We start from the raw sequence: 55,292 nt of genomic DNA on the forward strand, positions 1-55,292 counted from the left end.
GACCTGGAACAATATTCTCTCGGTGGCGCAGCAATGGTTCATCATGCGCCGCGCCGGCGTGAAGTTCGAGCTCTGGGACAATCTCAAAAAGACCTTCGACTTCAAGAAGCCCGCCTGACCGCGAGCGGAGCCTTGGACGCGGCCGAAGAGGAATTCGTCGAGGCGGGCCGGCTGCTCTTCGCCGGCCCCTGCGAATTCATATTCGCCAGCGCGAAATCGGGCGATTTGCCGCCGATCGGCCCGCCCGAGATCGCCTTCGCCGGCCGCTCCAACGTCGGCAAATCCTCTCTGCTCAACGCTCTGACCGGCCGCAAGGCGCTGGCGCGCGTCTCCCACACTCCCGGCCGCACGCAGCAGCTCAATTTCTTCGCCCTCGGCGCCGCGCCGGGCGCGGAGCCGCTGCGCCTCGTCGACATGCCGGGCTATGGCTACGCCGCCGTCGGCAAGGAGAAGGTCGCGAATTGGACGCGGCTCATGGAGGATTTTTTGCGCGGACGCGCCTCGCTCGCCCGCGTCTTCGTGCTCATCGACAGCCGCCGCGGCGTGAAGGATCTCGACGAGCAGATGTTCGATCTGCTCGACCGCGCCGCCGTCTCCTATCAGATCGTGCTGACCAAGCGCGACGAGCTGAAGGTCTCCGAACGCGGGGCCGCCGTCGCTGCGGTCGAGGCGGCGCTGGCGAAGCGCCCGGCCGCCTTCCCGCGCCTTTCCGTGACATCCTCCCGCTCGGGCGAGGGCGTGGCCGAGCTCAGAGCCGGGATCGCGCGGCTTCTCGCCGAACGAAACGCTTGAATATTGCAGCCTCGTCGGTTCTAAGACGACGAGATTCATTCGGGTGAAAGACTGCGGCCCCCACCCTCCCCTTTCAGGAGGAGGTGGGCCGTCGCAGTCCTTCGCGCGATTCGCCACTCTCATCGAGGCGGACCCATGACCGAGGACTCGGCCGACAGCGCGCTCCAGCAGGCCCGTATTCTCATGCAGGCGCTGCCGCATATGCTGCGCTATGACGAGGCCATCGTGGTCGTGAAATATGGCGGCCACGCCATGGGCGACGACAAGGTCGCGCGCGACTTCTCCCGCGATATGGTGCTGCTCGAGCAGTCGGGCGTGAACCCCGTGGTGGTGCATGGCGGCGGGCCGCAGATCGGCGCCATGCTCGGAAAGCTCGGCATAAAATCCGAATTCGCCGACGGGCTGCGCGTCACCGACAAGGCGACGATGGAAATCGTCGAAATGGTGCTCGCCGGCTATATCAACAAGCAGATCGTCGGCTTCATCAATTCCGAGGGCGGACGCGCCATCGGCCTGTGCGGCAAGGACGGCCGCATGGTGACGGCCGAGAAGCTCGCGCGGCCGAGCCATGAGGCCGGCAGGACAGTCGATCTCGGCTTCGTCGGCGAGGTGGCCAAGGTCGACACCACAGTGCTCGATCAGGTGCTCGGCCGCGAGCTGATCCCCGTGCTCGCGCCCGTCGCGCAGGGCGCGGATGGCGAGACCTATAATATCAACGCCGACACTTTCGCCGGCGCCATCGCCGGCGCGCTCGGCGCCAAGCGCCTCCTCTTCCTGACCGATGTTCCCGGCGTGCTCGACAAGAACAAGGAGCTCATCAAGGAGCTGAAGGTCTCGGACATACCCGGCCTCGTCGCCGACGGCGTCATCACCGGCGGCATGATCCCCAAGGTCGAGACCTGCATGTATGCGATCGAGCGCGGCGTCGAGGGCGTCGTCATTCTCGACGGCAAGCTGCCGCACGCCGTGCTCATCGAGCTTTTGACGGACCATGGCGCGGGCACGCTGATCACGAGGTGACGAATTGCCTGCGCGCGTCATTGCGAGGAGCGAAGCGACGAAGCGATCCAGGGGCCGCCTCTCGACTCTGGATTGCTTCGCTTCGCTCGTAATGACCGGCCGGTGTCCAGAGCGGCGCGCGCGATGACGGACCCGACCGACCAGCCGCGATTGCTCACCATCGCCAATCGCTTCGCCCATGTCGATACTTGGGTCTTCGATCTCGACAATACGCTCTATCCGGCTTCATCCGACCTCTGGCCGAAGATCGACCTGCGGATCACTCTCTTCATGATCCGCCTGTTCGGCCTCGACGGCATATCGTCGCGCGCGCTGCAGAAGCATTATTACAAGCATTACGGCACGACGCTGCGCGGACTGATGACGGAGCATGGCGTCGACGCCGAGGCGTTCCTGAAATTCGTCCATGACATCGATCGCTCGTCGCTCTTGCCCAATCATTCGCTGGCGGCGGCGATCGCCGCGCTGCCCGGCCGCAAGCTCATTCTCACCAATGGCTCGCGCGAACATGCGCTCGATACGGCGAAACAGCTCGCCATCGACCATATTTTCGAGGACGTGTTCGATATCGTCGCGGCCGATTTCATCGCCAAGCCGCACGCCGACGCCTATGAGCGCTTCTTCGACCGCCATGGCGTGGAGCCGAGACGCTCCGCCCTCTTCGAGGACATAGCGCGCAATCTGATCATCCCCCATGCGCGCGGCATGACGACGGTGCTGGTGACGCCGGAGACGGGCCACGACGACCGGCGCGAAGCCTGGGAGATCGCCCATGGACGCGAGCCGCATGTGGACTTCGTGACGAGCGACCTCGCCGGATTTTTGGAGGGGCTGATAGCGACGGCGTGATTTTGCGTTGTCGATCACCGCCTGGAACATAGGCGGCTCAGGCCCTCAGTAATGATATCTACATTGCGCGACCAGCAAGCTCTCGCCCTCCACGCGATAGACCAGCCGATGCTCGAGCGTGATCCGCCGAGACCACCAGCCACGCAGGTCGCCACGCAGCGGCTCCGGCTTGCCCACGCCGGAAAAGGGCGTGCGCAGGCATTCCTTGATGAGCTGGTTGACGCGTTCGAGAATCTTCACGTCCTGCGCCTGCCAGTAGAGGTAGTCCTCCCAGGCCTGCTCTGCGAATACGAGCTTCATTCTGCGAGCTTGCGCTCTGTTCCCTCGCCCGCGTCGAGCGTTTCGATCGCCGCCCGCAGCCGCTCGGCGTTGCGCGGGCTCTTCAAGAGATGCGCTGTCTCCTCATAGGAGGCGAAATCCTCGAGCGAGATGAGCACGGCGGCCGGCTTGCCGCGATCGCGCGTGATCACCACGGGCTCGTGATCCTCGGTCACGCGGTCGAGCGTCGCGGCGAGATTCTTGCGGAGGTCGCTGTAGGATGTGGTGCGCATCGAGGGAATATGTACGTGAATGCGTACCTTTGCAAGGCTGCGACGTGCGCCTGCGGCAATGCTCGACCGAGCCAGCCGCCGCCCCTACTCCTCCATCTTCAGCGCCGCGATAAACGCCTCCTGCGGAATCTCCACCTTGCCGAACTGGCGCATCTTCTTCTTGCCTTCCTTCTGCTTCTCGAGCAGCTTGCGCTTGCGGGTGACGTCGCCGCCGTAGCACTTGGCCGTCACATCCTTGCGGAAGGCGCGCACCGTCTCGCGCGCGATGATCTTGCCCCCTAGCGCCGCCTGGATCGGCACTTGGAACATATGCGGCGGTATCAGCTCCTTGAGCTTCTCGCACATCTGCCGGCCGCGCGATTCGGCGCGCGTGCGATGCACCAGCATGGAGAGCGCGTCCACCGGCTCCGCATTCACCAGAATGCTCATCTTCACGAGATCGCCGACGCGATAGTCGGTCAAATGATAGTCGAAGCTGGCGTAGCCCTTGGAAATCGACTTCAGCCGATCGTAGAAATCGAACACGACCTCGTTGAGCGGCAGATCATAGACCGCCATGGCGCGCTTGCCGACGTAATTCAGATCGGCCTGAACGCCGCGCCGGTCCTGGCAGAGCTTCAGCACGGAGCCGAGATAATCGTCCGGCGTCATGATCGTCGCTCTGATCCAAGGCTCGAGAATCTCCTCGATCTTCACCACATCCGGCATGTCGGCCGGATTGTGCAGCTCGATCTCCTCGCCATTGGTCAGCTTGATCTTATAGACGACCGAGGGCGCCGTCGCGATGAGATCGAGGTTGAACTCGCGATGCAGGCGCTCCTGGATGATCTCGAGATGCAGCAGGCCCAAAAATCCGCAGCGGAAGCCGAAGCCGAGCGCGGCGGAGGTCTCCATCTCGTAGGAAAAGCTCGCGTCATTGAGGCGCAGCTTGCCGATCGCCGCGCGCAAATCCTCGAAATCGGCGGCGTCGACGGGAAAGAGGCCGCAGAACACCACCGGCTGCGCCGGCTTGAAGCCCGGCAGCGGCGCGTCGCATTGCTTCTTGTCCTCGGTGATGGTGTCGCCGACGCGCGTGTCGGCGACCTGCTTGATCTGCGCGGTGATGAAGCCGACCTCGCCCGGCCCGAGCGAGGCGACATCCAGCATCTTCGGCTTGAAGACGCCGATCTTGTCGACCTCGTAATGGGCGTTGGTGCCCATCATCAAAATCTTCTGGCCCTTGCGCATGCGCCCGTCGATGACGCGCACCAGCACGACGACGCCGAGATAGGCGTCGTACCAGCTGTCGACCAGCATGGCCTTGAGCGGCGCCGCCTCGTCGCCCTGCGGCGGCGGCAGGCGCGTGACGATCGCCTCCAGCACATCGGGAATGCCGACGCCCGTCTTGGCGGAAATGAGCACGGCGTCCGAGGCGTCGAGGCCGATGACGTCCTCGATCTGCTGCCTGATGCGGTCGGGCTCGGCCGCCGGCAGATCGATTTTGTTGAGCACCGGCACGATCTCATGGCCGGCGTCGAGCGCCTGATAGACATTGGCGAGCGTCTGCGCCTCGACGCCCTGGCTCGCGTCGACGACGAGCAGCGAGCCTTCGCAGGCTTTCAGCGAGCGCGAGACCTCATAGGCGAAGTCGACATGGCCGGGCGTGTCCATGAGGTTGAGGACGTAATCCTTGCCGTCCTTGGCCTTATAGTCGAGGCGCACCGTCTGCGCCTTGATGGTGATGCCGCGCTCGCGCTCGATATCCATCGAATCGAGCACCTGCTCCACCATCTCGCGCTCGGCCAGCGTCCCGGTCGCCTGGATCAGCCGATCGGCGAGCGTCGACTTGCCGTGGTCGATATGCGCGACGATGGAGAAATTGCGGATATTGTCGATCTTGCGCGTCGTCATAGCGGCGGGGATAGCAGCGCCGGGGTGGGAAGGGAAGCGGATTTGACCGGGGCCGGCCCGCCGAGCCGCCGCAAAACGACGACGCTTCGCGATCGGGACGGGACGACTGTCGTCCGCACGTAAAAATACGGACATATAAGCCTTGCCTCGCCCCGACGGCCGGTGGGGCGGTCTCGATTTTAACCGTTCCCCCCCAGGTCGGACGCGGCAAGGGCAGGCTAGATTATGGATACGCTCGTCAGCATGAATTCCGATCATTTTCCGAAACCGACAGATGAGCTTTCATCATTTTCCAGGCGACCGGCAATGAAATCTGTCATCGGCTTCGGTAGTTGCTACATTGAGCATATTCTGTCCGGAATAAAACACCTCGTCGACGGCAAGCATATTTGGCGCGCGACCATTCCGAGCCTCGCCTCGTCGAAGCTGAAGCTTCGATCCAAAGTTCTCGATTTCAAAGAAGCGTCGGACTTTTTCACGCGCGAAACCGAAAAGCAGATCACGGATCTGCTGCGCGACAACGACGCCGACGCGTTTCTGTTCGATGTCGCCGGAGACTTCGCCACAGAGCACGTCGTAATCGGAGACACGATATTCCCCGATTTCAGGAGCGGGCTCTTCGGCGAAAAATGGCTCGATCTGTCCTATGACGACGTGCCCGAGCTGAAAGGTCACAAGGTGATCTGGGCAGATTCCGACTATTATTGGAATATGTGGAAGTTTTATTTCGACGAGTTCTATCGCGGCGTGCTCTACGGCAAGATTATAGCCGGACAAAAGATTTTGTTCCTGCGCCATTTCCTTTCCGAGATCGTGCTCGTCAAAGGCGAGCCGGAGCCTTTCAAATCTTTCGTCGAAATAAGGCGGCGCAATGCGCGGCTGGCGGATGTCTACGACTTCATTTCAAAATATGACGGCGTGCGGCTGCTCGAAATCTCCGAAGACGTCTGTTTCGGGTCTCCGACGACCCCCTATGGCGGCCCATGGGAGTTCCATCCGGATAAGGAATTCTATTGCGTCGCGCGGCGCGAGCTTTTGAGCCAATTATGTCCCGGCACGGGGCTGTCGGAACGATATGTGAACCAGTGGCTGGCCGAGAACGGCCGCGAAAGAGCGCGCGGGCATTCCGCACGCGAGGATGCGCAAAAGGCGCTGGAAAGCGCCGCGAATGACGCCGAGGTTCTGCGCGGGGAGCTGGCGGCGGCGCGGGCGACGATGGAGGAGCAGGAAAGGCTGCGCGGCGAAACGGAGCGCCTGCGCGCAAAGGCGCATGTGGCGCTCGACGAGCAGGAGAAGCTGCGCGAGGAAATGGAGCGGCTGCGCGTAGAGCTGGCGGCGGCGCGCGCGGCCGTCGACCAGCAGGAGAGACTGCGCGACGAAACCGAGCGCCTGCGCGCGGAGCTCGCGGCGGCGCGCGCGGCCGTCGACCAGCAGGAGAGACTGCGCGACGAAACCGGGCGCCTGCGCGCAGAGCTCGCGGCGGCGCAGGCGGCGATCGAGGAGCAGGACGATCGACGCGCCGAATCGGAGCGGATCGCGGCCGAGGCGTCGCGGGATGCGGAGAGGCTACGCGAGGAGTTGATACGGCTCTCCGCCACCGCGGATCACGCTCTCGGCGAAAGCGGCGTGAGTTTCTTCCGGGACGCGTTGCGCAGCCTCGCGGCGAAGTGGAATGTGACGAGAGAGGCCGCCCGGCTGCGTCGCGCGAAATTCGACGAGGCCGCCTATCTGCGGCTCTATCCGGACGTGGCGCAGTCGAATTTCGAGCCCGTGGTTCATTATACGATTCACGGCCGGAAGGAAGGGCGAACCGCTTTCTTTCGCGATTGAGAAGGGCCTCCGCTTGCGAGGCGGCGCGCGTCCTGCGAAGAAGCGTCGAAGGTCGAAATCCGGCGTCCCGGCGGGTCCGCCGAAGCAGCCCGTCCGCTCGATGAGCGGCTGTGGACCGAGGGATTTTCCATGCTCTCGCGGTTCTGTTTTTCGCTTTGCCTGATGACGGCCGCGCCGGCCCTCGCCCAGAGCTTCGACTGCGCCAAGGCGACGACGGCGGCGGAGCGGCTCGTCTGCGCCGACCGCAAGCTCGGCGCCCTGGACGCCGAATTGGGCGTCGAGGCGAAGAAGACCCTCGCGGCCGATCCGGCGCGGAGCAACGAAAGGCTCGCCGAGGCGCGCAAATGGCATGACGAAGGGCGCGCTGCGCGAGATCTCCGTCAAATGACAACGACGCCCGTCGCGAGACGCGCGTCGTTCGGAATGGAAACGAGCGCTCAGCTCTGCTTGATTCGCGCCTCGATCTCGCTCTTCGCCTTGGCGTAGAGCTGCAGCGCGCGGGGCTTCGCCCATTGATAGGCCTCGACGAGGCGCGGGGCGAGCCAGCGCAGGAAATCGGCGCTCAGCCGGCCGGCGGTCGCGACGCCCTCGACCGTGCGGTCGAACCAGGGCAACGCCGGATGGCCTTCCGGGATCTTGGCCCGGGTCCAGGCGATGGCGAGTTTGGTCTTCTCACGCGCATAGTCGGTGAGCACGACGAGCGGATCGGGCGAGCCGGCGGCGGCGAGCCGGTCCTTCAAATAAGCGATCTCGGCGGTCACCTGAGTGGCGAGCGCGGCCGCCTTCTCCCGCGCGCCATTGGCGGAGGCGAGTTCCGCGCGAAGCGCGTCGAGCTCCGCGCGCAGCCGATCGCGGTCGGCCGCAGCGCCGTCCCGCTCGACGGAGACGGCCGAGACCGCCCTATCCTTCTCTTCCGCCGCGGAGGCGAGCTGCGCGCGCGCCGCGTCGAGCTCGCGCGACAGAGCGCTCGCCTTGGTGATGAGCTCGATCTTGTCCTTGGCGTGACGATCGCGTTCCGCGGTCACCGCCTCGAGCTGCGCGTCCAGGCTCACGGCTTCGACGCCGGTCGACGCCTCCTCGGCGACGGGGGGCTGTTCGGACAGGTTCATCTCCTACCTCTCTTCGTGGCCTAGAGACGCATCCGGCGCGGAACATAAGAACTTTGACGATTCGGCAAAAGCAGAATCTTCTCCTTATGCGTCGCGCCCGCTCACGGCCGCTCTCGTCGATCCCACGCGCGTCGAACCGCACCTAGCGCTCGACGCAATGAGATCAACCGCTTGTAAATCCTCGAGCGAGTCCGGCCGCGCCCGCGCCGACGCCCGCATTCAGCGCGCGGCGAACAGCGGCGCGACGCCGTCCGTGTCTATATAGACGACGCCGTCCTCGATCTTGACCGGATATTCGGCGAGCCGGCTTTCCTGAGGATGGATCGGATCGCCGGTACGCAGATCCCATGTCCAATTGTGGAGCGGACAGGTCAATACCTCCCCGTCGAAATCGGCGGTCTCCAACGGCGCGTTGGTGTGCGGGCACACGCCCTGAAAGGCCTTGATCTCGCCGCCGAACGCCCAGGCCAGGATGATGAAATGGGAATCGGCGATGACGAGCCGCATTTCGCCTTCGAAAACCGTGTCTTCCTTGCAGACCCTGGTGAACATGTCCTTGCATCTCCGAATGCCGGCCGGCGCTCCGCGGCCGCTCGCGACGCTCCCAGCAAGAAAAGCGCCGCGTTGATTTCGCTCCCAGCCGCGCCCATAGTCCCGAAATGAGCGGTAACGAGCCGAAATTCTGCGTCGTTCAGACGACGATCGACAGCGAGGCGGGCGCCGAGCGGATCGCCCGCGCGCTCCTCGCCGCCAGGCTCGCCGCCTGCGTCCAGGTCTATCCTATCCGCAGCTTCTACGTATGGAACGGAGAGACGCGCGCGGAGGCGGAATTTCTGGTGCAGTCCAAAGCGCGCGCCGAAGATTACGACGCGCTCGCCGCCGCCCTACGCGCGGCGCATCCTTACGAGGTTCCGGAAATTCTGCGCCTCGACATTGCGGCCGGCGATCCCGCCTATCTCGACTGGGCCGCGCGCGCGACGACGCGCGACGGCGCCGCCTGAAGCGTTTCCAGCCGAGGTGGACGCCGGTTCGGCGTCGGAAACGCGTCAAGACAAAAATCCAGAGTCTTTTCGTGTTTCGATGAAACACGAAAAGACTCTGACGTCCCACCACAGCCAGTTCCACGCAAGCCTCGACAGGCAAACATCGTCGCGCCGGCCGCAGCCGCGCCGCCGCGCGACCCGCCGGCTCGGAAGAGATGCGCGCGGAGCGGGGCCTGTCATGACGTCGATCTACTCGTCGCTGACGACCGCGCAGATCGCCCGTCTGCCGACGACCATCATTCGTCAGCTCGACACCTCGGACATAGAGGCGCTCGACACGACGCAGATCGCCGTGCTGACGGCGTCTCAGCTCAACAGCTTCTCGACGACCAATCTACAGGCGCTGGCGACGACTCAGGTCGCGTCTCTCTCCAGGTCGACGCTCGCCGGCCTCGATCTGTCGCAATTCCAGGCGCTCGCCTCGAGCGACTTCGATTCCTTCACCACCACCCAGCTCTCGGCGCTCACCGGCACGGAGCTCAATGCGCTCGATGCGACGGAGATCGGCAGCCTCACGACGACGCGGCTGCAAGCGCTGACCGCCGCGCAGATCGCCGCTTTCTCGACGACCGAGCTCGCGAATTTCACCACGACGCAGATCGCGAGCCTCAGCTCGACGCAGGTGCGCGGCCTCACCGCGACGCAGCTCGACGCGCTGAGCCTCGATCAGATCATCGCGCTGCAGGTGAGCAATCTGACCGCGGCGCAGGTGAGGTCGCTGAACGCGACCGACGTCGACAGTCTCACCACCACGCAGATCGCCTCTCTCTCTTCGACGCAAGTCGGCTCGCTTACGACGACGGCTTTCGACAGTCTCTCGCAAACGGCGATTCAGACGCTGACGACGACACAGATCGGCGGCCTCGCGGCGACGCAGATCGCGGCGTTGACGACCGTGGATCTCGCTGAATTCAACACGACGCAGCTCGCAAATCTGTCCACGACGCAGACTCGCGGCTTCACGACGACGCTGCTCTCGGCGATGACCTCGACCGAAATTCAGGCGCTCTCCGTCGCGAATCTGTCCAATGCGCAACTGGCCGGGCTCGCCGCCACGGCCTTCGGGAATCTCTCCGACGCGCAGGTCGCCGCGCTCGCGCCGACGCAGATCGCCGCTCTGACGACGACGGCGCTCAACGGCCTCTCGGCGACGCGCCTCGGCTCGCTCACGACGACGCAATTTTCGGGCCTCACCGCCGCGCAGATTTCCGGCCTCTCCGACACGACGCTCGCCAATCTGACGACGACGCGCCTCGTCGCGCTCACGACGACGCAGGCGCGCGGACTGACGGCGACGCAGATCGCCCATCTCTCGACGACGGCGCTGCAATCGCTCGACGTCACCGATCTTTCGGCCGCGCAATTCGGCGCGATCGGCGCCGCCACTTTCGGCGATCTCTCCGCTGCGCAACTCGCCGCGCTCTCCTCGACGCAGATTCGCGCGCTGACGACCACGCTGCTGAACGCGCTGACGACGACGCAGATCGAGAGCCTGACGACGACGCAGGTCGATTGGCTCAGCGCCGCGCAGGTCGCCAAACTGACCACGACGCAGGTCGGCAATCTGACGACGACGCAGCTCTCGGCGCTCGCCACGACGCAGGCGCGCGGGCTGACGACGACGCAGCTCGCGGCCATGACGACGACGGCGATCCAGTCGCTCGCGATCGCCAATCTCACCGCCGCGCAGATCGCCGCGCTGGTCTCGAGCGGCGACGGCGGATTGAGCGCCGCTCAAGTCGCCGCGCTCGCCTCGACGCAGATGGCGGCTCTCTCCACCACATTCCTCAATCTGTTGCCGACGACCGAGCTTCAGAATTTCACCTCGACGCAGGCCGCGGCGCTCACCTCGGCGCAGATCGGCGGACTTTCGGCCGCGGCCATAGACCGGCTGACGACGACGCAGCTCTCGGCGCTCACATCGACGCAGGCGCGCGGGCTCACGACGACGCAGCTCGACGATATGACGACGACGCAGTTTCAAGCGTTGACGATCTCGCGGCTCGCCGCCGCGCAGATCGCCGGTCTCGGCTCCGTCGCCTTCGGCAATCTTTCCGCGAGCCAGCTCGCGAGCCTCACCTCGGCGCAGATCGCCGCGCTGACGACGACGCAATTCGATGTATTCAGCACGACGCAGATCGCCGGCTTGACGACGACACAGCTCGCCGGTCTCACCGCGACCGAGATGAACTCGCTCGAGACCACGCAGATCGCGGCGCTGAGCGCGATGCAATTCGCGGCCCTGCCCGCGCGCGCCTTCGCCGGCCTCGCCGACACGCAGGTCGCCGCGCTGACGACGACCCAGCTCGCCGCCTTCGCCACGACGCAGATCGCCGCCCTCACTTCTACCGCCACAGCGGGCCTCGCCAGCGTGCAGATCGCTTCGCTCGCCACGACGCAGATCGGCGCGCTGACCGCGGCGCAGACGCGCGCGCTCGCCGATTGGCAGATCGCGAGCTTGAGCACGACGCAGATCGCCGCGCTGACGTCGACCGAAGCCGCCGCGCTGACGTCGACGCAGATCGCAGCGCTCGCGCTCACGCAGATCGACACGCTGACGACGACGCAGATCGCAGCGCTCGCGGGTGTCGCCATCGGCGGATTGTCGCAGAGCCAGATCGTGGAATTGTCGACTGCGCAGGTCGCCGCGCTGACCTCGGCGCAGGTCAAGGCGCTCGCCGACACGCAGGTCGGCGCGCTCTCCGCCGCGCAGCTCGGCGCGCTCACCTCGACGCAGGTCGCCGCGCTCTCGACCACCGGCTTCGGGGCCCTCGCCGCCACCGCCGTCGCGGCGCTGACGACGACGCAGATCGGCGCGCTCGGCGCGCCGCTGACCGGGGTCTTGTCCGATGCGCAGATCGCGGCGCTGAGCACGACGCAGATCGGCGCGCTCTCGGCCGCCGCAATGTCCGGCCTTCGCGCGGAGCAGATCGCCGCGATGACGATGACGCAGCGCGCGACGCTCGCCACGACGCAGATCGCGGCGCTCGCCACGACCGCGATCGCCTCCATGTCGACGGCCGATGTCGCCGCCCTCACGACGACGCAGGTCGCCGCGCTCACCTCGACGCAGATGCGCGCGATGTCGGACGCGCAAATCGCGGCTTTCTCCGTCGCGCAGATCGCGGTCCTGCAGAAGTCGCAGCTCGCCGCCGTCTCGACGACAGGCGTCGCCGGATTGTCGTCGAGCGACATCGCCGCGCTCACCACGACGCAGCTCGCCGCGCTGACCACGGCGCAAATGAGCGTGCTGGTCGACACGCAGCTCGCGGCCTTCGCCACGACGCAGATCGCCGCGCTCGTCGCGACGCAGATCGCCGGCCTCTCCTTTGACGGCGTCGCGAGCCTTTCGACGAGCGTCGTCGCCGCGCTCGCCACCACGCAGCTGCGCGGCTTCACCAGTCTCCAGCTCGGCGCTCTGACGCTCGCTCAACTCGGCGCGCTCACGGCGACGCAGCTCGCCGCCATGACGACGACCGAGCTCTCCGGCCTCACCGATTTCCAGGCCGCGGCTCTGACCACGACGCAGCTCGGCGCGCTCGCCGGAACGCAGATCGGCGCGTTGTCCAACACCGCCGTCGCGGCGCTCACCACGACGGAGATCGCCGCGCTCAGCACGACTCAAATCGGCGCTTTGACATCGACGCAGGCCGGCGCGCTCACCGCCACGCAGATTTCCGCCTTCAGCCTCGATCAGCTCGCCCGACTGACCTCGGCGCAACTCTCCGGCCTTTCGACCACGGCCATCGCCGGGCTCACGCTGACCGAGCTGCAGGCGCTGACGACGACGCAGCTGCGCGGCCTCACGGCGGCGCTGATCGGCGCGCTGACGACCACGGAGCTCGCCGCGCTGGCGACGACGCAAATCTCGGCGCTGACCACGATCGAGCTGCAGGGCCTCACCCAGACGCAGGCGGGAGCGCTCGCCGGAACGCAATTCGACGCGCTCGCCGCGACGCAGATCGCCGCGCTCTCTCCTTCGGCGATCAGCGGCCTGACGACGACGCAGATCCAGGCTCTGAGCGCCACGCAATTCGGCGCGCTCGTCACGACGCAGATCGGCGCGCTGACCAGCGCGCAGCTCGCCTCGCTGACGACGACGCAAGTCGGCGCGCTCACCGCGACGCAGGCGAGAGGGCTGACCGCCACCGAAATTTCGCAGATCGACGCGACGCGGCTCGGCGCGCTCACGACGACGGCGATCAAATCTCTGACGACGACGGCGATCGGCGGCCTCACCGCCACACAGATCGGGCTGCTGACGACGACGCAGCTCGCGAGTGTCGCCGCCTCGCAGATCGCCGCCCTCTCGACGACCGCGATCGCGGGGCTGAGCAGCGGCGAGATCAACGCTCTGACGACGACGCAGTTCCGCAGCCTCTCCCCGACCGGAATAGCGGCGCTGACGACGACGCAGGTCACGGCGTTCGCCTCGACACAGATCGGACTGCTCACCAGCACGCAGATCGGCGGCCTCGCGGCGACGCAAGTGGCGACGCTCACCGCGACGCAGCTCGGCTCGCTCGCCGCCTCGCAGATCGCTTCGCTCTCGACGACAGGCGTCGGCGGATTGACGCAGACACAGGTCGGCGCGCTCGCCGCGACGCAATTCGCCGCGCTGACGGCCGATCAGATCGCCGCTTTGTCCACGACCGGCGTCGGCGGTTTGACGACGACGGAGCTCGCCGCGCTCACCACCACGCAATTGCAGAGCTTCACTTCGACGGAGATCGGCGCGCTTTCCGCCACGCAATTCGCCGCCCTGACCACCATGCAGCTGAAAGCGCTCACCACGGCGGAAATCTATGGATTGACCTCGGCGCAGGTCTCCTCGCTCGGCGCGGATCGGCTGACGGCGCTGAGCGCGGCGCAGATCTCCAATCTCTCGACGACGGGCGTCGCCGGCCTCGACGCGACGCAGATCGCCGCGCTCTCCGATTCGCAATCGGCCGCGCTGTCGGCGGAGCAGATCGGCGCGCTGTCGCCGACGGCCGTCGCCGGCCTCTCCACGACGGAGATCGCTTCGCTCACCTCGACGCAATTCGCGAGCCTATCGGCTTCCGCCGTTGCGGCGCTGACCTCGACGCAATTCGCGAGCCTCACCTCGACCTTGATCGCGCTGCTCTCGGCGACGGAGCTCGGCGGGCTGACGGCGACGCAGGCCGCCTCGCTCAGCGCGACGCAGCTCTCCGCATTGAACGTGACGCAGATCGGCGCGGTGTCATCGGGCGCAATCTCCGGCCTCTCGGCGGCGCAGATCGCCAGCCTGACGACGACGCAATTCGCGGGACTCCAATCCACGCAATTCGCGGCGCTGACGACGACGCAGGTGCAGGCGGCGACCACGACGGAGATCGCGGCGCTGACCAATGCGCAGCTCGGCGGCCTCCTGCGCCCGCAATTGCGCGCGCTGACGACGGCGCAGGTCGGCGCGCTGACGACCACGCAGGTTTCTTCGCTGGCGACGACACAAATCATAAATCTCACCACCACGGAGCTCGGCGCGCTCTCGCCCACGCAATTCGATGCGCTGACCTCGACGCAGATCGGCGCGCTCACCACGCAGCAGCTCGCCAATCTGAACGGATCGGTGATCTCCGCTCTGAATGCGCGCCAGCTCTCGGGCCTCACGACGACGCAGATCGGCGCGCTGACCACCACGGCCATAGCGGCCTTGACGACGACGGAGCTCATGGCGCTCAACGGCAATCAGATCGCCGCCTTCACCTCGCAGCAGATCGCCGGCATGACCGCCGAGCAGCAAGCGGCGCTGTCGCAAGCGGTCTCTTGAGCCGGCGCTTCGGCGCGCCGCTCGACGGCGAGGCGGCGACATCTCAGAATGACCGCGGCGCGCAGCGATTCGCGCCTCTGAAAAAGGGAGCCGCCAGCGCGCCATGACCGACGAATTGAACGAGCCGCTGGGCTTGAATGGGCCGTCGGAGCCGCGCCGAGCCCCTGGCCGACGCGGGCGGGCCGCGGTCTTCGTCACGGCGCTCCTCGGCGGCGCGGGCCTCGCGACGCTCATCCTGGCCACGCCCGACCCTCATGCGGGCCAGCCCGTCGCCATAGCGCGCATCGAAATCGTCGAGCCGCCGCCGACGCCGGCGAGCGCTCCGGCGGAGCAGGCCTCGGTCGCGGAGCCCCTCCGGCGCGCCGACGACATCGCCGACATAGAGAGGCGTTCGGGCGTCAAGGTCACGCGCATCGGCGGCGGGGAGCCGCCCGCCGCGCTCATCATCAGGCTCGACGAGCAGCACGCCGCGCTCGCGCCGGCGCCCGACGAGCGGCTCGTCGAGAAAGGCCGCCACGGCCCGCTGCCGAAGATCGGAGCCGATGGCGCGAAGCCGATGGAAGTCTATGCGCGTCAGGCGACGATCGGCGCTCGGCTGCCGCCGGGCGCGCCGCGCGTCGCGCTCGTCGTCGGCGGCGTCGGGCTCAATCCACGGCTCTCGGCCAATGCGATCGACGAATTGCCGGGCGCGGTCACGCTCGCGCTCGCGCCCTATGGCGCCGATCCGGAAGGCGTCGCGACGAGGGCGCGCGAGCGCGGTCATGAGATTTTGCTGCAGGCGCCGATGGAGCCTTACGATTATCCGCGCGAAAATCCCGGCCCGCACACGCTGCTGACGACGCGCGGCGCCGGGCTCGACGATCTCCACTGGCTGATGAGCCGCTTTTCCGGCTATATCGGAATCGTGAATTACCTCGGCGCGCAATTCACCGCCGATGCGACCGCGCTCACGCCCGCGCTGACCGACATAGCCGGGCGCGGCCTGCTCTATTTGGACGACGGCACCTCGCCGCGTTCGCTCGTCTCCACGCTCGCGCCGCGGCTCGCGCTCGCGGCGGCGCGCGCGGATGTGGCGATCGAGGCGGGAGCCTCGGGCGAGGCGGTGGAGAAGGCCTTGACGCAGATCGAGGCGCTCGCCCGCCGCAACGGCCAGGTCATCGCCGTCGCCGGCGCCCTGCCGCAGGCGATGACCCGCATCGCGCGTTTCGCCCGCGAGCTCGAGCGCAAGGGAATAGCGCTCGTCCCGCTGAGCGCGCTCGTGTCGCGGGTCGAGGACAAAGAGGCGAGAGCCGGAAAATGGAAATGAGCGAAGCGATCTACAGGCCCTGCGTCGGCGTCATGCTGCTCAACGCTCGCGGCCTCGTCTTCGTCGGCCGGCGCGTCGGCAAGGACGATTCCGCCATTCTTCGGCAATTCGTGTGGCAGATGCCGCAGGGCGGCATAGACGAGGGCGAGGATCCGCTCGCCGCGGCGCTGCGCGAATTGCGCGAGGAGACCAATGTGACGAGCGTCTCCGTGCTCGCCGAGACGCAGGATTGGTACAGCTACGATCTGCCGCCGGAAGCGACGAAGCGCCGCAAATACCGCGGCCAGACGCAGAAATGGTTCGCGCTGCGCTTCACCGGCGAGGAGGCGGAGATCGATGTGGAGCGCCCCGACGACGGCCGCCACGAGCCGGAGTTCGACGCCTGGCGCTGGGAGCGCGCCGAGCTGCTGCCGCAATTGATCGTGCCTTTCAAGCGCGACGTCTATGAGCGCGTCGTGCGCGATTTCGCCCATCTCGCCGGAAGCTGACGCTTCGGCTCAGAGGGCGGCTGTCTCGCCGAAAATGGGCTCGAAGGCGCGGCGCAGGGCGGCGTCGACCACCGCCATGTCGGAGCTTTTGCCGAGATCGGCGAGGCTGGTGACGCCAAGATGCGCCTCGCGCACGCCGCAGGGCGCTATGCCCGAAAAATGCGAAAGATCCGGCGCGACATTGAGGGCGACGCCATGGAAGCTCGTCCAGCGCCGAACGCGGACGCCGATCGCGGCGATCTTGTCCTCGGCCGGCTCGCCGGAAAGCCCCGCCGGCTTGTCCGGCCGGCGTGTCCATACGCCGACGCGATCCTCCCGCCGCTCGCCGACGACATCGAGCGATGCGAGCGCTTCGATGAGCCAGGCCTCGAGCCCCGCCACATAGGCGCGCAAATCGCGCTTTCGCCGCGTCAGATCCAACATCACATAGGCGACGCGCTGTCCGGGGCCGTGATAGGTGAATTGCCCGCCGCGCCCGGCGCGATGCACCGGAAAGCGCGCGTCCAGGAGATCTGCCTCCTTGGCGGAGGTTCCGGCGGTGTAGATCGGCGGATGCTCGACGAGCCAGACGCGCTCGGCCGCCGCGCCATCGGCGATGCGCTCGGCGCGCGATTCCATCTCGGCGACGGCCGTCTCATAGGGAACGAGGCTCGGCGCCGCGACCCATTCCACCGGCGGCGAGCCGGGCCGTGGAAGCAGAGCGACGGCGCAATCATCGCGCAGCAGCGAAGTGCTCATGATGTGGGCGGCAGCGGAGCGTTCATGGTGTGGGCGACAGCGGAGCGTTCATGATGTGGAATGTATCGCGTCGCACGGCGGCGCTCCAGCGGCGCGCGCGGCGCGGCGCTCGATCGACCCTATTTTTTCGAAGGCTTGGCCCGCCGCGGCAGCGGAAATTCGGCGCTTTCGTATAATCCCCGAATGGCCGCGCCCGTATAAGTCGCCTCGGCCACCTCCAGCGAGCAGGTCGCCAGCAGGCTGGGAGGAATGTCCTCCACGGCGTAGCGAATCGCCTCCGCGGCTTGGGCAAAACGCCGGAATTCGATGGAGTTCTGGTAGGATTTCGGCCGTTTGGCGAAAATCTTGGACGAGAACAGGCCAGCTTCCATGCCGTAATCGAACGCGCTCATCGCTCTTCTCCCTGTCGTCCACGCTTTTCGGCGCGAAAATCGATCAGGCGCCGTCTGCGGCGCATGTGGACGGGACGACGCGAGCGACGCGCAATTATCCGCAGCGAGAGACTACCAGGCGAACTCCATTCCCGCTTCCGTCACGACACGTTCGAGACCGTCCCGGTCTCCTTTGATGACATATTGGAATCCGGCCCCGCTGTCGGGCAGCAGGCGCGTGATCCGGAATGTCTCCTTTTCCGATCTCGCCCCGATCCGGTGATAGACTTGCGCGCCGAGACGAAACTTGTGCGTCGGCGCCTCTCTGCGAAGCCGCTGATAGCGGGAGAGCTCATTCGAATGCGCGCTCACAATGTCGGCCCTTTCGGATGGAGTGCGACGCGCCGATCCTCGAGGGAACGACGCGCCTCCATCGGGGGAGAAGGCCCTGCGCTCGCCGCCGGTACATCCGCGGTCGGCGTGCAGGGCCCGATCGCTGAAAGGTCAGTCGACCTTCAGCTGATCCGCCGATGATTTGCCGCTGCGCCTGTCGACGACGATCTCATAGGAGAGCTTCTGGCCCTCGGCGAGACCGTGCAGTCCCGCGCGCTCGACGGCGCTGATGTGAACGAAGACGTCGGCTCCGCCGGCCTCCGGCTGAATGAAGCCGAAACCCTTTTGAGCGTTGAACCATTTTACGATGCCGGTCTGCATGACTTGTCCTTTCGAAGAACGGAGATTGGGCGTTCGCGATATGCGACGCCGCGTGAGATCGATGTTCTGGAGAGGAAGTCATATGCCCGGGGCGCCGCAGGGCGCGAAAGCAGGAGTCGTCCGGCCGAAACTCGATATGACACGATATGGCGCGCCGAGGCGAACAATACAAGCGTGACCGCTGAAAATACCGCGAAGCTGCCGCCGTTCCTTGCCTCCACGACGCGCCGGCTGTAGACCTCGCCATCGCCGCTCCCATTTCATTCGCTCATGCCCGTCCTCGCCGTCTATCTCCGCGTCCTCGCGCAGCTCGCGCCCGAGAAGCGTCTCGCGACGATCCTCGTCGTCGCCAATCTCGCCGTCGCCATTGCGCAATTCGCCGAGCCCATGCTGTTCGGCCGCGTCATCGACGTGCTCACCAAGGCGCAGGCGGCCGGCCAAAAGCTCGCCTGGAGCGATCTTTTGCCGCTGCTTTCGGCCTGGGCCGGCTTCGGCCTTTTCTCCATCGCGGCTTCCGTGCTCGTCGCGCTCCATGCGGACCGCCTCGCGCATCGGAGCCGCCTCGCGGTGATGGCCGCCTATTTCGAGCATGTGCTCGATCTGCCGTCGAGCTTTCACGCCGGCGCGCATTCCGGCCGGCTGCTCAAGGTGATGCTGGAAGGCGCCGGCGGCATGTTCGGCCTGTGGCTCTCCTTCTTTCGCGAGAATTGCGCCTCTTTCGTCGCGCTCTTCGTGCTGCTGCCGGCGACGCTCCTCGTCAATTGGCGGCTCGCCGCGCCGCTCATCGCGCTGGTCGCGATCTTCGGCGCGCTCACCTCCTTCGTTCTGCGCCGAACGCAGCAGCTGCAGAGCAAGGTGGAGGGACATCATTCCTCGCTCGCCGAGCGCGCCTCCGACGCGCTCGGCAATGTCGCCGTGGTGCAGAGCTTCACCCGCGTGCAGAGCGAGACCAGTGCGCTGCGGCGCATCATCGACGATCTGCTCGCCGCGCAAATTCCGGTGCTCTCCTGGTGGGCGCTCGCGGCCGTGGCGAGCCGCGCCTCGGCGACGCTGACGCTGCTCACGATCTTCCTGCTCGGCGCCTGGCTGCATTTGCAGGGCCTCGCCTCCATCGGCGAGATCGTCGCCTTCATGAGCTTCGCCACAATGCTCATCGGGCGGCTCGAGCAAATGGTCGGCTTTTTGAACATTCTCTTCCTGCTCGCCCCCAAGATCGCCGATTTTTTTTCGATCCTCGACACGCGTCCCTCCGTCGCCGATCGCGAGGGCGCGCGCGACATGGGAAGGCTCGAGGGCGCCGTCGCCTTCGAGCATGTGAGCTTTTCCTATGGCGGCGAGCGGCTCGCGCTCGACGATGTCTCGTTCGCTGCGCGGCCGGGCGAGACGATCGCGCTCGTCGGCGCGACGGGCTCGGGCAAATCGACGACGCTCGGCCTGCTGCATCGCGTCTTCGATCCGGCGCGGGGCCGAGTGACGATCGACGGAATCGACATTCGCGACATGACGCTCACCTCGCTTCGCCGCAACATCGGCGTCGTGTTTCAGGAGCCCATGCTGTTCGCCCGCTCGATCGAGGAGAATCTGCGCGTCGGCAAGCCGGACGCGAGCGAGGAGGAGATCGCGCGCGCCGTGGAGCTCGCGCAGGCGCGCGATCTCGTCGCGCGCCAGAGCGAGGGGCTTTCGACGCTCGTCGGCGAGCGCGGCCGCACGCTCTCCGGCGGCGAGCGCCAGCGCCTCTCGATCGCGCGGGCGCTGCTCAAGGACCCGCCGGTCATGATCTTCGACGAGGCGACCAGCGCGCTGGACGCGACGACCGAGCGTCAATTGCAGAAGGCGCTGGAAGCGGCGACCGCGGGCCGCACGACCTTCATCATCGCGCATCGCCTGGCCACCGTGCGCCATGCGGATCGCATATTGGTGCTGGATCGCGGCGCGATCGTCGAAAGCGGGACCTTCGACGAGCTGGTGGCGAAAGGCGGGCTGTTCGCCAAGCTCGCCAGCGCGCAATTCATGACGTGAGGGCTCGGCGCCTGCGAGGCGCCGGAATGCTCCGCGCGCGGCGCAGGACGGCGGGGAAAGCCCGCATGGCGAGCAGAGCGGCCGTCGCGGCGGCGTAGAGCAGGGGCTCCGCCGGCCAGGACTTCACGATCAGCAGAAAATGCGCGGCTGCGGCGACGGCCGCGACATAGACGAGCCGATGCAGCCGCGCCCAGGCCTTGCCGCCGAGCCGGCGGATGGCGGCGTTATTGGAGGTCGCTGCGAGCGGGACGAGAATGACGAACGCCGCCATGCCGCTCGTCACATAGGGGCGCTTCAAAATATCGCGACCTATGGCGATCCAGTCGAAACTATGGTCGAGCGCGACATAGGCCGAAAGATGCAGCGCCGCATAATAGAAGGCGAGCAGGCCCAATGCGCGGCGATAGCGCAAAAGATCGACGCCCGCGGCGCGGCGCAGCGGCGTTATCGCGAGACAGAGCAGCAGGAAGCGCAGCGACCAGAGGCCGAGCTCCTGCTCCAGCGCCTTGATCGGCTCCGGCCCCAGCCGATCCATGACGCCGAGGTAAAAAGTCCAGATAGCGGGAACGAAGCCCGCGACATAGACCGCGAGCTTCGGAACGCGCCAGCCTGCGAGCGGAAAAACAGGCGCGGCGCGCATCAGAAATATCTCTCGAGGTCCATGCCGCCATAGAGCGAGGCGACTTGCTCCGCATAGCCGTTGAACATCAGCGTCGGCCGCCTCTTGGCGAATATGCCGCCCTCGCCGATGCGTCGCTCCGTCGCCTGGCTCCAGCGCGGGTGGTCGACGTTCGGATTGACGTTGGAATAGAAGCCGTATTCGCGCGGATTCTGCATGTTCCAGGAGGTCTTGGGCTGCGTCTCCACGAGCGAGACGCGCACGATCGATTTTATGCCCTTGAAGCCGTATTTCCACGGCACGACGAGCCGCAGCGGCGCGCCGTTCTGATTGGGCAGCGTCTCGCCATAGAGGCCGACAGCGAGAATGGTCAGCGGATGCAGCGCCTCGTCGAGCCTCAGCCCCTCGACATAGGGCCAGGGCAGAAGCTGCAGCAGGCCCTTTTGGCCGGGCATTTCCTCGGGCCGCACCAGCGTCTCGAAGGCGACATATTTGGCGGAGCCCAGGGGCTCGGCGCGCTTCAAAATCTCCGAGAGCGGCGCGCCGATCCAGGGAATGACCATCGACCAGCCCTCGACGCAGCGCATACGATAGACGCGCTCCTCGAGCGCGAGGGGTTTTATCAAATCCTCGAGCCGATAGTCGGCGGGCTTGGCGACGAGGCCGTCGATCCTCACCGTCCAGGGCTTGGTGGCGAGCCTATGGGCGTTCTCGGCCGGGTCGCTCTTGCGGCCGCCGAATTCGTAAAAATTGTTATAGGCGAGCACATCGGCGCGCGGCGTTCTGGGCTCGTCGGTCGAGAAAGGGCCCCTAGCGGCGGCGAGCGGCGCCGCCTGCGCCGCGCCGCCGAACGCCATGGCCGCGCCGAAGCCGGCGAGAAACTCGCGCCGGCGCAGATAGGCGGAATAAGGCGTGATCTCCGACGGAGCGATATCGGGCGAATGACGAATGAGCATTTTCGCGCCTCGGCAAAAAGAAAGAGCGGCCGGCCCGGACGGGTCCGCCGCTCCTATTTCGTGAGCCGGCGCGAGAGCGTTACGCCGCTCTCGCGTTTCGCGTCAGAGCGAAGGCGCGGGCAGAGCCTCGAGCCGCGCCATTCCGGCGCGGACCGCGGACTGCACCTTCTCGAAGGCGCGGACCTCGATCTGCCGCACGCGCTCGCGGGAGACGCCGAACTCCTCGGACAGATCCTCGAGCGTGACCGGATCGTCGGACAGGCGGCGCGCCTCGAAGATGCGGCGCTCGCGCGGATTGAGAACAGTCAGCGCGCCGCGCAGCGCGTCGAGCCGATTGTCGCTCTCCTCCCGACGCATGAGCACATGCTCTTGATCGGTGGAATCGTCGACGAGCCAATCCTGCCACTCGCCCTCGCCCTCCTCGCGCAAAGGCGCGTTGAGCGAGGCGTCGCCGGCCATGCGGCGGTTCATCTCGACGACGTCCTGCTGCGAGACGCCGAGGCGGGTGGCGATCTTTTCGACATGCTCGGGCGTGAGATCGCCCTCCTCGAAGGCCGAGATGCGGCTCTTGGCCTTGCGGAGATTGAAGAACAGCTTCTTCTGGCTCGCGGTGGTGCCCATTTTCACGAGCGACCAGGAGCGCAGGATATATTCCTGGATCGAGGCGCGGATCCACCACATGGCGTAGGTGGCGAGCCGAAAGCCGCGATCCGGCTCGAATCGCTTGACGGCCTGCATGAGGCCGACATTGCCCTCGGACACGATCTCGCCGATCGGCAAACCGTAGCCGCGATAGCCCATGGCGATCTTGGCGACGAGCCGAAGGTGGGATGTGACGAGCTTTTGCGCGGCTTTCGGGTCTTCGTGCTCGCGCCAGCGCTTTGCGAGCATATATTCTTCCTGCGGCTCCAGCATGGGGAACCGGCGGATCTCGGCGAGGTAGCGCGCGAGGCCGCTCTCGCCGGAGACGATGGGCAGGGCGTTCGCCATTGGATCACCTCCTGACGGACCCCCTCGATGAGGCGAGCCCGTAATGCGCGACCGCGAGCGCCGGCCGCAACGCCTCAATATAGACCGATCCGAGCATGGCCGAAAGATGGCTCTTCGCTAAGCGGCAAATGGCGGCCGGGTTAAATTTCGGTAATGTGCGTAGGGGGCGTAGGGCGTCGGCGATTCGCCTCGGCTCGATCGTTGAGCGGCGTCGGCTGAACTGAAAAAGCGGCGTCGTTCCCGGCAGGCCGAAGGCCTGACCGGGAATCCTCGAACAACGACGGGTTAGAGTCTTTTGTTTTTAGAGTCTGTTGTTTTCGACGCGGGCGGCGCGAGCGCTCGTCACGCGCATCGCCCGCGCCAGGTCAGACCGTTACGACGATCTTGCCGATTTGCTCGTTCGACTCGAGATAGCGATGCGCTTCGACGATTTGCTCGAACGGAAAACTGCGGGCGATGATCGGGCGCAGGCGCCCGGCCGACAATCCGTCGAGCACGAAGCGGACGCCGCGCTCGCGCTTTTGCGGATCGTTCGTCACCGAGAATAAGGTATAGCCGCGCAGCGTGAGCTGCTTGCGCAAGGCGGTGAACAAGGGAAACGGCGTCGGCGCGCTCGACAGCGCGCCATAGAGGAAGATGGCTCCGCCGATCGCGGCCGCTTCCGCGAGCGCTTGGACGCCGGGCCCGCCGATCGGATCGAAGACGAGACGCGCGCCTTCGCCCTTCGTGATGCGCAAGGTCTCGGCGACGAGATCGTCGCTCTGCGTCACGACGACATGACGCGCGCCGGCTTTTTTTAACGCCTCGCGCTTGGCCTGCGTGCGCGTGACGGCGATCGGCGTCGCGCCGGCGGCGTTCACGATCTGCAGAGCGGCGAGGCCGACGCTGCTCGACGCCGCGGTGATGACGACCGTGTCGCCGGGCGAGACCCCGCCGATTTCGACCAGCGCGCCGTAGGCGGTGAGATATTGCATCCAGATCGCCGTCGCCTCGCTCCAGGAGAGTGAGCTCGGATGTTTGACGACGGCATGAGCGGGGACGATCGCGGCGTCGCCATAGACGCCATATTCGGCCATGGCGAAGGCCGGTATCGTGCTCACCGCATCGCCGATCGCAAATCCCGTCACCCCTTCGCCGATCGCCTCGACCTCGCCGGAGGCCTCATAACCGAGCCTCGAGGGCAGGCTCGTCGTTTCGAGATAGGCGCCGGAGCGGAACATCGACTCGGCGCGATTGAGGCCGATCGCCCGGACTCGCAGGCGAATCTCGCCGGCTTTCGGGGCTTCCAGCGCCATCTCGTCGATCTGCAGAACCTCCGGGCCGCCGACACGATGAAAGCGGACAATGCGCGACATGAGCAGGTCTCCTCATTGGAAATATCGATCGATTTTAGCGAGGGACGAACGGAGCGAAAATTCGGCGAGCGCTCACAGAAACCGTGCAATAATTCACCGATGGATTGGGAAGACCTGCGCTTTTTTCTGGTTCTGTCGCGCTGCGGCTCGCTGTCGGCGGCGGCGCGCGAACTCGATGTCGATCATGCGACGGTCGGCCGGCGCATCGCCGCTCTGGAGGCGACGCTGGGACTGCGGCTGATCGACCGCCTGCCGCGCAGTCGGCCACTGACGGAGGATGGCGCCGCGATCGCCGCCGCGGCCGAGCGCATGGAAGCGCTCGCCGAAGACGTGCTGCGGCGCTCGCGCGGAGCCGCGCTCACTTTGTCGGGCGCCGTGCGCGTCAGTCTTCCGCCGGTTCTGGCGACGCTCTGCGTCGCGCCGCGAATCGGAACGCTGCGCCGGCGCCATCCGCAGCTGAAGCTCGTGCTGCTCGCCTCTCCCTCCTTTGCGGCGCTCGACCGTGGCGAGGCCGATATAGCGATCCGCATGAGCCGGCCGGAGGAGCCGGACGCGGTCGCGCGCCAGGTCGGAGCCATCCGCTTTGGCCTCTACGCCAGCCGAGAGCTAGCGGAGCGTCCGGCGGAGGAATGGGATTTCGTCGGCTTCGACGCATCGCTCGGCCGTCTGGCGCAGCAGGTCTGGCTGCGCAAATTCGCGGGCGAGCAACGGATCATTTTCGAATCCAACGATCTCTTCGCCCAGCAGACCGCCGCGCGCGCCGGAGCGGGAGCGGCGGTGCTGCCGAGCTTCATGGGCGACGACGATGAGGCGCTCGTGCGCCTGCCGGTCGAGCCGGCGCCGCCGAAGCGCGACCTCTGGCTGATCGCCTATCCGGATCTGCGTCGCTCGCCCGCGGTGCGCGCCGTCATGGATTTTCTGGCCGATTGCATCGGCGCCGAGCCGCGCCTGCGGCCGTGAGTCGTCAGCCGCGCCCATCGACGCGCCAGAAGTCCGCGGCCTTTGGGGGAAGCGTCGCCAGAATGCGATCGAACTCCGCCGGGTCGAGACAGGCGCGCAGAGCGTAGGCGACGTCGGCGATGGCGCTGTCGGGCGAGAAATTATGGTCCTGCCGCAACGACCTCACCTCCTCGAGCAGCTCCGCTCGGGACGAGAAGGCGCGCGGCGGCTCCTGCGTGTCCCAATCGGCGACGAATATCGCCCGCAACACGGGCGGAAGCACGCTGGCGAAACGAATCGCATCGTGAAGCTCGAGGCGGCGGCGGAATGTCAGCAGGACGCCCTGGGTCGTCGTATAGGCTTGGTTGCGCGTCGTCAGACCCGAACGCTCGATGACGAGCCTCAGAAAGCGTTCGAACTCCTCCGACGCGTGCTGATAGGCCATCGGCATGGGCATCGGCCGTCTCCGCGCATCTGTTCAGTTCCCCGCCAGCGCCTCGCGCAGCGCGGCGAGGTCGGCGGGCAGCTCGCTCTCGAACAACAGCTCCTCGCGCGTCGCCGGATGCGCGAAGCCGAGCGTCGCCGCGTGCAGCGCCTGACGCCCCAGCGCCTCGACGGCGCCGCGCGCGGCCGGCGACAGAAGCGCCGTCTTGGTCTTGAAGCCCGCGCCATAGGTCGAATCGCCGATCAGCGGATGGCCGATATGGGCCATATGCACGCGAATCTGATGCGTGCGGCCGGTCTCCAGCCGACAGGCGAGGAGCGAGGCGGCGCCGAAGCTCTCGATCAGCTCCCAATGGGTGACGGCGTCCCGCCCCCGCTCCTCGGAAACGACGGCCATTTTTTCGCGCTGCGTCACATGGCGGCCAATGGGCGCCTCGACCGTTCCCCGCACACGCTCGGGAACGCCCCAGACGAAGGCGAGATATTCGCGCACCAGATGCAGCTTGCGTCCGTGATCCTCGAAGAGGCGCGACAACCCCTTGTGCGCCGCGTCGGTCTTGGCGACGACGATGAGGCCGGACGTGTCCTTGTCGATGCGATGTACGATGCCGGGCTTCTTGACGCCGCCTATGCCGGAGAGGCTCGCGCCGCAATGGGCGAGCAGCGCATTCACCAGCGTTCCCGTCTCATGGCCATGGGCGGGATGCACCACGAGCCCCGCCGGCTTGTCGACGACGAGCAGATGCGCGTCCTCGAACACGACATTCAGCGGAATATTCTCGGGCTGCGGCTCGGCGGGCTCGGGCGGCGGCACGGCGAGCGCGACGGCCTCGCCCGCGGCGAGGCGCCGGCTCGCGTCGCGCACGGGAACGGGGCCGATCGTCAACCGCCCGTCCTCGATCAGCGATTTGAGCCGCGTGCGGGAGAGATGCGCGGCGACGAGCTCCGGCCGCTCGGCGAGGAAACGATCGAGCCGCGTCCCCGCCGCCTCCGGCGGAACCTCGAAGGAGAACAGCAGATCCTCTTCCTCTTCGACCAGATCGACGATCTCTCCGGCGATCTTTTCAGCGCCTTCGCGCATGGATTTCCTTCTCTTGCTCTTTGCGTGCTAACCAGCGCGCCTGTCCTCGTTCCGCATCGGAGCCCGCGCCATCTCGCTCGCCCCTTCCTCGCCCAATTGCGTCATTGTCGGCGGCGGGCCGGCCGGTCTCTTCGCCGCGGACCTGCTCTCGCGCCAGGGCGCGAGCGTGACGGTCTATGAGCGCAAGCCGAGCGTCGCCCGCAAATTCCTGATGGCGGGGCGCGGCGGCCTCAATATCACGCATAGCGAGCCGCCCGATAGATTTATCGCCCGCTATGGCGAAGCCGCCGAGCGGCTCGGCCCGATCATTCGCGCTTTTCCGCCGCAGCGCCTGCGCGACTATTGCGCGGAGCTCGGCGAGGACACTTTCGTCGGCTCGAGCGGACGCGTCTTTCCAAAGAGCTTCAAGGCCTCGCCTCTGCTGCGCGCGCTGCTCGCGCGGCTCTTCGCCAATGGCGTCCGCATCGAGACGCGGGCGCGTTTCGAGGGCTTCTCGGAGAGCGGCGAATTGCTGATCGCAGATGCGAGCGGCGAACGGCGCGCCATCGCCGCCGCGGCCACGATATTGGCGCTCGGCGGCGCCTCCTGGCCGCGGCTCGGCTCGGATGGAGGCTGGGTCGAGAGTCTCGCCGCGAAAGGCGTCGAGATCGCGCCGCTCGCGCCGGCCAATTGCGCCGCGATCGTCGAATGGCCGGCGGGATTCGCCGACGCTTTCGAAGGGACGCCGTTGAAGACGATCGCCTTGCGCCATGGCGATGAGCGTGTCTTCGGCGACATCGTCGTCACGCGAACGGGCCTCGAAGGCGGCCCCGTCTATGCGCTCTCGTCGAGCCTGCGCCGCGCCGTCGCGCGCGAAGGCGCGGCGTTTCTCCACATCGATCTGCGTCCGAGCAGCGCGGTCGAGGCGCTCGCGCAAAAGCTCGCGCGCCCGCGCGAAAAACAATCGCTGGCGACGTTTCTGCGCAAGACGCTGCGGCTGACGAAGCTAGAAATCGCCTTGCTGCGTCTGTGCGGGCCGCTGCCGGACGACGCCGGCGCGCTCGCCGAGCGCTTGAAAAATCTGCCGCTCGCCATTGTCGCGACGGCGGGGCTCGCGCGCGCGATTTCCAGCGCCGGCGGCGTGCGCTTCGAGGAGCTCGACGCGGATCTGATGCTGAAGAAGCTCCCGAACGTCTTTCTCGCCGGCGAGATGTTGGATTTTGACGCGCCGACCGGCGGCTATCTGCTGCAGGCGGCTTTTTCGAGCGCCTTCGTCGCCGCCCGCGGGGCGGCGCGGCGCCTCGGAGTGGACCGCGGCGCCTGAACGGAACGCGCTTCCCGCACGTCGGGAATGACAGCCTCTCTATATCGGTCGACGCAGGACATCGGCGCTGCCGGATCGACCTTCCTGGCAAGTTTCGTCCAATCGACAAAACGCGCAATTAAACCCATTGCTTCTATAGGAATTATAATCTTTAATAGCGGGTAATGTTTCGCATGAGGGGGTCTTTCGATGACGGCTGCGGCTGCTGAGGCGCTCATTACCACGCGGGAACCGTTGACGACGACGGGAGATTTCCGCACCACCCAATCTCTCTTGATTTCCGATGGCGGGCGTCCGAATTACTTGGTCCGGGTCGCCGCTGTTCTCGCCTATGCGCTGCTTCTCGGGGCGGCAGTCACCTTCTCCTTACCGCAGACCGCGACGACCGCGGAAGAGCCGCTGGAGCTCGTCGTCGTTCCGAGCCCTGCGGTCGACGAGCCGCCGCCGGAAGAGATTCCGCAACCCGAAGAGCTCGACGACACGCCGCCGCCGCCCGAGGCGATCGAGCCCGTCGCGCCGATCGAGCCGCCGAAACCGCCGGCGCCCAAGCCCGTTCCCAAGGTCGTGGAGAAAAAGCCGCCGACGCCGCGTCCGGCCGCCGCGCGCACCGAGGCCGCTCCCTCGCAAGGGGCCGCCGTCAACGCCAATGCGCAGCAATCCATCGCCGCCAATCAATTCCTGTCCTGCATGCAGCGTTCGGCGAGGAGCGCCGCGCCCGATTCGCCCATTCCGAAACATGGCCGCGTCGCCTATCGCGCGACTTTCGGCGCCAATGGCGCGATGACCGGCTTCAGCATCGTGTCCTCCTCCGGCAATCCCACGCTCGACTCCATTGCGACGCGCGTCGGCTCGCGCTGCGGGTCGCTGCCGGCGATCGGACGCGTCTTCGCGATCAGCGGCGGCGTCGTCTTCTAGCGGTCCGCGTTATGCGAACCGAAAAAACCGAGAGCCCCCTCCCCAGCCCTCCCCCGCAAGCGGGAGAGGGAGCAGATTCGGCGCTTCATCGAAGCTTCGCGAAACGTCGACGCCCCCCGCTCCCGCGCAGCGGGGGAGGGTGAGGGAGGGGGCCAGAACAGCGTCACTGTCATCGACAAAGATGACCAGCACTCCTTCGACGAATGCCGCGGCGAGGGTCTCGCCGCATCCCCGTTCTCTCTGGCCGACAAAGGACGAAGACCAAGATGAGTGATCCAGCAATCGGCGCGGCCTCCGCCGCCGTCGCCCACGCCCTCTCGCCGATCGAGCTCTTTCTGCAGGCGGATGCGATCGTCAAGACCGTCATCGTCCTGCTGCTGCTGGCCTCCGCCTGGGGTTGGGGCGTGATCGCCGAAAAGCTCATTCGGCTCGCGCTGCTGCATCGGCGCGCCGGCGCTCTCATCGAGAGCGTCCAGAACGATCTTCCGGTGACGGAAGTGGCGCCCGCCTTCCTCGCCGCGCCGGCCAATGATCCGCTGGCGCAGGTCTACAAAGCCGCGGTCGAAGAATATCAGCGCTCATCCGATCTCGTCGCGAGCGAATCGCAGCGCGACGCGCTGCAGGAGCGCGTGCATCGCGTCTCCGTGCTGGCGAGCGCCGCGGCGCTCGATCAGCTCCAGCAACGTCTGCCGGCGCTCGCGACGATCGGCGCCGTCGCGCCCTTCGTCGGCCTGTTCGGCACGGTGTGGGGCATCATGAATTCCTTCCAAGGCATCGCCGCCTCCAACAACACCAGCCTCGCCGTGGTGGCGCCGGGCATCGCGGAGGCGCTGTTCGCGACGGCGCTCGGCCTCGTCGCCGCCATTCCGGCCGTCATCTTCTACAACCGCATCAGCGGCGACATCGGCGCCTACGGCAAGCGCGTGACCGCTTTCATCGGCGTCTTCGAAGTGGAATTGTCCCGTCATTTGTCGCGCAAGGGAGAGCGTCATGGCCTTCGCGTTGCGTAAGCACGATTCGGAATTCGACTCGCAGCCGATCGCCGATATCAATGTCACGCCGCTCGTCGATGTGATGCTGGTGCTGCTGATCGTCTTCATGGTCGCCGCGCCGCTGATGACCTCTGGAATCCCTGTCGATCTGCCGAAAGTGCAGGCCAAGCAGCTCAACGATCAGAAGCCGCCGATCGTCGTCAGCGTCGACGCCGGCGGCGGGTTCTTCGTCGACAAGCGCGAGGTGCCGGCGGAAGGGCTGCTCGCCGCGCTGAGCGAGGGCGGCGAGAACAACAAGGATCGCCGCATCCATGTGCGCGCCGACAAGACCGTGCCCTATGGGCGCGTCGTCGAGGCCATGGGCGCGATCAATTCCGCCGGCTACTCCAAAGTGGCGCTGGTGTCCGAGGCGCCGACCGGCGGCGCGAGAACCGCTTCGGCGCCCTAGAAAAAATCATAAGACAAGCGTTTCCAACCGAAGTGGACGCCGGTTCGGCGTCCGGAAACGCGTCGAAACAAAAGCCAATGGGTCTTTCCGTGTTTCAATGAAACACGGAAAGACCATGCCGATCCCCGACTTTCGATCCCGAATTTTTTCGCGCTTCCCTCGCTTATCCTCGACTTGGCCCGACTACGGGTCGTCGGCGCAATCCCTCCCCAGGCGCGCCGGCGACCCGGTTTTTTATTCTGGGGCCACGCCGCCGCGCCGCGCCAGATCCCGCTCGACGAGCCTGTGCCGTATGAGCCAGGTAAGCGCGCGCCGCCAGGATTCGTCTGTCTCTCCGCGAAAATCTGTCTGCGAAATATCGACGAGCGCGCCGCTCTTCGTGTCGCGTATGTAAAATACGAGCGACTGCACCATGACGCTCACCTTGCGAAAGAAGCCGACGAAGGAGAGCTCCGCGCCGAGCCCGCGCGCGACATCGGCGTCGCATCCGTTGCATTTGCGCAGCCGATGCGTTTCGACCATCGGGTCTTTCGCTGCGGCGACGTCGACGATCTCGAAAAGGCCGGAGGCGGCGAGCAGATCACGCGCGAGGCGCGTCATCTCGGCGAGACGCTTCGTCTCGGCGGGGCTCTCGCCGGCGAGCGGGCCTCCGGCGCTGAAGTCGTCGAGCTCGAGATCGAAAACGGCGATCTTCCGAGGACGTTCGGATGCCGTGGCGAGCGCTGGCGTCATTGCACAGGCGCTCGCCACGAGTAGGCAGGCGGCAATCCATATGAGGCGTTTCATCTGACGGCTCCTCTTCTCGGTTCGTCGCCGAAGATGAGACTCGCCGTCGCCGGCCACGATGGAGCCCGTCCCGCCTCCACGTGGGAGAATTTCCCGAATCAGAGCATTTCTGGCCGAAGCGGACGCCGGTTCGGCGTTGGAAACGCGTCAAAAACAATCGACTCTAGAACGCCGTGCGGCGCTCGAGCGCGGCGGCGAGCGTGCCTTCGTCGAGATAGTCGAGCTCGCCGCCGACCGGCACGCCATGGGCGAGGCGCGTCGTCGCGACGCCGAGCGGAGCCAGAAGATCGGCGAGATAATGGGCGGTCGTCTGGCCGTCGACAGTGGCGTTCACCGCGATGATCGCCTCGCGCACGGAGCCCTCGCTCACGCGCTGCACCAGGCTCGCTATGTTGAGCTCGCTCGGGCCGACGCCGTCCAATGGCGACAGCACGCCGCCGAGCACGTGATAGCGCGCGGCGAGGAGCCCGGCGCGCTCCAGCGCCCAGAGATCGGCCACCGTCTCGACAATGACCAGAATGCCGGCGTCGCGCCGCGCGTCGCGGCAGATCGAGCAAGGATCGCTGGTGTCGATATTGCCGCAGGTTCCGCAGGTGAGAATGCGCTCATGGGCGACGCGCATGGCCTCGCCGAGCGGCCCGAGCAATTCCTCGCGCTTGCGGATGAGATGCAGCACGGCGCGCCGAGCCGAGCGCGGCCCGAGTCCAGGCAGCCGCGCCAGCAATTGCACGAGGCGCTCGATCTCGGGTCCGGCGATGCGTTCGGCCAATGGCGGAGCCTGGTGAGTAGTGAGTAGTGAGTGGTGAGTGGTGAGTGGTGAGTAGTGAAAAGGAGTAGGCGTTCGGCTCGTCCGACTCACCACTCACCACTCACCTCTATCAAAACGGCAGCTTCAGTCCCGGCGGCAGCTGCAGCCCGCCGGTCACTTGCTTCATCTTCTCGGCGAGCGTCTCTTCCGCCTTGGCGCGGGCCTGCGCATGGGCGGTGACGATCAGATCCTCGAGAATGTCGCTCTCCTCCGGCTTCAACAGGCTCGGATCGATGGCGAGACGCTGCAGCGCGCCCTTGGCGGTCATCGTCACTTTCACCAGGCCGCCGCCGGCCTCGCCCTCGACCAGAGTCTGATCGAGCTCGGTCTGCAGCTCGGCCATTTTCGTCTGCATGGCTTGCGCCTGCTTCATCAGTCCCATGAAATCGAGCATGTTCTTCTCCTCGCGCGACGACGCCTCACGCGTCATCGGCCTCCTCGTCGTCATAAGCCAATTCGGCGCCCACGGCGGCGCTCTGCTCCGTCTCCTTGCCGCGCACGGCGACGATCTCCGCGCCCGGAAAACGCGCCATTATGCTCGCCACGAGCGGATCGGCCTCGACGCCAGAGCGCTTCTCGTTCTCGCGGACCTCGGCCTGCTCGCGCAGCGTCGGCGCGCCGCCTGAAGGCGCGAGCGCCACCAGCCAGCGCGTCCCGGTCCAGTCCTGCAGCTTCTGCATCAGAAGCTGCGGCAGCCGCGTCGAGCCTTTGGGGGCGAGCTCGAATTCGATGCGCCCTTGCTCGAAGCGCACGAGCCGCACTTCCGATTCGAGCGCGATCTTCAATTGTATGTCGCGCTTTTCGCCGGCCAGGGCGACGAGCGCGCGAAAATCGGAGATTTTCACGCCGGCCGGCGGCACCGAGGGCTCCGGTTCGCGGCGCGGAGCGGCGGAGGCGCGCGGCGCGCTCGCGGGCGGAGGCACGGGACGCGGGGCGGGCGCGAGAGCGATGGGGGCGCGCTCGGCCGGAGCGGCGGCGCCCGGCGCCGGACGCGGCGCGCCGGCCCCCTGGCCGAAGCCGAGCCGCCGCAGCGCCTCCTCCGGCGAGGGCATGTCGGCGGCGTGGGTCAGCCGCACCAGCACCATATCGGCGCTGGCGAGCGGGCGCGGCGAGCCGCGCAGCTCCTCGACGCCTTTCAGCAATATTTGCCAGGCGCGCGTCAGCACGGAAAGGGCGAGCTTTTCCGCCGCCTCGCCGCCGCGGCGGCGCTCCTCCTCGGTCAAGGCGCTGGATTGCGCGGCGTCCGGCGCGAGCTTCAGCCGCGTGACGAGATGGGTGAATTCGGCGAGCTCCAGCAGCACCTGCGCCGGATCCGCGCCGCCGTCATATTGATCCTGCAGCAGTGCGATGGCCGCCCTGATCTCGCCCTTCATCGCCGCCTCGAAGAGATCGATGACGCGCGATTTGTCGGCGACGCCGAGCATGAGGCGCAAATCTTCCGCCGCGATCGCGCCGCCGCCCGAAGCGCCATGGGCGATCGCCTGATCGAGCAGCGACAGCGCGTCGCGCGCCGAGCCCTCGGCGGCGCGGGCGACCATGGCGAGCGCCTCGTCCTCTATCGCGACGCCCTCGAGATCGCAGATCTTGCGCAGATGCGCGGCGAGGAGTCCGGCGTCGATGCGGCGCAGATCGAAGCGCTGGCAGCGCGAGCGCACGGTGACCGGAACCTTGTCGATCTCCGTCGTCGCGAAGATGAATTTCACATGCTCCGGCGGCTCTTCCAGAGTCTTCAGCAGGCCGTTGAAGGCGGCCTTGGAGAGCATGTGCACTTCGTCGATGATATAGACCTTCACCCGCGCCATCACCGGCCGATAGCGGGCGTTCTCGATGATTTCGCGAATATCGTCTATGCCCGTATGCGAGGCGGCGTCCATCTCCAGCACGTCCGGATGGCGCGAATCGATGATCGCCTGACAATGCGCGCCGAGCGCGTCCATATGGATCGTCGGGCGGTCGACGGCGGGGCGGCCGTCTTTGGCGGGCAGCTCGTAATTGAAGGCGCGGGCGAGAATGCGCGCCGTCGTCGTCTTGCCGACGCCGCGCACGCCGGTCAAGAGATAGGCCTGATGGATGCGGTTCAGCTCGAAGGCGTTCTCGAGCGTGCGCACCATCGGCTCCTGGCCGATGAGATCGGCAAAGCCGGAGGGGCGATATTTGCGCGCCAGCACGCGATAGGCGGCCTGCCCTTCGCGTCCCGGCTGCGGCTCGGCCGGAAACAGGGCGTCGGATGGCGCATCGCGCGAATGCTCGTCGTCCATCTCGTCGCCCGAAGGAAAGTCTCGCTCGTCGCCCGAAGGAAGATCTCGCTCGTCGCCCCGAAGGAGGCCCCGTCGGTCGGCGCCGGGGCGGCGGCGTGAAAAAGTGGGAGGCTGGACGAAGACCCGCCCGGAACTCGTTAGGGCTGCTTCCTTCCGGACCTGACCCGGTTGGCGAGTGGAGCGTCCACCGCCAACCTCCCGCGCCCTATGTGGCAAAACTCGCCGCCCGGCGCAAGGGCGCCGCGCGGGATCGGCGAAGGTAGAGGCGGCGTCGAATATAGGTCGACCCCTTCTCCCAATGGCGGGAGAAGGAGACGCGGCTTCTAATGTTCGCTCTTGCTTCCAGCCTCGCGCGCCCTGGCGGCCAATTTCTCGGTCTGCTCGCCGATGTCGGCGACGATCTTGCTGGTCGCCTCCGTCGCCGCTTTCGCCGCCTGCTCATTCACGCTCTGGACGGAGACGAGGGCCTCCTTGGCGAGATTGGAGCAGAGCTCGCCGACACGCGAGGCGCGGGCGAAGAAATCGCCATAGGCGTTGCGGTAGAAGTCCGACTGCAATTGCACGATGTCGTCGATCTTCTGCACGCGCAGCAGCCTCTCGAAATAGGCGCGGCTGTTGTCGAGCGATTGCTTGGAATAGTCGGTCGCCTCCGCCGCAATGGCGCGCAGGCCCTTGGCGGTCGAGCTGGTGGCGGAGTTGAAGGCGTCGAGCTGATATTTGCCGAGCTCGCGAATATCGTCGAAATTCGGATTGGCCATCGGACATTCTCCCGCTCGTCGACGCATGCGGAAGGCGATGCGCTCCGACGCCACGCGCGCGACTCTCTCGCGTCCACGATTCTCGGGAATGAGAGGGCGAAGAGCAAATTCGGGAAATCACGTAGATCGCGCCCGAGCCCGCGCTCGTTCTCGGCTTCGATCCGCCCGTCATCGCGAGCGTAGCGACGCGATCCAGAGCCGCGGGGCGGCCCCTGGATCGCTTCATCGCCGCGCTCCTCGCGATGACGGAGCGGGAGAGTGTGAAAGCGCTTCAGATCGTGAGCTGCGCGCCGAGCTCCACCACGCGGTCGGTCGGAATGGAGAAGAAGTCGGTGGCGTTGGCCGATTGCTTCGTCAGCGCGACATAGAGCTTGTCCTGCCAGGCCGGCATTTCGGAAGCCGGGCTCTCCTTGATCGAGCGCCGGCCGAGGAAGAAGGACGTCGTCATGATGTCGTATTTGACGCCGGCCTTGCGCATGGCGGCGAGGGCGGCCGGCACGCGCGGGCTCTCCATGAAGCCATAGTGGAGCGTCGCGCGGATGAAATCATGCGACAGCTTCTCGATCTCGAATCGCTTTTCGAGCGGCACGCGCGGCGTGTCCTCCGTGTTCACGCAAATGACCAGCACGCGCTCGTGCAGCACCTTATTGTGCTTGAGATTATGCAGCAGGGCGGTGGGCGCGACATTGGGATCGCTCGTCAGAAAGATCGCCGTGCCTGGCACGCGCGTCGGCTTGGATTTCTCCAGCATGGCGATGAGATCGCAGATCGGGATCGAATCGCGATGCGTCTTCTCGGCGAGCAGCGACGTGCCGCGCACCCAGGTCCACATCACCACCATGGAGCAGCCGCCGAGCAGCAGCGGAACCCAGCCGCCCTCGACGACCTTCATGAGATTGGCCGCGAGGAAGGTGAGATCGACGGTGAGAAAGGCGAGGATGAACAGCGCCGCCGCCCACAGCGGCCAGCGCCATTTGCGCCACACCACGATGAAGGCGAGCGCCGTCGTCGTCACCATCGTGCCGGTGACGGCGATGCCATAGGCCGAGGCGAGCGCGCTCGAGCTCTTGAAGGTCGTGACCAGAACCAGCACGCCGATGAGCAGCAGCCGGTTGACGCGGCCGATATAGATCTGCCCCTCCTGGGTGGCCGAGGTATGGGTGATCTCGAGGCGCGGCAGCAGGCCGAGCTGAATGGCCTGGCGCACGATGGAGAAGGCGCCGGTGATCACCGCCTGGCTGGCGATGACGGTCGCCACGGTGGAGAGGATGACGAGCGGCAGCAGCGCCCATTCCGGCGCCAGCAGGAAGAAAGGATTCTCGATCGCCTCGGGGTCGGCGAGGATCAGCGCGCCCTGGCCGAGATAGTTGAGGAAGAGCGCCGGCAGAACGAAGAAGATCCAGGCGATCTGGATCGGCGCGCGGCCGAAATGGCCCATATCGGCGTAGAGCGCCTCCGCGCCGGTCACGACGAGGAAGACCGAGCCGAGCACGGCGAAGCCGACCCAGCCATGGGTGAGCAGGAAGGCGAAGCCATGGCGCGGATCGAAGGCGCGCAGCACCTGCGGCGCGTCGCCGATATGGGAGGCGCCGAGCACGGCCATCACGATGAAGAAGATCGCCATCACCGGGCCGAACAGCGCGGCCACGCGCGCCGTGCCATGGCTCTGGCCCCAGAACAGCGAGACGAGGATCGCCACTGTGATGGGAAAGACGAACTCGCCGAATTTCGGATTGACGATCGCGAGGCCCTCGACCGCCGAGAGCACGGAGATCGCCGGGGTGATGATGGCGTCGCCCGAGAACAGCGCCGCGCCGGCGACGCCGAGCAGGAAGACCGGCGTCGCGCGCCGTCCCAATGCGTTCTGCGCCAACGCCATCAGCGAGAGAATGCCGCCCTCGCCGCGGTTGTCGGCGCGCATCAGGAAGAACACATATTTCGCCGTCACCGTGAAGATCAGCGCGAAAATCAGCAGCGAGATCGTCCCGATGACCACCTCCTCGCCGAGGCCGCCGGATTTGGCGTGGGCGAGCGACTCGCGCAGCGCATAGAGCGGGCTGGTGCCGATGTCGCCATAGACGACGCCGATCGAGCCGACGATGAGCGCGGCGACATTCGGCGAGCCGTGGCCCTCCGCATGGGAGACCGGCTGCGTCGCCGCCGGCCCCTCCGTGTCGTTTCGAGAGGAAGAACCCGCCGCGTCACGCGCCACTTTGGGATCCATGGAGATTTCCTCGAAAGACATCGAAGGCGCGGCGCGCCGGCGCGGCGATATACGCCTGTTCCAGATAGAAGAGAAGCCGCCATCGGCCATTTCCGGGGAAAATCCCGTCGGCGCCGGCGCCTGGAAGCCGGGATTGGGCGCAAGCCCGGGGGCCGAGTCCCACAAGACGTCGGGTGAAGGGCAATCACTCTCGCCCTCATGCCGAGAAGGCGCCGGAGCCGCCGTCTCAAAAGCACGAGGCCGAGTTCCAGAAGGCGGGGCATGAAGCTTCCCTCGCGCTTCGAGACGGCCTCTTCGAGGCCTCCTCAGCATGAGGGAAGCTTCACCCGATCACCCTCGGGAGCCCCGCGGACCCTGCACGCTGGCCTCGCGGCCGCGGCGATGCTATGGCCGAGCCCCCGTCACATCGTCCCGGGATATGCCCGGCGACGCGAGCCCTTGGAAGATGATCGCGATTATCCTCGGAGGCGCCGGCCTCCTCGTCTGGCTCTATCTCCTCCTCGGCAATGGCGGCTTCTGGCGCCTCTCCGAGCATGACCGCCGATTCGTCCCCGAGGGCGCCGCCGTTCCGCGGGGCGCCCGCGTCGTCGCCGTCATTCCGGCGCGCGACGAGGCCGATGTCGTCTCCATCGGCCTGAGATCGCTGTTCCGGCAAGAGTTTTCCGGCCGGCTCGAGATCGTCCTCGTCGACGACGAGAGCTCCGACGGCACGGCGGAGGTCGCCCGCGCCTGCGCCCGTGAGGAGGGAGCCGCGGATCGCCTCACCGTGCTCCGGGGCCGCCCCGCGCAGGGCTGGACCGGCAAGCTCGCGGCCATGGACCGCGGCTTCGCCCATATCCTCACCTCCGGCGTCTCGCCCGATTTCGTGCTGTTCTGCGACGCCGACATCGCCTTCGCGCCCGGCCTCGTCGAGCGGCTCGTCGCCGGCGCGGCCGCGCGGGGAACCGTGCTCTCCTCGCTCATGGTCAAGCTGCGCTGCGAGAGCCTCGCGGAGCGCTGGTTCGTGCCGGCCTTCGTCTTCTTCTTCCAGATGCTCTATCCCTTCCCTCGCGTGAACGATCCGAAGAGCCCGGTCGCGGCGGCGGCGGGCGGCGTGATGCTGGTCCGTCCCGCGGCGCTGCAGGCGGCGGGCGGGCTGCGGCAGATTCGCGACGCGCTCATCGACGATTGCGCGCTCGGCAAGCTCATGAAGGCGCAGGGGCCGATCTGGCTCGGCCTCACCGACGACGCCTGGAGCCTGCGGCCCTATCCGCATTTCCGCGATATAGAGCAGATGGTCACGCGCTCCGCCTATGCGCAATTGGGCTATTCGCCCTGGCGCCTCGCTGGAGCGGTCGCCGGGATGGGGATCGTCTATCTCGCGCCGCCGATCCTCGCCTTCGCGGCGCCGGAGCCGGCCGCCGATCTCGCCCTCGTCGCCTATCTGATGATGGCGCAATCCTATATGCCGTCTCTGCGATTTTACGGACGCAACCGGCTCGGCGCCTTCGCCTTGCCCGCGGTCGCCGCCTGCTATACGTGGTTCACGCTGTTGTCCGCTTGGCGGCATGGACGCGGGCGCGGCGGCGCCTGGAAGGGCCGCTACCAGGCCCCGTGACGAGGAGGATGAGCGATCACATGAGCGACATCGCCGCCGCCGCATCGGGGAAGGGCCATAGGGACGAGAATTTTCCCGTGGCCTCGGTCTTCATCGCGCCGCGCCATCGCGCGCCCATCCTCGCCTTCTATGATTTCGTGCGCGCGGCGGACGATATCTCCGACCATGCGACGCTCTCGGGCGAGCAGAAGATCGCCATGCTGGACCGCCTGGAGGCGGCGCTTCTCGGCTCCGGCGAGGAGATTCCCGTCGCCGCGAAGCTGCGCGCGGCGCTCGCCGACCGCGGCCTCGAGCCCCGCCATGCGCAGGATCTGCTCGCCGCCTTCCGCCGCGACGTGACGCAATTGCGCTATCGCGACTTTGACGATCTCATCGACTATTGCCGCTATTCGGCGATGCCGGTCGGCCGTTTCGTGCTGGACGTCCATGGCGAGGACCGCGCAGCCACCTGGGGGCCGAATGACGCGCTCTGCGCGGCGCTGCAGATCGTCAATCATCTGCAGGACTGCGCGAAGGATTATCGCAGCCTCGACCGCGTCTATTTGCCGCAGGACGCGCTCGCCGCCCATGGCGCGAGCGTGGAGATGCTGTCCGCCGAGCGCGCCTCGCCGCAGCTCGCCGCGACTTTGCGCGCGCTGGCGGAACGCACGCAGGAGCTGCTGAAGGAGAGCGCGCCCTTCGCCGATCTCATCGCCGATACGCGGCTCGCGATGGAGGTGGGCGCGATTCAGCGCCTCGCCGAGACGCTGACCGCGCGGCTTCTCGTCGCCGATCCGCTCTGCGAGAAGGTTCACGCCTCCAAAGGCGAATATGTGTCAATTGCGCTCGCCGGCGCCGGGGCCGCTCTGCTCCGCCGGCTCGTCGGGCCGCGCGCCGCCGCCGCGAGCGTCGCACGATGAGCCTCGAGACAATCGCGCCGGAGGCGCCGCGAGTCGCCGCCAAGAGCTCCTTCTATCTCGCCATGCGCATTCTCGAGCCCGAGCGGCGCGACGCAATGTATGCGATCTACGGCTTCTGCCGCGCCGTCGACGACATCGCCGACGAGGAGGGCGACCGCGCCCAGCGCCTTTCTCAGCTCGACGACTGGCGGCGCGATCTCGACGCGCTCTATGCCGGCCGCACGCATCAGCGCTGCGCCGATCTCGCGCGGCCGGTGCGCCGCTTCGGCCTCGACCGCGCCGATTTCGAGGCGGTGATCGACGGCATGGCGATGGATGTCGTCGAGGATATTCGCGCGCCCGAATGGGATCGGCTCGATCTTTATTGCGATCATGTCGCGAGCGCCGTAGGGCGGCTGTCGGTGCGCGTCTTCGGCCTCGCCGACGAGGGCGACTGCGCGAGCGGCGCGCTGCCCACCAAGGCGCGCATGCTCGCCTATCACATGGGCCGCGCGCTGCAGCTCACCAATATTCTGCGCGATCTCGACGAGGATGACGCGCGGGGGCGGCTGTATCTGCCGCGCGAGGCTCTGGAGGCTGCGGGCGTCACCGATGTCTCGCGCGGGGCGGCGCTGGCGCATCCCAAGCTTCCGGAGGTCTGCGCGGCGGTCGCGGAGCGCGCGCGCGCGCATTATACGGAATCGGAGCTCATCATGCGCGTCTCGCCGCAGAGGGCGGTGAAGGCGCCCTTTCTGATGGCCACCGCCTATCGCTCCATTCTCGATCGCCTGGTGGCGCGCGGCTTCGCGCCGCCGCGCGCGCCGGTCTCCGCCTCGCGGACGAAAATCCTTCTGGCCCTGCTCAGATTCGCGCTGACGTGACGGGAACCACGCATATCGTCGGCGCAGGCCTCGCCGGCCTCTCCTGCGCCGTTCGTCTGACAGAAGAGGGGCGCGGCGTCGCGCTCCACGAGGCCGCGCGAATGGCGGGCGGCCGCTGCCGCTCCTATTACGATTCGAGCCTCGATCTCGCGATCGACAATGGCAATCATCTGCTGCTCTCCGGCAATGCCGCCGCTCTCGATTATGCGCGGCGCATCGGCTCCGTCGACGAGCTGGCGGGGCCGAAGGAGTGCGTTTTCGATTTCCTCGACACGCGCGACGGCGCGCGCTGGCGGCTGCGACCCAACGCCTCGCGCCTGCCCTGGTGGATTTTCGCGGGCGACCGCCGCGTCCCCGGGACGACGCCGAAAGATTATCTCGGCGCGCTCGGCATTCTCGTCGCCAAAAAAGGCGCGACGATCGGCGAGGCGATGAAATGCTCCGGCCTTCTCTATGAGCGGCTGTGGGGCCCGGTGCTGCTCTCCGCGCTCAATACGGAGCCGCGCGATTCGTCCGCCGCTCTCGCCGCCGCCGTGCTGCGCGAGACGCTCGCCGCCGGCGGCGCCGCCTGCCGTCCCTTGGTCGCGCGGCGCGGCCTCGGGACCGCCTTCATCGAGCCGGCGCTCGCAACGCTCGCCGCGCGCGGCGCCGCGCCCCGTTTCGGCGCGCGGCTGAAAAAAATCGAGTTCGGCGGCGATCGCATCGCGGCGCTCGACTTCGGCGACGAAAAAATCGCGCTTGCGGAAGGCGATCGAGTCGTCCTCGCCGTTCCGCCCTGGACGGCGCAGGAGCTCGTGCCGGGTCTCGTCGCGCCGGACGATTTCCGCGGCATAGTGAATGCGCATTTCAAGATCGCGCCGCCGCCCGGTCAGCCGCCGCTCATCGGCATGATCGGCTCGCTCAGCGAATGGCTGTTCGCTTTCGATGACCGCCTCTCGGTGACGATCAGCGGCGCCGACCGGCTGATGGACGAGTCTCGCGAGAGCCTCGCCGAGCGCATCTGGGCCGAGGTCGCCGCCGCCGCCGGCCTGCCGGCGGCGCTGCCCCCCTGGCAGATCGTGAAGGAGAAACGCGCCACCTTCGCCGCGACGCCGGCGCAGCAGCAGCGCCGACCCGGTGCGACGACGCGCTGGCGCAATCTCTTCCTCGCCGGCGACTGGACCGCGACCGGCCTGCCGGCGACGATAGAGGGGGCGATAAGATCGGGCTATCGCGCGGCTGAGCTGGCGACGTAGCGCCATCGTCGCGAGCCGCAGGCGAAGCAAGTCCGGTTCGGATGACGCGAGCGCGCCTCAGCGCGTCGGGACGGGGGCGCCGCTGCGATAGTCGTAGAAGCCGCGCTGCGTCTTGCGGCCGAGCCAGCCGGCCTCGACATATTTCACCAGCAGCGGACAGGGGCGGTATTTCGAATCGGCGAGCCCCTCGTGCAGCACTTGCATGACCGAGAGGCAGACGTCCAAGCCGATGAAATCGGCGAGCTGCAGCGGGCCCATCGGATGATTGGCGCCGAGCCGCATGGCGGTGTCGATCGCCTCCACCGAGCCGACGCCCTCATAGAGCGTGTAGATCGCCTCGTTTATCATCGGCAGCAGGATGCGATTGACGATGAAGGCCGGGAAATCCTCCGAGACGGTCACAGTCTTGCCGAGCTCGCCGACGAATTGCTTGGCGGCGTCGAAGGTCTTGTCCTCGGTGGCGATGCCGCGAATCACCTCGACGAGCTGCATCTTCGGCGCCGGATTCATGAAATGAATGCCGATGAACTGCTCCGGCCGTCCCGTCACCGCGGCGAGGCGCGTGATCGAGATGGAGGAGGTGTTGGTGCCGATCAGCGCGCCCGGCCGCAGCGTCGGGCCGAGATCCGTCAGGATCTTGCGCTTGACCTCTTCATTCTCGGTGGCGGCCTCGATGACGAGGTCCCTGTCGGCGAAGGCGGCATAGTCCTTGGCCGGATGGATGCGCGCGACCGCGGCCTTGCGGGCCTCCTCGTCGAGCTGGCCGCGCTCCACCGCCTTGGAAAGATGCGCCTCTATATCGTCTATGCCGGCGGTGATGCGCTGCTCGGTGAGGTCGTTGAGCGCCACATCGAAACCCGCGACCGCGCAGACCTGGGCGATGCCCTTGCCCATCTGGCCGGCGCCGACGATGCCGATCTTGCGAATTTCAGTGCCCATCTTTCGAACCACCAGCAAGAACGAGGCTGCGTCTCGAAGCGGAACCGCCTCCACTTCAGTATAGCGCGCGTTCGGCCTTTGTGAAAACCGGCGTTTTGCACCGCAGCGAAGCGGCGTGTTCACCCTCCCTTGTCAGGGGGAGGGTCGCCTGCAAAGCAGCAGGGGTAGGGTGCGCCCGAGACTGGGGAGAATCACCCGCTCCCGAGCGCCGATCCACCCCTCAGCGTCCGGCCTTGGCGAGCTCGGCGTCGAGCTCCTTCAAGGCCGGGAAGAGATCGGCGACGAGACCATAGTCGGCGACCTGGAAGATCGGCGCCTCCTCGTCCTTGTTGATCGCCACGATGACCTTGGAGTCCTTCATGCCGGCGAGATGCTGGATCGCGCCGGAGATGCCGACGGCGACATAGAGGTCCGGCGCCACCACTTTGCCGGTCTGGCCGACTTGCAGGTCATTGGGGGCGTAGCCGGCGTCGACCGCCGCGCGCGAGGCGCCGATCGCCGCGCCGAGGCGACCCGCCACAGGCTCGATATATTCCTTGAAGTTCTCCGCGCTCGCGAGGCCGCGGCCGCCCGAGACGATGATCTTGGCCGCGGTGAGCTCCGGCCGCTCGGACTTGGCCAACGCCTCGCTCTTGAAGCTCGACACCGAAGGATCGGAGCCGGCGCCGATCGCCTCGATCGCCGCCGCGCCGCCCTCGCCCGTCGCCGTGAAGGCGGCGGTGCGCACGGTGATCACCTTCTTGGCGTCCTTCGACCGCACCGTCTGAATGGCGTTGCCGGCGTAGATCGGCCGCTCGAACGTGTCGGCGGAGACGACCTTGATGATGTCCGACACCTGCGCCACGTCGAGCAGAGCGGCGACGCGCGGCAGCACATTCTTCGAGTTGGAGGTCGAAGGCGCGAGAATGGCGTCATAGGCGCCGGCGAGGCCGACGATCAGCGCCGCCAGCGGCTCGGCCAGATGATGGCCATAGGCCGCGCCATCGGCGACGAGCACCTTCTCGACGCCCGAGAGCTTGGCGGCGGCCTCGGCCGCCGGGCCGACATTCTGGCCCACGACGAGGACATGCACCGGCCCGCCGAGCTGAAGCGCCGCCGTCAGCGCCTTGGCGGTGGAGGGGGCGAGCGCGGATTCCGTGACTTCCGCGACGATGAGCGCCGTCATGATTACAGAACTCCCGCAGTCTTGAGCTTTTCCAGCAATTCGGGGACGGAGCCGACCTTTATGCCGCCCTTGCGGGCCGGCGGCTCGGCGGTCTTCAGCACTTCGAGGCGCGGCGTGATGTCGACGCCGTAATCGGCCGGCGTCTTGGCCGCGACCTCTTTCTTCTTCGCCTTGATGATATTCGGCAGGCTGGCGTAGCGCGGCTCGTTGAGGCGCAGATCCGTCGTCACCACGGCCGGCAGCTTCAACGTCACCGTCTGCAACCCGCCGTCGACCTCGCGGGTCACATCCACGGAGCCGTCGCCGATCTCCACCTTGGAGGCGAAAGTGCCCTGGCCCCAGCCGAGCAGAGCGGCGAGCATCTGGCCGGTCTGATTGCTGTCGTCGTCGATCGCCTGCTTGCCGAGAATGACGAGGCCGGGCTGCTCCTCGGCGACGATCTTGGCGAGAATCTTGGCGACCGCGAGCGGCTCGACCAGCTCGTCGGTCTTGACGTGAATGCCGCGGTCGGCGCCGATGGCCATTCCGGCGCGCAGCGTCTCGTCCGCCTTGGCCGGGCCGATGGTCGCGAGCACGACTTCCGTCGCCTTGCCGGCCTCCTTGAGGCGAATGGCCTCCTCGACGGCGATCTCGTCGAAAGGATTCATCGAAAACTTCACATTGGCGACGTCGACGCCCGAACCGTCCGGCTTGACCCTGATCTTGACGTTGTAGTCGACCACCCGTTTCACGGGCACGAGAACCTTCATCGCGCAACTCCCGGCGAGATTGACCTTCGTCTCGATTGTTTCGAAAAATCGCGCCCGGCGGCCGAAAGGCCCCTATCGGCTTTTTCGAGCGCCGCGTCGAGAACGAATTAGCGCCGCGCGGCGCGAGGCGCGCGCGGAATGCTCGGAAGCCGCTCTGGTAGCCTCGGCTCGCCGCCCTGTCAAACCCGCGCGCGCCAGTTCGTATCCGTCGGCCGATTCATCATATCGAGCCGACGCGCCTCACCCCCACGGCCCCTCGAAGCGCCGCGGGCCGAACCAGCGCACGCCGCGCCGTTTGAACACGGGCGTCAAAATCAGCCCGGCCAATATGCCGCCGACATGGGCCCACCAGCCCACCTGCCCCTGCTCGTCGGTGAAGGCGTTGAAGAGCTGGAAGAGAATCCAGGTGCCGACGAAGAGCGAGGCCGGCGCATGGACGGGAATGATCCCCGCCACGAGGCCGAAGATCGTCGAGCGCGGATAGATGAGGATGAAGGCGGCGCAGACGCCCGAGATCGCCCCCGAGGCGCCGACCAGCGGCGTGATGGTCGAAGGCGCGCCGAGCGCGAACAGCATCGCCGCCGAGACGCCGCAGAGCAGATAGAAGACGAGATAGCCGAGCGACCCCATGGCGTCCTCGACATTGTCGCCGAAGACATAGAGGAACACCATATTGCCGGCGAGATGGCCGAGCCCCGAATGGAAGAAGAGGCTCGTCAGCAAGGTCCAATCGGGGCCGGGCGTGATGATCCAGGGGGCGAGCTCGGCGCGGCCGAACAGCACAGCCGGTATGAGGCCGAAGCCACGAATGACGGTGAGCGGATCGCCGAAGGATTCGCTGAACACGCCGACGAAGACGGCGATATTGATGGCGATGAGCGCCCAATTGACATAGGGCCGCCGCACATAATGAAGCGGCGTGTCGTCGTGAAGCGGCAGCACCATCTCGCGCGTTCTCCCCGGCCGCCGCCCTTCATTCGCCCGAACGATTCTCGCTCGGCCCCGCGGCAGGAACTATAGCGCGGCCCGAGCTCTGGCCAAGATGGGTCTGGCCCAGGAGAAGGCGAGGCCGCGCAGGCCGGCGATGTCGAGGGCGAGAACCGCGGCGCAATAGACGAGGCCGCCGACGCCGACCTGCAGGAGCAGGGTGAGAATTCCGGGCTCGAGGCCGGCGAGCGGACGCAGCGCCAGGATCATCGCTCCCGTCGCCGCCAGCGCGCCGAGCATGTCGCGCCTGCGCGGCCATTGCGGCGCGGCGCGCGCCGCGAAGAGGACGAGCGCCGCGAGCGCCGCCACATAGGCGCCGCATTGGGCGAGCGCCAGGCTCGAGGCGTCCGCGCCGCGCGGGATGAGAAGGGCGAATATGAGGCCGGAGACGACCGCGACCGAGGCCGCGCCGATCAGCGGCGCGGTCTTCTTCGCGATCTGAAACACGGGATTGACCGCGAATTGGATGAGCCCCATGGCGAAGAGGCCGGGCAGCAGAAGATCGAGATAATGGCCGAAGGGTCCGCGGAACTGCGCCGGCACGATCAGCTCCTCGATCGAAGGCATCGTCAGCCAGATACCGGCGCAGGCGGGCAGGAGGAAGGCGGCGACGATCGTCATATTGCGGGCGATCTGCTCCTTGCCCTTCTCCGCCCCGTGCCGCTCATGGGCGGCGATAGCGATCTGGAACAGCAGCACGTCCAGCGCCGAGCCGAGCGCGTAAATGGCGCGAATGCCGAGATCATAGGCGAGCGAGAACTGCCCCGTCTCGGCGAAGCCGTAATAGGCGGCGACGAGCCCACGGGCGGCGAGCGGCACGGATTGATAGAGCATATTCGCCGTCACTATGGGGGCGCTATAGGCGACGAGCATGCGCGCCGTCGCCAGCCGCGCGCCGCGCGGCGAGGCGCCGGGGTCCTTCAGCGCGGCGCGCGCGGTGAGCACGGCGCCGAAGAGGCTCGCGAGGCTCCCGGCGATCGCCATTCCCGCCGAATGGAAGAGAAAGGCGCCGCCGCCGGTGAGCGTCAGCGCCAGAATATTCTTGGCGAGCACGATGCGGCTGTAGCTCTTGTCCTCGAAACGCGCCCGCAGCAGAGCAGTGGAATAATCGAAGAGCCCGTTGATCGCCGCCGTCGCCAGAGCGAGCGCAATGAGCGTGTCGCCGAGCGCGACGGGCGGCGCGAGGGAGAAAAAGAGCCCGCCACAGAGGATGAGCGCCGCCGTGGTCGAAAGATAGGCGAAATCGAGCGTCGAGCGTATGGCGGGCTCCGCCTCGCGCACGCGGGTGGAATAAAAGCGCGTCGCCGAGAGGCGCATCCAATCGAAGGCGGACGTCTGAATGACGACGCCGATCGCGAAGGCGAGGGCGAAGCGGCCGTATTCCTCCGGCCCCAGGAACCTGGCGACCAGCAGGCCGATGAGGAAATTGGCGACGGTGTTGGCGAGGAAGGCGGCGAGAACCTTCAATTTGCAACGTCTCCCTAGGGCGGAATCCAGCTGCTCGATTCCTTCTCCCGCTTGCGGGAGAAGCCCGGCGAAAACCGCGTCATTCCTTCGGGAAATCCAGCCGCATCTCGCGGTAGCGCTCGGGGTCGTCGGCCCAGTTCTCGCGCACTTTCACGAAGAGGAACAGATGCACCTTCTGCTCGGCCGCCTCTTCGATCTCGCGGCGGGCGGCCTGGCCGATCGCCTTGATCGTGCGGCCGCCCTCGCCGATGACGATCTTCTTCTGCCCGTCGCGCGCGACATAGATCGTCTGCTCTATGCGCGCCGAGCCGTCCTTCTGATTCTGCCAGGACTCGGTCTCGACCGTCGATTGATAGGGCAGCTCGTCGTGCAGCCGCTCGAAAATCTTCTCGCGTGTGATCTCGGCGGCGAGCAGCCGCAAGGGCGCATCCGAAAGCTGGTCTTCCGGATAGAGCCAGGGCGAGGGCTTCATCAGCGAAGCGAGCTTCGCCTTCAGATCGGCGACGCCGTCGCCGTTGAGCGCCGAAATCATGAAGGTCTCGATGAAATCCGCTTTCGTCGCCAGCGCGGCGGTGAGCGCGAGCAACGATTCGCGCGGCACGAGGTCGATCTTGTTGAGCGCCAATATTTTCGGCGCGGAGAGCTCGGCGAGCTTGGCGACGATCTCCTCCACCTCCGGCGCGAGACCGCGGCGCGCGTCGACGAGCAGCACGATGGCGTCGGCGTCGCCGGCGCCGGCGATGGCGCTCGCGACCATGGCGCGGTCGAGCCGGCGCTTGGGCGCGAAAATGCCGGGCGTGTCGACGAGGATGATCTGCGCCGCGCCCTCGAGCGCGATGCCGCGCACGAGGGCGCGCGTCGTTTGCGCCTTGCGCGACACGATCGACACTTTGGCGCCGACGAGCTGGTTGAGCAGCGTCGATTTGCCGGCGTTGGGCGCGCCGACGAGGGCGACGAAGCCGCAGCTTGTGGGCTCGGCGGTCGACGGTTCTTCCTGTTCGACGCTCACGCCGAAATCCCTTCTCGTCGAGAGCGAGCCTGAAGGCTCGCGGTCCAAATTGCAGCGCCTGGACCGCGAGCCTTCAGGCTCGCGTGTCGAGGCGACAGCGCCGGTTTACATCCCCTCCCGCTCGATCCCCTCGCGGTCGAGAAAGGCCTGGGCGGCGGATTGCTCGGCCGCGCGCTTGGAGGCGCCGGCGCCTCGAGCCGGGACGAAGCCTTCCACCTCCACCGCCACTTCGAAGAAGGGCGCATGGTCCGGGCCGCTGCGCGCGGCCAGGCGGTAGCGCGGCGTCGCGAGACGGCGCGCCTGCGCCCATTCCTGCAGCGCTGTCTTCGCGTCGCGCAGCCTGCGTCCGGGCGTCCGCATCCGTTCGGCGAAAGCGGCGCGCACCACGGCCTCGGCCGCCTGCGGCCCGCCGTCGAGATAGACCGCGCCGATGATCGCCTCGCACATATCGCCCAATATGGCGCGCTTCTTCCGTCCGCCGGTCTGCGCCTCGCCGTCGCCGAGCCGCATGAAGGGGCCGACGCCCCAGCGCTCGGCGACCTCGGCGCAGGATTCCTTTCGCACGAGATCGGCGAGGCGTCTCGATAATTCGCCCTCGCTCTCCTGCGGAAAATTCTCATAGAGCATGTGGGCGACGACGACGCCGAGCACGCGGTCGCCTAAGAATTCGAGCCGCTCATAGGAATCGGGCCGCGCCGCGGAGGCGCTGACATGGGTCAGCGCATGCTCCAGCAGGCGTCGGTTGGCGAAACCATGGCCGACGCTCGCCTCGAGCGCGGCGAGGTCTTCCCGGCCGAGAGCTCCCATTTCGTCCGCTTCCGCGCGGCGTCAATGCGCCGGCTTGAACAGCCGATCCCATCTGACCGTCCAGGGCCAGCGCCAGAAGGCCAGGGCATATTCGTCCTTCTGGACCGAGAAGAAGATGATCTCGGCGCGTCCCACGAGATTTTCGAAAGGCACGTAGCCGACGCCCCCCTCCTCCGGAGAGAAGCGCGAATCGGTCGAATTGTCGCGATTGTCGCCCATCATGAAATAGTGATTCGGCGGCACGACGAAGAGCTCGGTGCTGTCCTTATAGCCGTGGTCGCCCTCGATCTCGATGATCGTATGGGCGACGCCGCCCGGCAACGTCTCCGTATAGGTCGGAACCTCGACCTCGCGGCCGTCGCGGCCCTCCTGGCGCTCCTTCGGCTTCGCTTGGCGCGGCACGATCTCGCCGTTGATAAAGAGACGGCCCTCGATCATCTGGATGCGGTCGCCGGGAAGCCCGATGACGCGCTTGATGTAATCGGTCTCATTGTCGCGCGGCAGCTTGAACACGACGACGTCGCCACGCTTGGGCTGCGAGCCGAGCGCGCGGCCGGAGAAGAGATCGAGCCGCCAGTCGATGTAAGGCACGGAAGGCAGTGAATAGTTCGAATAGCCATAGGCGTATTTCGAGACGAAGACATAGTCGCCGATCAGCAAGGTCGGGATCATCGAGCCCGAGGGAATGTTGAAGGGCTGAAACAAGAGCGTGCGAATGACGAGGGCGATGATCAGCGCCTGGACGATCACCTTGATCGTCTCGAGCAATCCACCTTCGTCGCGCCCTTCGGCGACCGAGACGTTCCTGCTCAAACCGCGTCACTCCCTTTTGGCCGAAGCCGCTTTCGGTCGTCCTGGATCAAATTGGCGTGCGAGCGTCGAGGCTCGCGGTCCATTCGGGTCTCTGACCGCGAGCCTCGAGGCTCGTCTCGCTCGTCTATCACGTCAGCGCCTCTATGAGAACCTGGGCCTGCGCGAGCGGATATTCGTCGGTCAATGTGAGGTGAATGACCACCCGCGCGCCTTCGGGCGTGATCTCGGCCAGCCGCTCGGCGGCGCCGCCTGTGAGCTCGACCGTGGGCTTGCCGGAGGGGAGGTTGACCACTCCCATGGTTTTCCAGGTGATTCCGTCCTTTATGCCGGTGCCGAGCGCCTTGGCGCAGGCCTCCTTGGCGGCGAAACGCTTGGCGTAGGAGGCCGCGCGCGCGGCGCGGCCGTCCGATTTCGCGCGTTCTATGTCGGTGAAGCAGCGGCGGGTGAAGCGCTCGCCATGGCGCTCGAGCGCCTGCTCGATGCGGCGAATGTCGCAAAGATCGTTGCCGAAGCCGATGATCATGCGGCGCCCGCGCCTTCGTCGATCGCGCCGCGCATCGTCCGGATCGATTCGGAGAGGCCGACGAAAACCGCCTCGCCGACCAGGAAATGGCCGATGTTCAGCTCGACGATCTGCGGCAGGGCGGAGATGCGCCGCGCCGTCGCATAGTCGAGGCCGTGGCCGGCGTGGCACTCGAGGCCGCGTTTCTGCGTGTGGGCGGCGGCGGCGACGATGCGGCGGAACTCGCGCTCGGCGGTCTCCGGCTCGCCGACTTCCACCGCATGGCACCAGGCGCCCGTATGCAGCTCCACGACCGGCGCGCGGATCGAGGCGGCGGCGTCGATCGCCTCCGCGCTCGGCTCGATGAAGAGCGAGACGCGTATGCCGGCCCGGCTCAGCTCGTCGACGAAGGGAACGAGATGGCCATGGCCGCCGATGACGTCGAGCCCGCCTTCCGTGGTGCGCTCGGTGCGGCGCTCCGGCACCAGGCAGACGGCGTGGGGCTTGGTCTCGAGCGCGATGTCGAGCATCTGCTCGGTCGCCGCCATTTCGAAATTCAGCGGCTTGGAAATCACGGCCTTGAGCCGGGCCATATCCGCGTCGCGAATGTGGCGGCGATCCTCGCGCAAATGAGCCGTTATGCCGTCGGCGCCTGCCTCGATCGCCAGCAGGGCGGCGCGCACGGGGTCCGGCCCGAGGCCGCCGCGCGCGTTGCGGATCGTCGCGACGTGATCGACATTCACGCCGAGGCGGATGCGGCGAGCGCTCATTTTTCCTCACCCCGGCTCATTTTTGTCACCCCGGCTCTCATCACCCATTGACGCGCTCGACCTTGCTGACCAGCGCGCTGGCCCGCAGCCGGGCGATGATGTCGTTCAAATGCTTCAAATCGGCGACTTCGAGATCGAATCGCATCTCACGAAAGTCGGGAGAATGGATGGCGAAGGCGACATTGTCGATATTGGCCCCGGTCTCGCCGATGAGCGTCGCCAGCGCGCCGAGCGTTCCCGGCTCGTTGATCGCCGTCACCACGAGGCGGGCGGGGAAAAGCTCCCGGCTCTCCGGATCGATGTCCCAGCGCACGTCGAGCCAGCGATCGGGCTGATCGTCGAAAGCGGTCAAGGCCGGCGATTGAATGGGATAGATGGTGATGCCTTCGCCCGGCGTCAGTATGCCGACGATGCGGTCGCCGGGCACCGCGCCGCCCTCCGGCGCGAAGCGCACCGGCACGTCGCCGCGCAGGCCGCGGATCGGAATGGCGCTCGCCTGATCCGCGCCCGGCGCCTTGAACACGACATTGACATTGGATTTCATGCCGAACCAGCCGGGCTCCCCCGGCTCGACGCGCATTTGCGGGGCGGGTTTGCGCTCCTCGCTGAAGTCCGGATAGACGGATTTCACGACGTCGCCCGAATAGATCTCGCCGCGGCCGACGGCGGCGAAAGCGTCCTCGAGCGAGGCGCGGGCGAGCCGCGGCAGCGCGGCCTTGAGCTTCTCGTCCGAGACGGGACGTCCGGCGCGCTCGAAGGCGCGGGTCACGATCTGCCGGCCGAGCCCGGCATATTGGGTGCGCACCGCCTCGCGCGTCGCGCGGCGAATGGCGGCGCGCGCCTTGCCGGTGACGACGAGCGACTCCCAGGCCGCCGGCGGCACATGGCCTTCGGCGCGGATGATCTCCACCTCGTCGCCGTTCTGTAATTGCGACAGCACCGGCGCGATGCGTCCGTTGATCTTGGCGCCGACCGCCGAATCGCCGACGCGCGTATGCACCGCATAGGCGAAATCGATCGGCGTCGCGCCGCGCGGCAGAGCGATGAGTCCGCCCTTGGGCGTGAAGCAGAACACCTGGTCCTGGAACAATTCGAGCCGCGTATGCTCCAAAAATTCTTCCGGACTGTCGCCATGGGCGAGCAATTCCAGCGTGTCCTGCAACCATTTGAAGGCGCGGCTCTCCTTGGCGAGTTCCTCCTTGCCCTCGAGGCTGGAGGAATCCTTGTAGAGCGCATGGGCGGCGATGCCGAAGCGCGCGATCTCGTGCATGGTCGCCGTGCGGATCTGCAATTCGACGCGCTGATGGCCGGGGCCGATCACCGTCGTGTGAATGGAGCGATAGTCGTTCTGCTTGGGCGTCGAAATATAATCCTTGAAGCGCCCCGGAACGCTCGGCCATTTGGTATGCACGATGCCGAGCGCGCGATAGCAGTCCTCGACGCCGTCGACGATGATGCGAAAGCCGAAAATGTCGGAGAGCTGCTCGAAGGCGATCGATTTGCGCTCCATCTTGCGCCAGACGGAGAAGGGCGTCTTCTGTCGTCCCGTCACGGCGGCGTGAATCCCTCGCGCGGAGAACTCCTGCGTCAGCTCCTTCTCGATCTTCTTGATGATGCGGCCGTTCTTGGCGCGCAGATCGTGCAGCCGCGCCTCGATCGCCTGATAGGCCTCCGGCGTCAGGTGACGGAAAGCCAATCCCTCCAATTCCTCGCGCAGGCGCTGCATGCCCATGCGGCCGGCGAGCGGCGCATAGATGTCGAGCGTCTCCTGCGCGATGCGGGCGCGCTTGTCCGGCGGCACGAAATGCAGCGTGCGCATATTGTGCAGCCGGTCGGCGAGCTTCACCAGAAGCACGCGCACATCCTCGGCGACGGCGAGCAGCAGCTTGCGGAAATTCTCGCCTTGCGCGGCCTTTTTGGAGACGAGATCGAGCTTCTCGATCTTGGTCAGCCCGTCGACGAGCTTGCCGATCTGCGGGCCGAACAGGCGGTTGATCTCGTCGAGCGTCGAGCTCGTGTCCTCGACCGTGTCGTGCAGCACGGCGGCGACGATGGTGGCGTCGTCGAGCTTGAGGTCGGTGAGGATCGCCGCGACCTCGAGCGGGTGGGAAAAGTAAGGATCGCCGGAGGCGCGCGTCTGCTGGCCATGCGCCTTCATGGCGTAGACATAGGCCCGGTTCAGCAGATCCTCGTCGACCTGCGGGTTGTATTTGCGCACCCGCTCGACGAGTTCATATTGGCGCATCATCGGCGTCGACCAACGATCTGGTTGCGCGGATCGTCGGGGGCGTCGCGGAGCTCACGAGGAAGATCGGACGGAAGGCGGCGCGAGGGCCCGAAGCCGGCCGACGGCCGCATTCATATATAATTGTAGAACAGCTCCTCGCCGGCCTCTAGCGATTTCGGCGGGCAGCGCTACGCGGCGGATTACTCGCCTTCGTCCTCGACCTCGGCCGGCGGCACCAGGCCCTCGAGGCCGCGCAGCAGGTCTTCCTCGGTCATGCGGTCGAATTGGGCGTCGCCGTCGGAATCCGGCGCGGCGGCGAGCGAGGGCACCGTCTCGGTCTCGGGCTCGTCGACCTCGACATGGCGTTGCAACGAATGGATGAAGTCTTCCTTGAGATCGTCGGGCGAAAGCGCGGTCTCGGCGATCTCGCGAAGCGCGACGACGGGGTTCTTGTCCTTGTCGCGCTCGACGAGGATCGACTGGCCGGACGAAATCAGCCGCGCGCGATGCGCCGCGAGCAGAACCAGATCGAAGCGATTCTCGATCTTATCGATGCAGTCTTCGACGGTTACGCGCGCCATATCGTGAGTCCTCTAGCTTTCGGGCGTGCCGCCTGCTACACTATTTTTTTGATATTTGCAATCGGAGCTGGACGGTCGCAGGCTGCGCCACATAAGGCTCTCGCGCTGTGGCAGGGGCGCTCGACGCCGACAATTTGATCGAATCCTGCGCAGTAGTCTATTGCTGAAGTATTTCTTGGCAGATTTTTTGCGCGGCCCTCTTGACGACCGCCGACGCATGGTCGATTTACAAGCTCGAATGACGGAAATGACCGTTATGTGACACAAGGCTACTTCGCCAATCTCGTCTATTTGCGAGCGGCGCGCTCGAATACGAGATAATGCGAGCGAGCGTTGCATCAGGGTGGAGAAGGCGCGCTGCCAGTAGGGTCGACAGCGCGCGTGGCAAGCGGCGGCCCCTCGATACTGGACCCGATAAGCGAGACCAAGAACGATGGCAGACCCGGAACGAATTGCCTTATTCATTGACGGCGCCAACCTCTATGCGACAGCCAAATCGCTCGGGTTCGACATCGACTACAAACGGCTTCTGCGCGAATTCCAGGGCAAGGGCCGTTTGATTCGGGCGTTCTACTACACAGCGCTGATCGAGGATCAGGAATATTCCTCGATCCGCCCGCTGATCGATTGGCTCGACTATAATGGCTACGCCGTCGTGACCAAGCCGACCAAGGAGTTCGTCGACTCGCTCGGCCGCCGCAAGGTCAAAGGCAATATGGACATAGAGCTCGCCGTCGATGCGATGGAGATGGCCGAGCATATCGACCATATGGTCCTTTTCTCCGGCGACGGCGATTTCCGCTCGCTGGTCGAGGCCGTGCAGCGCAAGGGCGTGCGCGTGTCGGTGATCTCGACGATCACCACCCAGCCGCCGATGATCGCCGACGAGCTTCGCCGTCAGGCGGACGAGTTCGTGGATCTCATCCATCTCGTCGGCAAGATCGGCCGCGATCCGGGCGAGCGCGCCGAGCGCATGCAGCGCTTCCAAGAGCGCCGGCCACAGCCGGTGACGCCGGGCGGCGCCGCCCCCGACGACGATCACGATTGATCGTCAGCCGACCATTGCTTCGCGCGCGGACGAGCCGGGCCATGACTGCCCGCTCTGTCCGCGTCTCGTCGCTTATCGGCGCGAGCTGAGGGAGAGGCATTCCGACTGGCATAATGCGCCGGTCGCCGATTTCGGCCGGCTGGACGCACGGCTGCTGGTGGTCGGTCTCGCGCCAGGCCGCATGGGCGCCAATCGCACGGGCCGCCCTTTCACAGGCGATGACGCCGGCCGTCTTCTCTACGCCACTCTC

55 protein-coding genes and 1 other RNA gene (2 of these 56 only partly in view) are annotated in these 55,292 nt (G+C 66.6%); 22 read left to right on the forward strand and 34 right to left on the reverse strand.

Annotated features, from left to right (window positions below):
* From yidC to Mspo_RS08260, 4 genes are all read left to right on the forward strand, one after another.
* Nucleotides 1-118, forward strand: partial view of a membrane protein insertase YidC gene (gene yidC, locus Mspo_RS08245; RefSeq protein ID WP_159728657.1) — the 3' end only. The gene continues 1,715 nt to the left of window position 1, outside the view; 118 of the gene's 1,833 nt are visible here — the last part of the coding sequence; the start codon falls outside the window, past its left edge; the stop codon is at nucleotides 116-118.
* Nucleotides 119-132: 14 nt separating this feature from the next.
* Nucleotides 133-792 carry a ribosome biogenesis GTP-binding protein YihA/YsxC gene (gene yihA, locus Mspo_RS08250; RefSeq protein ID WP_159728658.1) on the forward strand — a complete coding sequence of 220 codons (660 nt, stop codon included), beginning with the start codon at nucleotides 133-135 and terminating at the stop codon, nucleotides 790-792.
* A gap of 135 nt (nucleotides 793-927) precedes the next feature.
* Nucleotides 928-1,812, forward strand: a complete 885-nt coding sequence (gene argB / locus Mspo_RS08255; RefSeq protein ID WP_159728660.1) for an acetylglutamate kinase — start codon at nucleotides 928-930, stop codon at nucleotides 1,810-1,812.
* Between the two features lie 123 nt (nucleotides 1,813-1,935).
* Nucleotides 1,936-2,661, forward strand: coding sequence for a pyrimidine 5'-nucleotidase (locus Mspo_RS08260; protein WP_159728662.1), 726 nt, complete (start codon nucleotides 1,936-1,938; stop codon nucleotides 2,659-2,661).
* Nucleotides 2,662-2,706: 45 nt separating this feature from the next.
* On the opposite strand, the gene Mspo_RS08265 is transcribed toward Mspo_RS08260, so the two are convergent.
* The 3 genes from Mspo_RS08265 to lepA form a co-directional block, all read right to left on the reverse strand.
* A complete protein-coding gene (locus Mspo_RS08265; RefSeq protein ID WP_159728664.1) occupies nucleotides 2,707-2,961 on the reverse strand; it encodes a Txe/YoeB family addiction module toxin in 255 nt (84 codons plus the stop codon).
* Entirely contained in the window at nucleotides 2,958-3,212 is a 255-nt protein-coding gene (locus Mspo_RS08270; RefSeq protein WP_159728666.1) for a type II toxin-antitoxin system Phd/YefM family antitoxin, read from the reverse strand. The genes Mspo_RS08265 and Mspo_RS08270 overlap by 4 nt, the downstream gene beginning before the upstream one ends.
* 84 nt (nucleotides 3,213-3,296) lie before the next feature.
* Entirely contained in the window at nucleotides 3,297-5,102 is a 1,806-nt protein-coding gene (gene lepA / locus Mspo_RS08275; RefSeq protein WP_159728668.1) for a translation elongation factor 4, read from the reverse strand.
* Nucleotides 5,103-5,408: 306 nt separating this feature from the next.
* Here lepA and Mspo_RS08280 point away from each other — a divergent pair, with 306 nt between their 5' ends.
* A complete protein-coding gene (locus tag Mspo_RS08280) occupies nucleotides 5,409-6,932 on the forward strand; it encodes a hypothetical protein (RefSeq protein WP_159728670.1) in 1,524 nt (507 codons plus the stop codon).
* Between the two features lie 162 nt (nucleotides 6,933-7,094).
* Nucleotides 7,095-7,418: a hypothetical protein gene (locus Mspo_RS19875; protein ID WP_244613248.1), complete on the forward strand. Its 324-nt coding sequence runs from the start codon at nucleotides 7,095-7,097 to the stop codon at nucleotides 7,416-7,418.
* Here the strand turns inward: Mspo_RS19875 and Mspo_RS08290 are convergent.
* Both Mspo_RS08290 and Mspo_RS08295 read right to left on the reverse strand, forming a co-directional pair.
* Nucleotides 7,370-8,041 carry a hypothetical protein gene (locus Mspo_RS08290; protein WP_159728672.1) on the reverse strand — a complete coding sequence of 224 codons (672 nt, stop codon included), beginning with the start codon at nucleotides 8,039-8,041 and terminating at the stop codon, nucleotides 7,370-7,372. The genes Mspo_RS19875 and Mspo_RS08290 overlap by 49 nt on opposite strands.
* Before the next feature lie 219 nt (nucleotides 8,042-8,260).
* Nucleotides 8,261-8,593 (reverse strand): Rieske 2Fe-2S domain-containing protein, encoded by a 333-nt coding sequence (locus Mspo_RS08295; RefSeq protein ID WP_159728674.1) that lies wholly within the window; start codon nucleotides 8,591-8,593, stop codon nucleotides 8,261-8,263.
* Between the two features lie 107 nt (nucleotides 8,594-8,700).
* Here Mspo_RS08295 and cutA point away from each other — a divergent pair, with 107 nt between their 5' ends.
* The 4 genes from cutA (at nucleotide 8,701) to Mspo_RS08315 (ending at nucleotide 16,669) form a co-directional block, all read left to right on the forward strand.
* The gene (cutA, locus tag Mspo_RS08300) at nucleotides 8,701-9,042 is read left to right on the forward strand and encodes a divalent-cation tolerance protein CutA (protein WP_159728676.1); all 342 of its coding nucleotides are present in this window, start codon (nucleotides 8,701-8,703) and stop codon (nucleotides 9,040-9,042) included.
* Nucleotides 9,043-9,262: 220 nt separating this feature from the next.
* Nucleotides 9,263-14,875 carry a hypothetical protein gene (locus Mspo_RS08305; RefSeq protein ID WP_159728678.1) on the forward strand — a complete coding sequence of 1,871 codons (5,613 nt, stop codon included), beginning with the start codon at nucleotides 9,263-9,265 and terminating at the stop codon, nucleotides 14,873-14,875.
* A gap of 103 nt (nucleotides 14,876-14,978) precedes the next feature.
* Nucleotides 14,979-16,181 carry a divergent polysaccharide deacetylase family protein gene (locus tag Mspo_RS08310; protein ID WP_159728680.1) on the forward strand — a complete coding sequence of 401 codons (1,203 nt, stop codon included), beginning with the start codon at nucleotides 14,979-14,981 and terminating at the stop codon, nucleotides 16,179-16,181.
* Nucleotides 16,178-16,669 carry an RNA pyrophosphohydrolase gene (locus Mspo_RS08315; RefSeq protein ID WP_159728682.1) on the forward strand — a complete coding sequence of 164 codons (492 nt, stop codon included), beginning with the start codon at nucleotides 16,178-16,180 and terminating at the stop codon, nucleotides 16,667-16,669. Before Mspo_RS08310 ends, Mspo_RS08315 begins: the two co-directional genes overlap by 4 nt.
* Nucleotides 16,670-16,678: 9 nt before the next feature.
* On the opposite strand, the gene lipB is transcribed toward Mspo_RS08315, so the two are convergent.
* From lipB to Mspo_RS08335, 4 genes are all read right to left on the reverse strand, one after another.
* Nucleotides 16,679-17,407: a lipoyl(octanoyl) transferase LipB gene (lipB, locus tag Mspo_RS08320; RefSeq protein WP_159728684.1), complete on the reverse strand. Its 729-nt coding sequence runs from the start codon at nucleotides 17,405-17,407 to the stop codon at nucleotides 16,679-16,681.
* A 119-nt stretch (nucleotides 17,408-17,526) separates the two neighbouring features.
* Nucleotides 17,527-17,799, reverse strand: coding sequence for a hypothetical protein (locus tag Mspo_RS08325; RefSeq protein WP_159728686.1), 273 nt, complete (start codon nucleotides 17,797-17,799; stop codon nucleotides 17,527-17,529).
* A gap of 111 nt (nucleotides 17,800-17,910) precedes the next feature.
* Entirely contained in the window at nucleotides 17,911-18,150 is a 240-nt protein-coding gene (locus tag Mspo_RS08330) for a hypothetical protein (RefSeq protein WP_159728688.1), read from the reverse strand.
* 132 nt (nucleotides 18,151-18,282) lie between these two features.
* Complete coding sequence (locus Mspo_RS08335) at nucleotides 18,283-18,492, reverse strand: cold-shock protein (RefSeq protein ID WP_159728689.1); 210 nt, start codon at nucleotides 18,490-18,492, stop codon at nucleotides 18,283-18,285.
* A 270-nt stretch (nucleotides 18,493-18,762) separates the two neighbouring features.
* On the opposite strand from Mspo_RS08335, the gene Mspo_RS08340 reads away from it, so the two are divergent.
* Nucleotides 18,763-20,511 (forward strand): glucan ABC transporter ATP-binding protein/ permease, encoded by a 1,749-nt coding sequence (locus tag Mspo_RS08340; RefSeq protein ID WP_159728691.1) that lies wholly within the window; start codon nucleotides 18,763-18,765, stop codon nucleotides 20,509-20,511.
* Here Mspo_RS08340 and msrQ read toward each other — a convergent pair.
* From msrQ to Mspo_RS08360, 4 genes are all read right to left on the reverse strand, one after another.
* Nucleotides 20,501-21,151 carry a protein-methionine-sulfoxide reductase heme-binding subunit MsrQ gene (gene msrQ / locus Mspo_RS08345; RefSeq protein ID WP_159728693.1) on the reverse strand — a complete coding sequence of 217 codons (651 nt, stop codon included), beginning with the start codon at nucleotides 21,149-21,151 and terminating at the stop codon, nucleotides 20,501-20,503. The genes Mspo_RS08340 and msrQ overlap by 11 nt on opposite strands.
* On the reverse strand, nucleotides 21,151-22,086 hold the full coding sequence (gene msrP / locus Mspo_RS08350) for a protein-methionine-sulfoxide reductase catalytic subunit MsrP (RefSeq protein WP_159728695.1): 936 nt from the start codon (nucleotides 22,084-22,086) through the stop codon (nucleotides 21,151-21,153). Before msrP ends, msrQ begins: the two co-directional genes overlap by 1 nt.
* 102 nt (nucleotides 22,087-22,188) lie before the next feature.
* Nucleotides 22,189-23,076 (reverse strand): RNA polymerase sigma factor RpoH, encoded by an 888-nt coding sequence (gene rpoH / locus Mspo_RS08355; protein ID WP_159728697.1) that lies wholly within the window; start codon nucleotides 23,074-23,076, stop codon nucleotides 22,189-22,191.
* Nucleotides 23,077-23,441: 365 nt separating this feature from the next.
* Nucleotides 23,442-24,431, reverse strand: a complete 990-nt coding sequence (locus tag Mspo_RS08360) for a zinc-dependent alcohol dehydrogenase family protein (RefSeq protein WP_159728699.1) — start codon at nucleotides 24,429-24,431, stop codon at nucleotides 23,442-23,444.
* Nucleotides 24,432-24,530: 99 nt separating this feature from the next.
* Between Mspo_RS08360 and Mspo_RS08365 the strand changes: the two genes are divergently transcribed.
* Nucleotides 24,531-25,391: a LysR family transcriptional regulator gene (locus Mspo_RS08365; RefSeq protein WP_159728701.1), complete on the forward strand. Its 861-nt coding sequence runs from the start codon at nucleotides 24,531-24,533 to the stop codon at nucleotides 25,389-25,391.
* Between the two features lie 4 nt (nucleotides 25,392-25,395).
* On the opposite strand, the gene Mspo_RS08370 is transcribed toward Mspo_RS08365, so the two are convergent.
* Entirely contained in the window at nucleotides 25,396-25,827 is a 432-nt protein-coding gene (locus tag Mspo_RS08370; protein WP_159728702.1) for a DUF2267 domain-containing protein, read from the reverse strand.
* Between the two features lie 21 nt (nucleotides 25,828-25,848).
* Nucleotides 25,849-26,895, reverse strand: coding sequence for an RluA family pseudouridine synthase (locus tag Mspo_RS08375; protein ID WP_159728704.1), 1,047 nt, complete (start codon nucleotides 26,893-26,895; stop codon nucleotides 25,849-25,851).
* Between the two features lie 55 nt (nucleotides 26,896-26,950).
* Between Mspo_RS08375 and Mspo_RS08380 the strand changes: the two genes are divergently transcribed.
* The 4 genes from Mspo_RS08380 (at nucleotide 26,951) to tolR (ending at nucleotide 30,553) form a co-directional block, all read left to right on the forward strand.
* The gene (locus tag Mspo_RS08380; RefSeq protein WP_244613255.1) at nucleotides 26,951-28,198 is read left to right on the forward strand and encodes a TIGR03862 family flavoprotein; all 1,248 of its coding nucleotides are present in this window, start codon (nucleotides 26,951-26,953) and stop codon (nucleotides 28,196-28,198) included.
* A gap of 234 nt (nucleotides 28,199-28,432) precedes the next feature.
* Complete coding sequence (locus tag Mspo_RS08385) at nucleotides 28,433-29,113, forward strand: energy transducer TonB (protein WP_159728706.1); 681 nt, start codon at nucleotides 28,433-28,435, stop codon at nucleotides 29,111-29,113.
* Nucleotides 29,114-29,379: 266 nt separating this feature from the next.
* Complete coding sequence (locus Mspo_RS08390; protein ID WP_159728708.1) at nucleotides 29,380-30,123, forward strand: MotA/TolQ/ExbB proton channel family protein; 744 nt, start codon at nucleotides 29,380-29,382, stop codon at nucleotides 30,121-30,123.
* Entirely contained in the window at nucleotides 30,104-30,553 is a 450-nt protein-coding gene (gene tolR, locus Mspo_RS08395; RefSeq protein ID WP_159728710.1) for a protein TolR, read from the forward strand. Before Mspo_RS08390 ends, tolR begins: the two co-directional genes overlap by 20 nt.
* Nucleotides 30,554-30,787: 234 nt before the next feature.
* Here tolR and Mspo_RS08400 read toward each other — a convergent pair whose 3' ends face one another.
* From Mspo_RS08400 to Mspo_RS08430, 7 genes are all read right to left on the reverse strand, one after another.
* Entirely contained in the window at nucleotides 30,788-31,339 is a 552-nt protein-coding gene (locus Mspo_RS08400) for a DUF3280 domain-containing protein (protein WP_159728712.1), read from the reverse strand.
* A gap of 163 nt (nucleotides 31,340-31,502) precedes the next feature.
* Nucleotides 31,503-32,108 (reverse strand): recombination mediator RecR, encoded by a 606-nt coding sequence (gene recR, locus Mspo_RS08405; protein ID WP_159728714.1) that lies wholly within the window; start codon nucleotides 32,106-32,108, stop codon nucleotides 31,503-31,505.
* A 109-nt stretch (nucleotides 32,109-32,217) separates the two neighbouring features.
* Nucleotides 32,218-32,541, reverse strand: coding sequence for a YbaB/EbfC family nucleoid-associated protein (locus Mspo_RS08410; protein WP_159728790.1), 324 nt, complete (start codon nucleotides 32,539-32,541; stop codon nucleotides 32,218-32,220).
* Between the two features lie 25 nt (nucleotides 32,542-32,566).
* Nucleotides 32,567-34,405, reverse strand: coding sequence for a DNA polymerase III subunit gamma/tau (locus Mspo_RS08415; RefSeq protein WP_159728716.1), 1,839 nt, complete (start codon nucleotides 34,403-34,405; stop codon nucleotides 32,567-32,569).
* Between the two features lie 102 nt (nucleotides 34,406-34,507).
* Nucleotides 34,508-34,605, reverse strand: an RNA gene (ffs, locus tag Mspo_RS08420) — signal recognition particle sRNA small type.
* A gap of 123 nt (nucleotides 34,606-34,728) precedes the next feature.
* On the reverse strand, nucleotides 34,729-35,163 hold the full coding sequence (locus Mspo_RS08425; RefSeq protein ID WP_159728718.1) for a phasin family protein: 435 nt from the start codon (nucleotides 35,161-35,163) through the stop codon (nucleotides 34,729-34,731).
* A 271-nt stretch (nucleotides 35,164-35,434) separates the two neighbouring features.
* Entirely contained in the window at nucleotides 35,435-37,387 is a 1,953-nt protein-coding gene (locus tag Mspo_RS08430) for a potassium transporter Kup (RefSeq protein ID WP_244613251.1), read from the reverse strand.
* A 445-nt stretch (nucleotides 37,388-37,832) separates the two neighbouring features.
* On the opposite strand from Mspo_RS08430, the gene Mspo_RS08435 reads away from it, so the two are divergent.
* Genes Mspo_RS08435 through hpnE form a run of 4 tightly spaced genes read left to right on the forward strand, consistent with a single transcriptional unit; the run spans nucleotide 37,833 to nucleotide 41,978 of the window.
* Complete coding sequence (locus tag Mspo_RS08435) at nucleotides 37,833-38,984, forward strand: glycosyltransferase (protein WP_159728722.1); 1,152 nt, start codon at nucleotides 37,833-37,835, stop codon at nucleotides 38,982-38,984.
* Nucleotides 38,985-39,004: 20 nt separating this feature from the next.
* Complete coding sequence (hpnC, locus tag Mspo_RS08440; RefSeq protein WP_159728724.1) at nucleotides 39,005-39,883, forward strand: squalene synthase HpnC; 879 nt, start codon at nucleotides 39,005-39,007, stop codon at nucleotides 39,881-39,883.
* Entirely contained in the window at nucleotides 39,880-40,743 is an 864-nt protein-coding gene (gene hpnD, locus Mspo_RS08445; protein WP_159728726.1) for a presqualene diphosphate synthase HpnD, read from the forward strand. The genes hpnC and hpnD overlap by 4 nt, the downstream gene beginning before the upstream one ends.
* Nucleotides 40,740-41,978, forward strand: a complete 1,239-nt coding sequence (gene hpnE / locus Mspo_RS08450; RefSeq protein ID WP_159728728.1) for a hydroxysqualene dehydroxylase HpnE — start codon at nucleotides 40,740-40,742, stop codon at nucleotides 41,976-41,978. Before hpnD ends, hpnE begins: the two co-directional genes overlap by 4 nt.
* Before the next feature lie 57 nt (nucleotides 41,979-42,035).
* Here the strand turns inward: hpnE and Mspo_RS08455 are convergent, their stop codons facing one another.
* From Mspo_RS08455 to rpoZ, 12 genes are all read right to left on the reverse strand, one after another.
* Nucleotides 42,036-42,917: a 3-hydroxybutyryl-CoA dehydrogenase gene (locus tag Mspo_RS08455; RefSeq protein WP_159728730.1), complete on the reverse strand. Its 882-nt coding sequence runs from the start codon at nucleotides 42,915-42,917 to the stop codon at nucleotides 42,036-42,038.
* Between the two features lie 220 nt (nucleotides 42,918-43,137).
* Entirely contained in the window at nucleotides 43,138-44,082 is a 945-nt protein-coding gene (locus Mspo_RS08460) for an electron transfer flavoprotein subunit alpha/FixB family protein (RefSeq protein WP_159728732.1), read from the reverse strand.
* A gap of 2 nt (nucleotides 44,083-44,084) precedes the next feature.
* Nucleotides 44,085-44,831, reverse strand: a complete 747-nt coding sequence (locus Mspo_RS08465; RefSeq protein ID WP_159728733.1) for an electron transfer flavoprotein subunit beta/FixA family protein — start codon at nucleotides 44,829-44,831, stop codon at nucleotides 44,085-44,087.
* Between the two features lie 240 nt (nucleotides 44,832-45,071).
* Nucleotides 45,072-45,776, reverse strand: coding sequence for a rhomboid family intramembrane serine protease (locus Mspo_RS08470; RefSeq protein WP_159728735.1), 705 nt, complete (start codon nucleotides 45,774-45,776; stop codon nucleotides 45,072-45,074).
* A gap of 69 nt (nucleotides 45,777-45,845) precedes the next feature.
* On the reverse strand, nucleotides 45,846-47,285 hold the full coding sequence (locus tag Mspo_RS08475) for a lipopolysaccharide biosynthesis protein (protein ID WP_159728737.1): 1,440 nt from the start codon (nucleotides 47,283-47,285) through the stop codon (nucleotides 45,846-45,848).
* 79 nt (nucleotides 47,286-47,364) lie between these two features.
* A complete protein-coding gene (gene era / locus Mspo_RS08480; protein WP_159728739.1) occupies nucleotides 47,365-48,294 on the reverse strand; it encodes a GTPase Era in 930 nt (309 codons plus the stop codon).
* A gap of 105 nt (nucleotides 48,295-48,399) precedes the next feature.
* Nucleotides 48,400-49,101: a ribonuclease III gene (rnc, locus tag Mspo_RS08485; protein WP_159728741.1), complete on the reverse strand. Its 702-nt coding sequence runs from the start codon at nucleotides 49,099-49,101 to the stop codon at nucleotides 48,400-48,402.
* Between the two features lie 21 nt (nucleotides 49,102-49,122).
* Nucleotides 49,123-49,914 carry a signal peptidase I gene (gene lepB / locus Mspo_RS08490; protein WP_159728743.1) on the reverse strand — a complete coding sequence of 264 codons (792 nt, stop codon included), beginning with the start codon at nucleotides 49,912-49,914 and terminating at the stop codon, nucleotides 49,123-49,125.
* Nucleotides 49,915-50,041: 127 nt separating this feature from the next.
* Nucleotides 50,042-50,437 (reverse strand): holo-ACP synthase, encoded by a 396-nt coding sequence (gene acpS, locus Mspo_RS08495; RefSeq protein WP_159728745.1) that lies wholly within the window; start codon nucleotides 50,435-50,437, stop codon nucleotides 50,042-50,044.
* The gene (locus Mspo_RS08500) at nucleotides 50,434-51,186 is read right to left on the reverse strand and encodes a pyridoxine 5'-phosphate synthase (RefSeq protein WP_159728747.1); all 753 of its coding nucleotides are present in this window, start codon (nucleotides 51,184-51,186) and stop codon (nucleotides 50,434-50,436) included. Before Mspo_RS08500 ends, acpS begins: the two co-directional genes overlap by 4 nt.
* A 40-nt stretch (nucleotides 51,187-51,226) precedes the next feature.
* Nucleotides 51,227-53,434, reverse strand: a complete 2,208-nt coding sequence (locus Mspo_RS08505) for a bifunctional (p)ppGpp synthetase/guanosine-3',5'-bis(diphosphate) 3'-pyrophosphohydrolase (protein WP_159728749.1) — start codon at nucleotides 53,432-53,434, stop codon at nucleotides 51,227-51,229.
* A gap of 179 nt (nucleotides 53,435-53,613) precedes the next feature.
* Nucleotides 53,614-53,994, reverse strand: coding sequence for a DNA-directed RNA polymerase subunit omega (rpoZ, locus tag Mspo_RS08510; RefSeq protein ID WP_159728751.1), 381 nt, complete (start codon nucleotides 53,992-53,994; stop codon nucleotides 53,614-53,616).
* A gap of 433 nt (nucleotides 53,995-54,427) precedes the next feature.
* Here rpoZ and Mspo_RS08515 point away from each other — a divergent pair, with 433 nt between their 5' ends.
* Both Mspo_RS08515 and Mspo_RS08520 read left to right on the forward strand, forming a co-directional pair.
* A complete protein-coding gene (locus Mspo_RS08515; RefSeq protein ID WP_159728753.1) occupies nucleotides 54,428-55,042 on the forward strand; it encodes an NYN domain-containing protein in 615 nt (204 codons plus the stop codon).
* An 85-nt stretch (nucleotides 55,043-55,127) separates the two neighbouring features.
* Nucleotides 55,128-55,292 carry the start of a uracil-DNA glycosylase gene (locus Mspo_RS08520; protein ID WP_306344957.1) on the forward strand. Its footprint extends 429 nt past the window's final position, so only the first 165 of its 594 coding nucleotides appear in the window; it begins with the start codon at nucleotides 55,128-55,130; its stop codon lies off the right edge, out of view.

This window comes from Methylosinus sp. Ce-a6 (assembly GCF_009811655.1).
Taxonomy (GTDB): domain Bacteria; phylum Pseudomonadota; class Alphaproteobacteria; order Rhizobiales; family Beijerinckiaceae; genus Methylosinus.

What these genes read in the sequence shown, in the direction of transcription:
- Mspo_RS08310 (WP_159728680.1), top strand. Translation starts at nt 14,979, where the DNA reads ATGACCGACGAATTGAACGAGCCGCTGGGCTTGAATGGGCCGTCGGAG.
- Mspo_RS08465 (WP_159728733.1), bottom strand. Translation starts at nt 44,831, where the DNA reads ATGAAGGTTCTCGTGCCCGTGAAACGGGTGGTCGACTACAACGTCAAG.
- Mspo_RS08415 (WP_159728716.1), bottom strand. Translation starts at nt 34,405, where the DNA reads ATGGACGACGAGCATTCGCGCGATGCGCCATCCGACGCCCTGTTTCCG.
- argB (WP_159728660.1), top strand. Translation starts at nt 928, where the DNA reads ATGACCGAGGACTCGGCCGACAGCGCGCTCCAGCAGGCCCGTATTCTC.
- Mspo_RS08340 (WP_159728691.1), top strand. Translation starts at nt 18,763, where the DNA reads ATGCCCGTCCTCGCCGTCTATCTCCGCGTCCTCGCGCAGCTCGCGCCC.
- Mspo_RS08500 (WP_159728747.1), bottom strand. Translation starts at nt 51,186, where the DNA reads ATGAGCGCTCGCCGCATCCGCCTCGGCGTGAATGTCGATCACGTCGCG.
- Mspo_RS08305 (WP_159728678.1), top strand. Translation starts at nt 9,263, where the DNA reads ATGACGTCGATCTACTCGTCGCTGACGACCGCGCAGATCGCCCGTCTG.
- Mspo_RS08360 (WP_159728699.1), bottom strand. Translation starts at nt 24,431, where the DNA reads ATGTCGCGCATTGTCCGCTTTCATCGTGTCGGCGGCCCGGAGGTTCTG.
- tolR (WP_159728710.1), top strand. Translation starts at nt 30,104, where the DNA reads ATGGCCTTCGCGTTGCGTAAGCACGATTCGGAATTCGACTCGCAGCCG.
- lepA (WP_159728668.1), bottom strand. Translation starts at nt 5,102, where the DNA reads ATGACGACGCGCAAGATCGACAATATCCGCAATTTCTCCATCGTCGCG.
- Mspo_RS08400 (WP_159728712.1), bottom strand. Translation starts at nt 31,339, where the DNA reads ATGAAACGCCTCATATGGATTGCCGCCTGCCTACTCGTGGCGAGCGCC.
- hpnD (WP_159728726.1), top strand. Translation starts at nt 39,880, where the DNA reads ATGAGCCTCGAGACAATCGCGCCGGAGGCGCCGCGAGTCGCCGCCAAG.
- Mspo_RS08270 (WP_159728666.1), bottom strand. Translation starts at nt 3,212, where the DNA reads ATGCGCACCACATCCTACAGCGACCTCCGCAAGAATCTCGCCGCGACG.
- Mspo_RS08505 (WP_159728749.1), bottom strand. Translation starts at nt 53,434, where the DNA reads ATGATGCGCCAATATGAACTCGTCGAGCGGGTGCGCAAATACAACCCG.
- Mspo_RS08515 (WP_159728753.1), top strand. Translation starts at nt 54,428, where the DNA reads ATGGCAGACCCGGAACGAATTGCCTTATTCATTGACGGCGCCAACCTC.
- Mspo_RS08260 (WP_159728662.1), top strand. Translation starts at nt 1,936, where the DNA reads ATGACGGACCCGACCGACCAGCCGCGATTGCTCACCATCGCCAATCGC.
- Mspo_RS08375 (WP_159728704.1), bottom strand. Translation starts at nt 26,895, where the DNA reads ATGCGCGAAGGCGCTGAAAAGATCGCCGGAGAGATCGTCGATCTGGTC.
- rpoZ (WP_159728751.1), bottom strand. Translation starts at nt 53,994, where the DNA reads ATGGCGCGCGTAACCGTCGAAGACTGCATCGATAAGATCGAGAATCGC.
- Mspo_RS08290 (WP_159728672.1), bottom strand. Translation starts at nt 8,041, where the DNA reads ATGAACCTGTCCGAACAGCCCCCCGTCGCCGAGGAGGCGTCGACCGGC.
- Mspo_RS08435 (WP_159728722.1), top strand. Translation starts at nt 37,833, where the DNA reads ATGATCGCGATTATCCTCGGAGGCGCCGGCCTCCTCGTCTGGCTCTAT.
- hpnC (WP_159728724.1), top strand. Translation starts at nt 39,005, where the DNA reads ATGAGCGACATCGCCGCCGCCGCATCGGGGAAGGGCCATAGGGACGAG.
- Mspo_RS08295 (WP_159728674.1), bottom strand. Translation starts at nt 8,593, where the DNA reads ATGTTCACCAGGGTCTGCAAGGAAGACACGGTTTTCGAAGGCGAAATG.
- Mspo_RS19875 (WP_244613248.1), top strand. Translation starts at nt 7,095, where the DNA reads ATGACGGCCGCGCCGGCCCTCGCCCAGAGCTTCGACTGCGCCAAGGCG.
- msrP (WP_159728695.1), bottom strand. Translation starts at nt 22,086, where the DNA reads ATGCTCATTCGTCATTCGCCCGATATCGCTCCGTCGGAGATCACGCCT.
- Mspo_RS08265 (WP_159728664.1), bottom strand. Translation starts at nt 2,961, where the DNA reads ATGAAGCTCGTATTCGCAGAGCAGGCCTGGGAGGACTACCTCTACTGG.
- Mspo_RS08455 (WP_159728730.1), bottom strand. Translation starts at nt 42,917, where the DNA reads ATGGGCACTGAAATTCGCAAGATCGGCATCGTCGGCGCCGGCCAGATG.
- rnc (WP_159728741.1), bottom strand. Translation starts at nt 49,101, where the DNA reads ATGGGAGCTCTCGGCCGGGAAGACCTCGCCGCGCTCGAGGCGAGCGTC.
- Mspo_RS08315 (WP_159728682.1), top strand. Translation starts at nt 16,178, where the DNA reads ATGAGCGAAGCGATCTACAGGCCCTGCGTCGGCGTCATGCTGCTCAAC.
- Mspo_RS08460 (WP_159728732.1), bottom strand. Translation starts at nt 44,082, where the DNA reads ATGACGGCGCTCATCGTCGCGGAAGTCACGGAATCCGCGCTCGCCCCC.
- Mspo_RS08280 (WP_159728670.1), top strand. Translation starts at nt 5,409, where the DNA reads ATGAAATCTGTCATCGGCTTCGGTAGTTGCTACATTGAGCATATTCTG.
- Mspo_RS08410 (WP_159728790.1), bottom strand. Translation starts at nt 32,541, where the DNA reads ATGCTCGATTTCATGGGACTGATGAAGCAGGCGCAAGCCATGCAGACG.
- acpS (WP_159728745.1), bottom strand. Translation starts at nt 50,437, where the DNA reads ATGATCATCGGCTTCGGCAACGATCTTTGCGACATTCGCCGCATCGAG.
- Mspo_RS08370 (WP_159728702.1), bottom strand. Translation starts at nt 25,827, where the DNA reads ATGCCCATGCCGATGGCCTATCAGCACGCGTCGGAGGAGTTCGAACGC.
- Mspo_RS08335 (WP_159728689.1), bottom strand. Translation starts at nt 18,492, where the DNA reads ATGCAGACCGGCATCGTAAAATGGTTCAACGCTCAAAAGGGTTTCGGC.
- Mspo_RS08430 (WP_244613251.1), bottom strand. Translation starts at nt 37,387, where the DNA reads ATGGATCCCAAAGTGGCGCGTGACGCGGCGGGTTCTTCCTCTCGAAAC.
- Mspo_RS08390 (WP_159728708.1), top strand. Translation starts at nt 29,380, where the DNA reads ATGAGTGATCCAGCAATCGGCGCGGCCTCCGCCGCCGTCGCCCACGCC.
- Mspo_RS08365 (WP_159728701.1), top strand. Translation starts at nt 24,531, where the DNA reads ATGGATTGGGAAGACCTGCGCTTTTTTCTGGTTCTGTCGCGCTGCGGC.
- Mspo_RS08425 (WP_159728718.1), bottom strand. Translation starts at nt 35,163, where the DNA reads ATGGCCAATCCGAATTTCGACGATATTCGCGAGCTCGGCAAATATCAG.
- lipB (WP_159728684.1), bottom strand. Translation starts at nt 17,407, where the DNA reads ATGAGCACTTCGCTGCTGCGCGATGATTGCGCCGTCGCTCTGCTTCCA.
- rpoH (WP_159728697.1), bottom strand. Translation starts at nt 23,076, where the DNA reads ATGGCGAACGCCCTGCCCATCGTCTCCGGCGAGAGCGGCCTCGCGCGC.
- Mspo_RS08325 (WP_159728686.1), bottom strand. Translation starts at nt 17,799, where the DNA reads ATGAGCGCGTTCGATTACGGCATGGAAGCTGGCCTGTTCTCGTCCAAG.
- Mspo_RS08470 (WP_159728735.1), bottom strand. Translation starts at nt 45,776, where the DNA reads ATGGTGCTGCCGCTTCACGACGACACGCCGCTTCATTATGTGCGGCGG.
- cutA (WP_159728676.1), top strand. Translation starts at nt 8,701, where the DNA reads ATGAGCGGTAACGAGCCGAAATTCTGCGTCGTTCAGACGACGATCGAC.
- msrQ (WP_159728693.1), bottom strand. Translation starts at nt 21,151, where the DNA reads ATGCGCGCCGCGCCTGTTTTTCCGCTCGCAGGCTGGCGCGTTCCGAAG.